At 74.8% G+C, this 51,749-nt stretch carries 43 protein-coding genes, 1 pseudogene and 1 riboswitch; of the genes and pseudogenes, 32 read left to right on the top strand and 12 right to left on the bottom strand.

The annotated features are described in order from the left end of the window. Positions 1-2,376 (top strand): annotated as a pseudogene (locus ACSNOC_RS08210) (hypothetical protein); the annotation flags it as partial. On the opposite strand, the gene ACSNOC_RS08205 reads toward ACSNOC_RS08210, so the two are convergent. Then, entirely contained in the window at positions 2,370-2,639 is a 270-nt protein-coding gene (locus ACSNOC_RS08205; RefSeq protein WP_436746610.1) for a hypothetical protein, read from the bottom strand. The pseudogene ACSNOC_RS08210 and the gene ACSNOC_RS08205 sit on opposite strands and share 7 nt — an antisense overlap. Before the next feature lie 250 nt (positions 2,640-2,889). Between ACSNOC_RS08205 and ACSNOC_RS08200 the strand changes: the two genes are divergently transcribed. Further along, positions 2,890-5,373, top strand: a complete 2,484-nt coding sequence (locus ACSNOC_RS08200; protein ID WP_436746609.1) for a sensor histidine kinase — start codon at positions 2,890-2,892, stop codon at positions 5,371-5,373. Between the two features lie 33 nt (positions 5,374-5,406). Then, complete coding sequence (locus tag ACSNOC_RS08195) at positions 5,407-5,865, top strand: roadblock/LC7 domain-containing protein (RefSeq protein WP_436746608.1); 459 nt, start codon at positions 5,407-5,409, stop codon at positions 5,863-5,865. A 154-nt stretch (positions 5,866-6,019) separates the two neighbouring features. Here ACSNOC_RS08195 and ACSNOC_RS08190 read toward each other — a convergent pair whose 3' ends face one another. Next, positions 6,020-6,742: a M15 family metallopeptidase gene (locus tag ACSNOC_RS08190; protein WP_436746607.1), complete on the bottom strand. Its 723-nt coding sequence runs from the start codon at positions 6,740-6,742 to the stop codon at positions 6,020-6,022. Positions 6,743-6,893: 151 nt separating this feature from the next. On the opposite strand from ACSNOC_RS08190, the gene ACSNOC_RS08185 reads away from it, so the two are divergent. Further along, a complete protein-coding gene (locus tag ACSNOC_RS08185) occupies positions 6,894-8,945 on the top strand; it encodes an acetoacetate--CoA ligase (RefSeq protein WP_436746606.1) in 2,052 nt (683 codons plus the stop codon). A 42-nt stretch (positions 8,946-8,987) separates the two neighbouring features. Continuing rightward, positions 8,988-9,881 (top strand): hypothetical protein, encoded by an 894-nt coding sequence (locus tag ACSNOC_RS08180; protein ID WP_436746605.1) that lies wholly within the window; start codon positions 8,988-8,990, stop codon positions 9,879-9,881. 25 nt (positions 9,882-9,906) lie between these two features. Here ACSNOC_RS08180 and ptsP read toward each other — a convergent pair whose 3' ends face one another. After that, positions 9,907-11,589, bottom strand: coding sequence for a phosphoenolpyruvate--protein phosphotransferase (gene ptsP / locus ACSNOC_RS08175; RefSeq protein WP_436746604.1), 1,683 nt, complete (start codon positions 11,587-11,589; stop codon positions 9,907-9,909). A gap of 160 nt (positions 11,590-11,749) precedes the next feature. On the opposite strand from ptsP, the gene ACSNOC_RS08170 reads away from it, so the two are divergent. The 9 genes from ACSNOC_RS08170 to ACSNOC_RS08130 all read left to right on the top strand — a co-directional run bounded on the left by ACSNOC_RS08170 (position 11,750) and on the right by ACSNOC_RS08130 (position 20,772). Continuing rightward, positions 11,750-12,358 (top strand): CDP-alcohol phosphatidyltransferase family protein, encoded by a 609-nt coding sequence (locus ACSNOC_RS08170; protein ID WP_436746603.1) that lies wholly within the window; start codon positions 11,750-11,752, stop codon positions 12,356-12,358. Positions 12,359-12,490: 132 nt separating this feature from the next. Beyond that, positions 12,491-14,986: a sugar phosphate nucleotidyltransferase gene (locus ACSNOC_RS08165; protein ID WP_436746602.1), complete on the top strand. Its 2,496-nt coding sequence runs from the start codon at positions 12,491-12,493 to the stop codon at positions 14,984-14,986. Positions 14,987-15,048: 62 nt separating this feature from the next. Further along, positions 15,049-15,948 carry a DUF881 domain-containing protein gene (locus tag ACSNOC_RS08160; RefSeq protein WP_436746601.1) on the top strand — a complete coding sequence of 300 codons (900 nt, stop codon included), beginning with the start codon at positions 15,049-15,051 and terminating at the stop codon, positions 15,946-15,948. Further along, the gene (locus ACSNOC_RS08155) at positions 15,945-16,277 is read left to right on the top strand and encodes a small basic family protein (RefSeq protein ID WP_436746600.1); all 333 of its coding nucleotides are present in this window, start codon (positions 15,945-15,947) and stop codon (positions 16,275-16,277) included. Before ACSNOC_RS08160 ends, ACSNOC_RS08155 begins: the two co-directional genes overlap by 4 nt. A 5-nt stretch (positions 16,278-16,282) precedes the next feature. Then, positions 16,283-17,068 carry a DUF881 domain-containing protein gene (locus ACSNOC_RS08150; protein ID WP_436746599.1) on the top strand — a complete coding sequence of 262 codons (786 nt, stop codon included), beginning with the start codon at positions 16,283-16,285 and terminating at the stop codon, positions 17,066-17,068. Positions 17,069-17,222: 154 nt separating this feature from the next. Beyond that, positions 17,223-17,930: an FHA domain-containing protein gene (locus ACSNOC_RS08145; RefSeq protein WP_436746598.1), complete on the top strand. Its 708-nt coding sequence runs from the start codon at positions 17,223-17,225 to the stop codon at positions 17,928-17,930. Positions 17,931-18,008: 78 nt separating this feature from the next. After that, a complete protein-coding gene (locus tag ACSNOC_RS08140; RefSeq protein ID WP_059008346.1) occupies positions 18,009-18,482 on the top strand; it encodes a bifunctional nuclease family protein in 474 nt (157 codons plus the stop codon). 143 nt (positions 18,483-18,625) lie between these two features. Then, positions 18,626-19,240, top strand: a complete 615-nt coding sequence (locus ACSNOC_RS08135) for a MerR family transcriptional regulator (protein WP_436746597.1) — start codon at positions 18,626-18,628, stop codon at positions 19,238-19,240. Positions 19,241-19,308: 68 nt separating this feature from the next. Continuing rightward, positions 19,309-20,772 carry a DNA polymerase IV gene (locus ACSNOC_RS08130; RefSeq protein WP_436746596.1) on the top strand — a complete coding sequence of 488 codons (1,464 nt, stop codon included), beginning with the start codon at positions 19,309-19,311 and terminating at the stop codon, positions 20,770-20,772. On the opposite strand, the gene ACSNOC_RS08125 is transcribed toward ACSNOC_RS08130, so the two are convergent. After that, the gene (locus tag ACSNOC_RS08125) at positions 20,667-21,065 is read right to left on the bottom strand and encodes a PRC-barrel domain-containing protein (protein WP_436746595.1); all 399 of its coding nucleotides are present in this window, start codon (positions 21,063-21,065) and stop codon (positions 20,667-20,669) included. The two genes, ACSNOC_RS08130 and ACSNOC_RS08125, sit on opposite strands and share 106 nt — an antisense overlap. Before the next feature lie 136 nt (positions 21,066-21,201). Further along, a riboswitch (glycine riboswitch) is annotated at positions 21,202-21,299 on the top strand. 185 nt (positions 21,300-21,484) lie between these two features. Here ACSNOC_RS08125 and gcvP point away from each other — a divergent pair. Then, on the top strand, positions 21,485-24,382 hold the full coding sequence (gene gcvP, locus ACSNOC_RS08120) for an aminomethyl-transferring glycine dehydrogenase (RefSeq protein WP_436746594.1): 2,898 nt from the start codon (positions 21,485-21,487) through the stop codon (positions 24,380-24,382). 66 nt (positions 24,383-24,448) lie between these two features. Here the strand turns inward: gcvP and ACSNOC_RS08115 are convergent, their stop codons facing one another. Then, entirely contained in the window at positions 24,449-25,036 is a 588-nt protein-coding gene (locus ACSNOC_RS08115; RefSeq protein ID WP_436746593.1) for a hypothetical protein, read from the bottom strand. A gap of 271 nt (positions 25,037-25,307) precedes the next feature. On the opposite strand from ACSNOC_RS08115, the gene ACSNOC_RS08110 reads away from it, so the two are divergent. Both ACSNOC_RS08110 and ACSNOC_RS08105 read left to right on the top strand, forming a co-directional pair. Continuing rightward, positions 25,308-26,786 (top strand): glutamate--cysteine ligase, encoded by a 1,479-nt coding sequence (locus tag ACSNOC_RS08110; protein WP_436746592.1) that lies wholly within the window; start codon positions 25,308-25,310, stop codon positions 26,784-26,786. Positions 26,787-26,860: 74 nt separating this feature from the next. Then, positions 26,861-27,691, top strand: a complete 831-nt coding sequence (locus tag ACSNOC_RS08105; protein WP_436746591.1) for a CPBP family intramembrane glutamic endopeptidase — start codon at positions 26,861-26,863, stop codon at positions 27,689-27,691. 19 nt (positions 27,692-27,710) lie between these two features. On the opposite strand, the gene ACSNOC_RS08100 is transcribed toward ACSNOC_RS08105, so the two are convergent. Next, a complete protein-coding gene (locus ACSNOC_RS08100) occupies positions 27,711-28,388 on the bottom strand; it encodes a DUF4232 domain-containing protein (RefSeq protein WP_436746590.1) in 678 nt (225 codons plus the stop codon). 313 nt (positions 28,389-28,701) lie between these two features. Here ACSNOC_RS08100 and ACSNOC_RS08095 point away from each other — a divergent pair, with 313 nt between their 5' ends. Both ACSNOC_RS08095 and ACSNOC_RS08090 read left to right on the top strand, forming a co-directional pair. Then, a complete protein-coding gene (locus tag ACSNOC_RS08095; protein WP_436746589.1) occupies positions 28,702-29,406 on the top strand; it encodes a DUF5819 family protein in 705 nt (234 codons plus the stop codon). Then, entirely contained in the window at positions 29,403-30,653 is a 1,251-nt protein-coding gene (locus ACSNOC_RS08090; RefSeq protein WP_436746588.1) for an HTTM domain-containing protein, read from the top strand. Before ACSNOC_RS08095 ends, ACSNOC_RS08090 begins: the two co-directional genes overlap by 4 nt. Here the strand turns inward: ACSNOC_RS08090 and ACSNOC_RS08085 are convergent. After that, on the bottom strand, positions 30,626-31,300 hold the full coding sequence (locus ACSNOC_RS08085) for a pyridoxamine 5'-phosphate oxidase family protein (protein ID WP_436746587.1): 675 nt from the start codon (positions 31,298-31,300) through the stop codon (positions 30,626-30,628). The two genes, ACSNOC_RS08090 and ACSNOC_RS08085, sit on opposite strands and share 28 nt — an antisense overlap. 83 nt (positions 31,301-31,383) lie before the next feature. Here ACSNOC_RS08085 and ACSNOC_RS08080 point away from each other — a divergent pair, with 83 nt between their 5' ends. From ACSNOC_RS08080 to ACSNOC_RS08045, 8 genes are all read left to right on the top strand, one after another. Continuing rightward, positions 31,384-32,706 (top strand): aminotransferase class I/II-fold pyridoxal phosphate-dependent enzyme, encoded by a 1,323-nt coding sequence (locus ACSNOC_RS08080; protein ID WP_436746586.1) that lies wholly within the window; start codon positions 31,384-31,386, stop codon positions 32,704-32,706. A 53-nt stretch (positions 32,707-32,759) separates the two neighbouring features. After that, positions 32,760-33,692, top strand: coding sequence for a LysR family transcriptional regulator (locus tag ACSNOC_RS08075; protein ID WP_436746585.1), 933 nt, complete (start codon positions 32,760-32,762; stop codon positions 33,690-33,692). Between the two features lie 44 nt (positions 33,693-33,736). After that, a complete protein-coding gene (locus ACSNOC_RS08070) occupies positions 33,737-34,570 on the top strand; it encodes a HipA family kinase (RefSeq protein ID WP_436746584.1) in 834 nt (277 codons plus the stop codon). Continuing rightward, positions 34,567-34,968, top strand: coding sequence for a DUF3037 domain-containing protein (locus tag ACSNOC_RS08065; protein ID WP_436746583.1), 402 nt, complete (start codon positions 34,567-34,569; stop codon positions 34,966-34,968). Before ACSNOC_RS08070 ends, ACSNOC_RS08065 begins: the two co-directional genes overlap by 4 nt. An 83-nt stretch (positions 34,969-35,051) precedes the next feature. Further along, the gene (gene fabG / locus ACSNOC_RS08060) at positions 35,052-35,813 is read left to right on the top strand and encodes a 3-oxoacyl-ACP reductase FabG (protein WP_436746582.1); all 762 of its coding nucleotides are present in this window, start codon (positions 35,052-35,054) and stop codon (positions 35,811-35,813) included. Positions 35,814-35,829: 16 nt separating this feature from the next. Next, positions 35,830-36,597 carry an SDR family oxidoreductase gene (locus ACSNOC_RS08055; protein ID WP_436746581.1) on the top strand — a complete coding sequence of 256 codons (768 nt, stop codon included), beginning with the start codon at positions 35,830-35,832 and terminating at the stop codon, positions 36,595-36,597. A gap of 91 nt (positions 36,598-36,688) precedes the next feature. Further along, the gene (gene ung, locus ACSNOC_RS08050) at positions 36,689-37,360 is read left to right on the top strand and encodes a uracil-DNA glycosylase (RefSeq protein WP_436746612.1); all 672 of its coding nucleotides are present in this window, start codon (positions 36,689-36,691) and stop codon (positions 37,358-37,360) included. A gap of 54 nt (positions 37,361-37,414) precedes the next feature. Then, positions 37,415-38,317 (top strand): Gfo/Idh/MocA family protein, encoded by a 903-nt coding sequence (locus ACSNOC_RS08045; RefSeq protein WP_436746580.1) that lies wholly within the window; start codon positions 37,415-37,417, stop codon positions 38,315-38,317. Between the two features lie 34 nt (positions 38,318-38,351). Here the strand turns inward: ACSNOC_RS08045 and ACSNOC_RS08040 are convergent, their stop codons facing one another. Then, on the bottom strand, positions 38,352-39,257 hold the full coding sequence (locus ACSNOC_RS08040; protein WP_436746579.1) for an undecaprenyl-diphosphate phosphatase: 906 nt from the start codon (positions 39,255-39,257) through the stop codon (positions 38,352-38,354). A gap of 129 nt (positions 39,258-39,386) precedes the next feature. Here ACSNOC_RS08040 and ACSNOC_RS08035 point away from each other — a divergent pair, with 129 nt between their 5' ends. Next, the gene (locus tag ACSNOC_RS08035) at positions 39,387-40,235 is read left to right on the top strand and encodes a spermidine synthase (protein WP_436746578.1); all 849 of its coding nucleotides are present in this window, start codon (positions 39,387-39,389) and stop codon (positions 40,233-40,235) included. Between the two features lie 6 nt (positions 40,236-40,241). Here the strand turns inward: ACSNOC_RS08035 and ACSNOC_RS08030 are convergent, their stop codons facing one another. Continuing rightward, positions 40,242-41,288 (bottom strand): hypothetical protein, encoded by a 1,047-nt coding sequence (locus ACSNOC_RS08030; protein WP_436746577.1) that lies wholly within the window; start codon positions 41,286-41,288, stop codon positions 40,242-40,244. A 114-nt stretch (positions 41,289-41,402) separates the two neighbouring features. Here ACSNOC_RS08030 and ACSNOC_RS08025 point away from each other — a divergent pair, with 114 nt between their 5' ends. After that, complete coding sequence (locus tag ACSNOC_RS08025) at positions 41,403-41,855, top strand: DUF4442 domain-containing protein (RefSeq protein ID WP_436746576.1); 453 nt, start codon at positions 41,403-41,405, stop codon at positions 41,853-41,855. 18 nt (positions 41,856-41,873) lie between these two features. Here ACSNOC_RS08025 and ACSNOC_RS08020 read toward each other — a convergent pair whose 3' ends face one another. Together ACSNOC_RS08020 and ACSNOC_RS08015 are read right to left on the bottom strand one after the other, a co-directional pair. Then, on the bottom strand, positions 41,874-43,532 hold the full coding sequence (locus ACSNOC_RS08020; protein WP_436746575.1) for a catalase: 1,659 nt from the start codon (positions 43,530-43,532) through the stop codon (positions 41,874-41,876). A gap of 133 nt (positions 43,533-43,665) precedes the next feature. After that, positions 43,666-44,526, bottom strand: coding sequence for an EamA family transporter (locus ACSNOC_RS08015; protein ID WP_436746611.1), 861 nt, complete (start codon positions 44,524-44,526; stop codon positions 43,666-43,668). Between the two features lie 120 nt (positions 44,527-44,646). On the opposite strand from ACSNOC_RS08015, the gene ACSNOC_RS08010 reads away from it, so the two are divergent. The 3 genes from ACSNOC_RS08010 (at position 44,647) to ACSNOC_RS08000 (ending at position 49,554) form a co-directional block, all read left to right on the top strand. Then, on the top strand, positions 44,647-45,222 hold the full coding sequence (locus ACSNOC_RS08010; protein ID WP_436746574.1) for a helix-turn-helix domain-containing protein: 576 nt from the start codon (positions 44,647-44,649) through the stop codon (positions 45,220-45,222). Between the two features lie 155 nt (positions 45,223-45,377). Then, a complete protein-coding gene (locus tag ACSNOC_RS08005) occupies positions 45,378-46,532 on the top strand; it encodes an ROK family protein (protein WP_436746573.1) in 1,155 nt (384 codons plus the stop codon). 157 nt (positions 46,533-46,689) lie between these two features. Then, positions 46,690-49,554 carry a glycoside hydrolase family 66 protein gene (locus tag ACSNOC_RS08000; RefSeq protein ID WP_436746572.1) on the top strand — a complete coding sequence of 955 codons (2,865 nt, stop codon included), beginning with the start codon at positions 46,690-46,692 and terminating at the stop codon, positions 49,552-49,554. A gap of 78 nt (positions 49,555-49,632) precedes the next feature. Here the strand turns inward: ACSNOC_RS08000 and ACSNOC_RS07995 are convergent. Next, positions 49,633-51,749: Pls/PosA family non-ribosomal peptide synthetase (locus tag ACSNOC_RS07995; protein WP_436746571.1), on the bottom strand; the 2,117-nt coding region annotated here is incomplete at its 5' end.

The following is a 51,749-nucleotide window of genomic DNA, read 5'->3' as shown; positions in this document are numbered from 1 at the left end:
CTCCTCGCCCCCACCCCGCCGCCCGGCTCGGGCGACAGCGGCGTGTTCCTCGTGCCGCCCAACCCCGCCATGCACGACGAGCGGGCCGCCGACGAGGAGCGCCGCGCCCTGCGCGAGCGCGCCACCGCCCGCGACGCCGACATCCGCGAGCTGGCCGCCAGGACCGCCGCCGACCGGGCGCTCGCCGCCCGGCTGGCCTCCTGGCGGGCCGGCTGCCCCGCCGGGCGGCTGGCCGAGCTGACCGCCGCCGCCGAGCGGACCCGGGCCGCGGCCCGGGAGGCGGAGCGCCGCCTGGCCGAGGCCGCCGCCGCCCGCGACCAGGCCGAGGAGGCCGCCGCCGAGGCGGTCCGCGCCCGCGACGCGCGACAGGAGACCGCCCAGCGGGCCCGCCGTTCCGCCGACGCGCTCGCCGGGCTCGCGTTCCGGCTGCGGGAGCGCGCCCGCTGGACGTCCCGCGTCAAGGAGCTGGCCGCCGAGGCCGCCGAGGCCGAGGCCCGCGCCGCCGAGCTGCTGGACCGGGCCCGCGCCGCCGACGAGGACCGCAGGTCCGTGCAGCGGGCCGCCGACGACGCCCGCCGCACCGCCCGCGCCCTGCGGGCCGAGCGCGCCGAGGTCTCCGGCGCCCCCGACGACGGCCACGACCCCGGCGGCCAGGAGGCAGACGGGCGCGAGGCCCCGGCGCGCTCCCTGCCGGACCTACGCGAGGCGTACCGCTCCGCCTCCCAGCTCTACGAGAAGGTCGGCGTCGGCGCCGACCTGCGCGCCGAGCAGGCCCGCGCCGAGGGGGACGAGAGCGCCGCGCTGGCCGCCCTGGACCGGCTGAGCAACAAGGTCCGCACCCGCGCCGCCCGCCTGCTTCAGGGCCCCGAGGGCGCCGACGGGCCCTCCCGGCAGGCCGCCGCCGCCCGCGCCGAGGCCCTGGTCCAGCTCCTGGAAGGCCGCGCCTCCGCCGCCAGCGAGCAGCTCGGCCGCCTGCGCGGCGAGGCCGAGCGGCTCGCGCCCGACGGCGCCCCGGCCCACATCGAGCTGCCCCCCGAGCGGATCCCCGACGGCGCCGAGCGCGCCCGGGAGCTGCTGCGCACCGCCACCGCCGAGCTGGCCGCCCACGAGGACGCCGTCGCCGCCGCCCGCACCGCCCACGAGGAGCTGGTCCACGACCACCGGGCCGCCCAGGACGCGGCGGGCGGCTTCGAGGAGGCCGCCGCCCTCCTGCGCGACCTGCTGCGCGACCCGTCGCCCGGCCAGGCCCCCGACGGCCCCGACGGGCCGGCCGCCGGGGACGCGGACGACGCCGAGCCCTACCCCGGGGGCCTCGCCGAGGCCCGGCAGACCGCCACCGACACCCGCCGCGCGCTGCGCGCCGCCGCGGCCGGACTGGCCGCGGCCGAGGCCGCCGTCCGGGAGGCGGGCGACCGCCTGGTCCGGCACGCCAACAGCACCCGGTTCGAGCAGGTCCGCACCCCCGCCCGGCAGCAGATCAGGGAGCTGCCCGCCGCCGCCCTGCCCGACCACGCCGCCGCCTGGGCCGGCGCGTTCGCCCCCCGGCTGCGCGTCCTCACCGACGAGCTGGCCCAGCTGGAGCGGAATCGGGACGGGATCGTGGACCGGCTGCGCGGCCTGGTCGAGTCCTCACTCGACACCCTCCGCTCCGCCCAGCGGCTGTCCCGGCTCCCCGAGGGGCTGGGGGAGTGGTCGGGCCAGGAGTTCCTGCGCATCCGTTTCGAGGACCCCGACCAGGCCACGCTCGCCGAGCGGCTGGGCGAGGTCGTCGACGAGACCACCCGGGCGGCCGTCCGGAAGAACGCGGACCTGCGCCGCGACGGCATGTCGCTGCTGCTGCGCGGTGTCCACGCCGCGCTGCGCCCGCGCGGCGTGGCCGTGGAGATCCTCAAGCCCGACGCGGTGCTGCGCGCCGAGCGCGTCCCGGTCGGCCAGATGGGCGACGTGTTCTCCGGCGGCCAGCTCCTCACCGCCGCCATCGCGCTCTACTGCACGATGGCCGCGCTGCGCGGGAACGACCGGGGCCGCGACCGGCACCGCCACGCCGGCACGCTCTTCCTCGACAACCCCATCGGCCGGGCCAACGCGACGTACCTGCTGGAGCTCCAGCGCGCCGTCGCCGACGCCCTCGGCGTCCAACTCCTGTACACGACAGGGCTGTTCGACACGACCGCGCTCGCCGAGTTCCCCCTGGTGATCCGGCTGCGCAACGACGCGGACCTCCGGGCCGGCCTGAAGTACATCAGCGTCGAGGAGCATCTGCGCCCCGGCCTGCCCCGCCAGGACGCGGCCGACGGCCAGGCGCACGGCGAGATCACCGCCACCCGGGTCTTCCGCAGGCCCGCGCCCGCGCCGCGGCAGGAGGCGGATCACTGACGGCCGGGCGGGCGGCGCCGCGGTCGCGCGGCGCTGCTCGGCACCGACACCACGCCGTTGCGCTGCAGCCATGACTGCCGGGTGACCCAGATGTCGAGCACCGACCAGGTGGCGACGATGCTGCTGGCGATCGTCGACAGCAGCATCGGGAACGCCAGCCAGGCACCGGCCAGCGTGCACAGCAGCACGACGACGAGCTGAGTCAGCGTCAGCGCGATGATGATGACGGCACGCACGGCCGCGGCGCGAACCGGATCCGGCATGCGGGGCTTCGCGTACACTCCGCCTTCGCTCCCTGCACGGTGAGATGCGCGGATATGTCCTTCAACCCCCATGGTAGAACGCGGCGGACGCCTTGCGTGCCCGGACGTGACAGACGAGTATGAGGCGCTCCGTGAGTCAACTCCATCCGAACACCGGGCGTTCCGCGAGGCCCTACCCCGCGGGTAGTAGGCTCGCGCCTGCCGACGGTGGCAGCCGCCGCCGGCCGTCCGGGAAAATCAAGGGGAGGGCATGCGCTTTCGCGGCAAGTCGATCCGACGGAAGACAGGGGCGCTGATCCTCGTGCCCCTGCTGTCGCTCGTGTCGGTCTGGGCGTTCGCGTCGGCCATCACCGTGTCCGAGGCCAGAAACGTGCTCGCCGCCTCCGCCGCGGCCGACTCCCTCGCCGGACCGGGCGACGACGTGGTCCGCGCGCTCCAGGCCGAGCGCCGGCAGACCATGATCCACATCGCCGACCCCCGGTGGTCGGAGGAACTCATCGACCTGCAGGCCGCCACCGACGAGGCGGTGGCCGCCGTCCGCGAACGCGTCTCGGACGGCGCCCCCGGCGGCTTCGGCGACGACGCGCGGGAGCGTCTCGACGCGTTCCTCCGCGCGCTGGAGGACCTGGGCCGGATCCGCGACCGGGTGGCCAACGGCACCATCGACCGGACCAGCGCGCTGGACGCCTACAACCGCCTCACCGCGCCCGGCCTGCTCTTCCTGTCCGCCGTCCAGCCCGACTCCGACCTCGGGCCCGACCGGCAGGCCGGCGCCATCACCGGCCTCGGCCAGGCCCGCGAGACCCTCTCGCAGGAGGACGCCCTGGTATCGGGTGTGCTCGCCGCGGGCCATGCCACGGACTCCGAACTGCGCGCCCTGGACGAGCTGATCACCCAGCGGGAGCTGATCTACGAGCTCCACTTGCCCGAGCTCCCGGAGAGCGACCGGCAGGCGCACACGTCCTACTGGGAGAGCGGCACCGGCAACCTCCTGACCATCGCGGAGGACCTCTTGGTCCAGGGCCGCGTCAACGCCGTCCGTCCCGAGGAGTGGGCCGACACCGGCACCGAGGCCCTCGCCGCCCTCGGCCGGCTCGCCGACGAGGCCGATGCCGCGTACCAGGACCGCGTCGACCCGGGCGTCGACGCGGTGCTGCTGCGCGCCGGCATCGCGGGCGGCGCCGGGCTGCTGGCCGTCGTGATCTCCGTCACCGTCGCGCTGCGCGTCGGCCGCGGACTCAACCGCGACCTGCGGGACCTGTCGCGGGAGGCGACCGACGCCGCCGAGCATCGGCTGCCGGGCGTGATGCGGCGCCTGGAGGCCGGCGACCACGTCGACATCGAGACCGAGGCGCCCCGCCTCGAATACGGCCCCGACGAGTTCGGCCAGGTCGGCCGCGCCCTCAACACCCTGCAGCGCGAGGCCGTCTCGGCCGCCGTCGAACGGGCCGTCACCCGCCGCGGCGTCTCCGAGGTGTTCGTCAACCTCGCCCGCCGCAGCCAGGTGCTGCTGCACCGCCAGCTCAACCTGCTGGAGGGCCTCCAGCGCCGCACCGCCAACGACGAGGACCTGGCGGACCTGATCCGGCTGGACCACCTCACCACCCGCATGCGGCGCCACGCCGAGGGCCTGGTCATCCTCTCCGGCACGGCGCCGGCCCGGCAGTGGCGCAAGCCGGAGCAGCTCATGGACGTCGTGCGGGCCGCCGTCGACGAGGTCGAGGACTTCGAGCGCATCGAGATCCGCCGGCTCCCGCCGTTCGCCGTGGCCGGCGGCGCGGTCGCGGACCTCATCCACCTCGTCGCGGAACTACTGGAGAACGCCACGGTGTTCTCGCCCCCGCACACCGCCGTGCAGGTGTCCGGCGAGCGGGTGCCGCACGGCTTCACCCTCGAAATCCACGACCGCGGCCTGGGGATGAACCCCGAGGCCCTGGCCGAGGCGAACCAGCGGCTCGCGGAGTCCCAGGAGTTCCAGCTCTCCGACACCGACCGGATCGGCCTGTTCGTGGTCGCCCGGCTCGCGGAGCGGCACGGCATCCGGGTCTCCCTGCGCGAGTCCCCCTACGGCGGCACCACCGCCGTGACGCTCATCCCGGGCGAACTGCTCACCGAGACCGCCGAGGAGCCGCCGGAGCGCGCGCCGCGCCAGGAGCCTGCCGAGCGGCGCGGCGTGCGCGACGGCGTCGTGCCCGGGCCGGTGGAGCTGGAGGCGCCGGTCGGCGCCGACGCGGGTCCCGCGGCCCGCCGGGACCCGGCGGGCGAACGCGCCCCCGACCACCCCGGTGAGCACACCGCCGCCCCCGGACCGGAGGCCCCGGTACCGCTGCCGCGCCTGCCCCAGCGCAGACGCACGCCGGTGCTCGTCGCCGACCACGGGCGGACCGTGGGCCGGGCTCCCGACGGGGACCCGGTGCCCGGCGCTCCGCCGCCCGGCGGGCCGGGCACCACCCCCGGGCCCGAGCCCACGACCGGCGCCGGGCTGCCCCGCCGGGTCCGGCGGCAGGCCCGCACCGAACCACCCGGTCCCGCGGCTCCCGCGGGGCCCGGCGCCCCCGGAGCCGGCGGACCCGTGACGAACGGGGCGAGCGGCCACCCGGACGCCGACGCCGTTCCCGACCTGGACGCCGAGGAGGTCCGCGCCCGGATGGCGGCCCTGCAACGGGGCTGGCAGCGCGGGCGGCAGCAGAACGACCCCCGCGGGGACGGACCCCCGCCGGGCGCGAGACCGTAAGCAGCCAGACACGAGAGCCCTAAGGCAGGACCGATGACCGCACCGGAGTCCGCGGGTCACGGCGGCACCCCGCAGCACCACGGCACCCGTCAGGAGAGCGGACAGCTCGACTGGATCCTCGACGAGCTCGTCGAGCGCGTGCCCCACGTCCGACACGCGCTGGTCCTGGCGGCCGACGGCCTGCCCCGGGGCGCCTCACGCTCCCTGGGCAGAGAGGACGGCGAGCAACTGGCCGCCGTCGCCTCCGGGTTCCACAGCCTCGCGCGCGGCGTCGGCCGGCACTTCGAGACGGGCGCCGTACGCCAGACCCTGGTCGAGCTGGACAACGCCTTCCTGCTGGTGACCGCCGCCGGGCAGGGCAGCGCGCTGGCCGTCTTCACCGAGGCCGAGGCCGACATAGGCCAGGTGGCGTACGAGATGGCCCTGCTCGTCAAACGGGTCGGCCCGCAGCTCGCCACCCCGCCCCGCGCCGCCCCCGGTGACCAGGGCTGACGTGCGGGTTCCCGCGCCGTGTCCCGCCGTGTCCCGGGGATGTCGCGAAAAGGTGACAACCGGCCGGCCGCCCGAACCGTGCCCGTGGCCGCCACGTCCGAAGGTGTGACGGCGGCGGCCCGGGACCGACGGGGGTGGCTCCGGACCGCCGCCGTCACCGTCCGCCCGGCCGGCGGCGCAGCGCGTCCCGGGACACGGGGAAGTCGAAGGACGTGTCGGGGAACGGCTCCGGCCCGTAGGTGAAGTGCCACCACTCGGTCGGCACCGGGACGAAACCCTCCGCCACCAGCGCCGACCGCAGCAGCTGCCGGGCCTCCCGCTGGGCCGCGCCCACCTCCGGCGAGTCCGGGGCCGACGCGGGGTCGAAGAAGTCGAACGGCGTGCCCATGTCCACCGCGCCGTGCGGCGGGCGGACGAGCGTGACGTCCACGGTGCTGCCGCGGCTGTGCGCGGAGCGGGCCGCGAGATAACCCTCCTCGAACAGCCGGTCCTTGGGCACCCGCGGATGGAACTCCTCGCGCGTCCGCGCCGTTTCCGGCCCGGCCGCCCAGCGCAGGAAGTGCTGCACGGCGCGCCGCGGCCGGTAGCAGTCGAACACCCGCAGCCCGTAGCCGCGTTGGGCCAGCGCCCGGTGGGCACGGCGCAGCGCCACGGCGGCCTCCCGGGTCAGCAGGCACACCGGCTCCCGGTAGCCGTCGACCCGCTCCCCGGTGAAGTTGTCCCGCGAGGCGTACCGCATCTCCTGCCCGATCCCCGGCGCGACGTCCTCCAGCGCGACGAACTCCGGCGGGGCGGCCCGCGCCGGGGGCGGGCCCGGGGAGGCGGAGAGCGCGCAGACGAGTCCGGCCGACACGGCCGCGAGAGGGAGGCGGCGCACCCCTCCAGCTCTACCAGCGCCCGCCGGTGGCGGCCACCCGGCGGCGCGGGCGGGCCGCTCTGGCGTCCGCGCCGGTGAGCTGGCATCGTCCTGCCCAGCCGTGCCACACACCGCCGCGTCGCCGCACCGCCGCACTGCCCGGGGAGCCGCCATGACCACGCCGCACGCCGTACCGCCGTCCACGTCCGAGCCCCTGTGGCGGCCGGACCCGGAGCGGATCGCCACGGCCCGGATCACCCGCTTCCACGCGTACGCCGCCGCCCGGCACGGCGCCCCGGCCCCCCGCCCGGAGGACCCGGCGGGCAGCTACGCCGAGCTGCACCGCTGGTCCGTCACCGCACTCGGCCCGTTCTGGCACGCCGTCACCGACTGGTTCGACGTCCGCTTCACCACCCCGTCCGCCACGGTGCTGGCCGACGCCACCATGCCGGGCGCGCAGTGGTTCCCGGGGGCCACTCTCAACTACGCCGAGCACGCGCTGCGCGCCGGCGAGGACCCGGCCCGCGCCGGCCGGCCCGCGCTGCTGCGCGTCGACGAGCGGCACGAGCCGGAGCCGGTCACCTGGGCCGAACTGCGCGCCCGGGTCGGCTCGCTGGCCGCCGCGCTGCGCGGCCTCGGCGTGCGCCCCGGCGACCGGGTCAGCGGCTACCTGCCCAACGTCCCCGAGGCCGTCGTCGCGCTGCTGGCCACCGCCGCCGTCGGCGCGGTGTGGACCTCCTGCGCCCCCGACTTCGGCGCCCGCGGCGTCCTGGACCGCTTCCAGCAGGTCGAGCCCGTCGTGCTGTTCGCGGCCGACGGCTACCGCTACGCCGGCCGGGTCCACGACCGCACCGCCACCGTCGCCGAGCTGCGCGCCGGGCTGCCCACGCTCCGCGCCGTCGTCCACGTCCCGCTGCTCGGCACGCCCGCGCCGCAGGGCGCCCTGGAGTGGGCCGAGCTGGCCGGGACCGGCTCCGGCGAGGGCGCCCCCGCCCCCGAGTTCACGCCGGTGCCCTTCGACCACCCGCTGTGGGTGCTGTACTCCTCGGGCACCACCGGCCTGCCCAAGGCCATCGTCCACTCCCAGGGCGGCATCCTCGTCGAACACCTCAAGCAGCTCGGCCTGCACTGCGATCTCGGCCCGGACGACCGGCTGTTCTGGTACACGTCCACCGGCTGGATGATGTGGAACTTCCTGGTCTCCGGCCTGCTCACCGGCACCACCGTGGTCCTCTACGACGGCGCCCCCGGCTTCCCCTCCCCGGACGCCCAGTGGCGCGTGGCCGCGCGGGCCCGCGCCACCCTCTACGGCACCTCCGCCGCCTACGTGCTGGCCTGTGCCAAGGCCGGCGTCCACCCCGCGCGCGACCTGGACCTGTCGGCCACCCGGTGCGTCGCCACCACCGGCTCCCCCCTGCCGCCCGACGGGTTCCGCTGGCTCCACGAGGAGGCGGGCCCCGGGCTGTGGATCGCCTCGGTCAGCGGCGGCACCGACGTGTGCAGTTGCTTCGCCGGGGCCGTGCCGACCCTGCCCGTCTGGACGGGCGAGATCCAGGCGCCCTCGCTCGGCACCGACCTGCGCGCCTGGAGCCCGGACGGCCGGTCGCTGACCGACGAGGTCGGGGAGCTGGTCGTCACCACCCCCATGCCCTCGATGCCGGTCGGGTTCTGGAACGACCCGGGCGACGTCCGGTACCGCGACAGCTACTTCGCGATGTTCCCCGGCGTCTGGCGGCACGGGGACTGGACGACGGTCACCTCGCGCGGCACCGTCGTCATCCACGGCCGGTCCGACTCCACGCTCAACCGGCAGGGCGTGCGCATGGGGTCGGCCGACATCTACGAGGTCGTGGAGCGGCTGCCGGAGATCCGCGAGTCCCTGGTGGTCGGCCTCGAACGCCCCGACGGCGGGTACTGGATGCCGCTGTTCGTCCGCCTGGCCGAGGGCGCCGCGCTCGACGACGCGCTGCGCGAGCGGATCCGCGGCGCCGTCCGGTCCGCCCTGTCGCCCCGCCACGTGCCGGACGAGATCATCGAGATCCCCGGCGTCCCGCACACCCTGACCGGCAAGCGGCTGGAGATCCCCGTCAAGCGCCTCCTGGCGGGCGTGCCCCTGGAGACGGCGGTGAACCCCGGCTCGGTGGACGACCCGGAGCTGCTGCGGTTCTTCGAGAAGCTGGCCCGCGAGCGGGCCGTTGTCAGTGGCCCCGACTACGCTCGGTGACCGAGACGTTCCGATCGGTTCCCGGGGTTCAGGGGGGAAGTCATGGCACACACCGGAGGGCGCGCCCGGCGCGGCGGCGACGCGTGGCGCGAGGCGGCGGGCACGGTCGCCGTCGTCGCGGACGAGACCGGATTCGCGCTGATGCGGCGGTACGCGTCGTTCCGCTTCAGCGACCACGCCGGCTATCTGCGGCAGACCGAGGAGCTGCTGCGCTCGATGTCCGGCCGGCACGGGCACACCAGCGTCGCGCTGTTCGACCCGGCCGGCTTCGCGGAGTTCTGCGCGCGGGAGGGGCTGCCGCCGGACGACCCCGCCAGCCGCGCGCGGTACACGGCGGAGGTGGCCGCCCGGGGCGCCACCGTGCCGTACGAGGGGCAGCCGCTGGACCGGCTGGTGCCCGCGCTGCTGGCCGAGCACGTGCGGTGGGAGACGTGGGAGCTGGCCACGGAGCTGCTGGCCGGCGCCGGTCCCTGCCCGGACTGCGGGGCGCCGCTGTCGCGGTGCGCGTTCCGGCGGGCGGCCGGGCTGCTGACCGAGGTCCTCCAGCGGGCCGAGCCGGGCACGCACCACCTGGTGTGCAGCCTGATCGCGGAGACCGGGCCGCTGACGGCGTCGGTGACGGCCGGGCGCGGCGCCGGGGGCTCGCTGGAGCTGCCGGAGCCCGGCGCGCTGGTGCTGTGCACGCTGCTGGCGCTGGGGCTGGCGACCGGCGCCCCCGGCGGGCTGGTGCTGCGCACCGGGGCCGGCGGGGCGGGGCGGGCGGAGGAGGTGCGCGGCTGGAGCCTCGGCGGCGGCCGGCTGCGGGGCCTGAGCGAGGCGGAGGTCTTCGCGGCGTACTGCACGGACGCGCGCACCGGCGAGCCCGTGCCGCCCGAGCACGGCGTGGTCTACCGGGGCGCGGAGGACGTCCCGCCCGGCCGCTGCGCGGAGCCGTGACCGGGCGGGACACCCCCCACCGGGCTCACTCGCCGGAGAGCACTCCCCGGGCGGCCGTGCGGGCCTCCTCGGCGCTGTCCGCCGCGCGGGCCGCCGCCGCGGCGCGCTCGCACTGCGCGAGGGTGTGCCGCGCGAGCGCGGCCCGCACGTAGGGGATGGCCGCGGCGCCCATGGACAGGCTGGTGACGCCGAGGCCGGTGAGCACGCAGGCCAGCAGCGGGTCGGCGGCGGCCTCCCCGCACACCCCGCAGCTCTTGCCCTCGGCCTTGGCGGACTCGGCCGCCAGCGCGACGAGGTCGAGCAGGGCGGGCTGCCAGGGGTCCTGGAGCCGGGAGACGGCGCCGACCTGCCGGTCGGCGGCGAAGGTGTACTGGGCGAGGTCGTTGGTGCCCAGCGACAGGAACTCGACCTCCTGCAGCACCGCCCGCGCGCGCAGCGCCGCGGACGGGACCTCCACCATGGCGCCCTGCTTGGCGTTCAGCCCGGCCGCCCGGCAGGCGTCGGCGAACGCCCGGGCGTCGGCCCGGTCGGCCACCATCGGCGCCATGACCTCCAGGTAGACGGGCAGCCCCTCGGCGGCCCGGGCCAGGGCCCGCAGCTGCGTGTCCAGCACCTCGGGGTGCGCCAGCAGCGCCCGCAGCCCCCGCACACCGAGCGCCGGGTTCGGCTCGTCGCCCGGCGTGAGGAACGGCAGGGGCTTGTCCGCGCCCGCGTCCAGCACCCGCACCACGACGCGCCCCTCGGGGAACGCCTCCAGCACCTCCCGGTAGGCGGCGACCTGCTCCTCCTCCGAGGGCGCGCGCCCGCTGTCCAGGCTCTGCTTGTCGAAGAACAGGAACTCGGTGCGGAACAGGCCCACGCCCTCGGCGCCCGCCGCCACGGCCGCGGCCACGTCGCCCGGGCCGCCGATGTTGGCCAGCAGCGGCACCCGGTGGCCGTCGGAGGTGGCGCCCGGGCCCGCGCTCTCCGCGAGCGCCGCCCGGCGCTCCGCCGCGGCCCGCGCCAGGGCCGCCCGCTCCTCGCGGCTCGGGTTCACCACGATCTCCCCGGTGCTGCCGTCCACCGCGACCACCATGCCCTCGGCGATGGCGCCCGCGTCCGGCAGGGCCACCACGGCCGGCACGCCCAGGGCCCGCGCCAGGATCGCGCTGTGGCTGGTCGGGCCGCCCTCCTCGGTGATGAAGCCGAGCACCAGCGAGGGGTCGAGCAGGGCCGTGTCGGCCGGCGCCAGGTCGCGGGCGATCAGCACGTACGGCTCGTCGCTGTCCGGCACGCCCGGGATCGGCACGCCGAGCAGCCGCGCGACGATCCGGTTGCGCACGTCGTCCAGATCCGCCACCCGCCCGGCCAGGTACTCACCGGCGCCGGCCAGCAGCGCCCGGTACGCGGCGAACGCGTCGAACACCGCGCGTTCCGCCGCGGCGCCCACCGCGATCCGGCGCTCGACGTCGGCCAGCAGCTCGGGGTCCTCGGCCATCAGCGCCTGCGCCTCCAGCACCGCCTGCGCCTCGCCGCCGGCGAGCTGGCCCCGCGCGGTGAGATCCGCGGCCACCGCCTGCGCCGCCTGCCGGGCCCGCGCCAGCTCGCGCGGCGCCTCCTCGTCGGGGATCCGGTGGGACGGGGGCTCCAGCACCGCCGTCCCCATGTGTCTGACCTCGCCGATCGCCACTCCGTGGCTGACTCCGACACCTCGAAGCCTGGTCTCCATGTCACCCGCCTTGCTGTGCCGTGAGAGTGCCATAAATCACACAGAAGCCTAAGCCATCCCGCTTCGGCCCCCTCCGGGGCGCCCTGCCCCCGCCCCCCGGGAGGGGGGCCGGTAAGGTCGGACCGCACAGCGTCGGCTCGGGGTATCAGGAGGCGTCCGGGTGGAGGTCCAGGAGACGCGCGTTCAGACCGACCGGATCCTCACCATCCCCAACGTCCTGAGCATGGCTCGCCTGGCGGGCGTGCCCGTGTTCCTCTGGCTGGTCCTCTCCCCGGTCTTCGACGGCCCCGATCTCGACGGCTGGGCGCTGCTCGTCCTGGCCGCCAGCGGGGCCAGCGACTACCTGGACGGCAAGCTGGCCCGCCGCTGGAACCAGATCAGCGCGCTGGGCCGGATCCTGGACCCCGCAGCCGACCGGCTCTACATCCTCTCCACCCTCGTGGGCCTCACCTGGCGCGACATCCTCCCGGTGTGGCTCACGGCACTCCTGCTCGCCCGCGAGCTGATGCTCCTGGTGACCGTGTGGCGCCTGGACCGGCACGGATACGCCCCGCCGCAAGTGAATTTCCTCGGGAAGGCGGCCACATTCAACCTGATGTACGCCTTCCCGTTGCTGCTGCTCAGTGACGGAAGTAGCTGGGCGGCATCACTCGCTGCTATTTTCGGATGGGCGTTCGCCGGCTGGGGTACAGCGCTCTACTGGTGGGCAGGGATTCTCTACGTGGTCCAAGTCCGCCGTCTCCTCAAGGCGGACACCACCTCCGACTAGCCCGCTCCGGCAGCGACGCAGGGATCCGGCGCCCGCACGTGCCGCACATACCGGGGAGCCACCCCGGGCCCGGGCCCTCCGGACGGGCGCGGTCGGAGTGACTGTCGACTCCCCAAGGAGGACACTTCCGATATGAAGGCCGTCGTAATGGCTGGTGGCGAAGGCACCCGGCTTCGCCCGATGACCGCGAGCATGCCCAAGCCGCTGCTGCCCGTGGCGAACCGCCCGATCATGGAGCACGTGCTCCGGCTGCTGAAGCGGCACGGGCTTACCGAGACCGTGGTCACAGTGCAATTCCTCGCCTCCCTCGTCAAGAACTATTTCGGCGACGGTGAGGAACTCGGGATGGATCTCACTTACGCCCATGAAGAAAAGCCACTGGGTACGGCCGGAAGTGTGAAAAATGCCGAGGACGCACTCAGGAACGACTCGTTCCTGGTCATCTCCGGTGACGCCCTCACCGATTTCGACCTGACGGACCTCATCCGTTACCACCGGGAGCGCGGCGCCCTGGTGACGGTCTGCCTGACCCGCGTTCCCAACCCCCTGGAGTTCGGGATCACCATCGTCGACGAGGACGGGCGCGTCGACCGGTTCCTGGAGAAGCCCACCTGGGGGCAGGTGTTCTCGGACACCGTGAACACCGGTATCTACGTGATGGAGCCCGAGGTCTTCGACTACGTCGAGCCGGACGTCCCGGTCGACTGGTCGGGCGACGTCTTCCCCCGCCTGATGAAGGAGGGCAAGCCCGTCTACGGCTATGTCGCCGAGGGCTACTGGGAGGACGTCGGCACCCACGAGAGCTACGTCAAGGCCCAGGCGGACGTGCTGGAGGGGAAGGTCGACGTCGAGATAGACGGCTTCGAGATCTCCCCCGGCGTCTGGATCGCGGAGGGCGCCGAGGTGCACCCCGACGCCAAGCTCAGGGGCCCGCTCTACATCGGTGACTACGCCAAGATCGAGGCCGGCGCGGAGATCCGCGAGCACACGGTCATCGGCTCCAACGTGGTCGTCAAGGCCGACGCCTTCCTGCACAAGGCCGTGGTGCACGACAACGTCTACATCGGCCCGCAGACCAACCTGCGCGGCTGCGTCGTCGGCAAGAACACCGACGTCATGCGCGCGGCCCGGATCGAGGACGGCGCGGTCATCGGGGACGAGTGCCTGGTGGGCGAGGAGTCGATCGTCCAGGGCAACGTCCGCGTCTACCCGTTCAAGACCGTCGAGGCCGGCGCCTTCGTCAACACGTCGGTCATCTGGGAGTCCCGCGGCCAGGCCAACCTCTTCGGCGCCCGCGGCGTCTCCGGCATCCTCAACGTCGAGATCACCCCCGAGCTCGCCGTCCGCCTCGCCAGCGCCTACGCCACCACGCTGAAGAAGGGATCGACGGTCACCACCGCCCGCGACCACTCCCGCGGTGCCCGCGCCCTGAAGCGCGCCGTCATCTCCGCCCTCCAGGCCAGCGCGATCGACGTCCGCGACCTGGAGAACGTGCCGCTGCCCGTCGCCCGCCAGCAGACCGCGCGCGGCAGCGCCGGCGGCGTCATGATCCGCACCACCCCCGGCGTTCCCGACTCCGTCGACATCATGTTCTTCGACGAGCGCGGCGCCGACCTCTCCCAGGCCGGCCAGCGGAAGCTGGACCGCGTCTACGCCCGCCAGGAGTACCGCCGCGCCTTCCCCGGCGAGATCGGCGACCTGCGCTTCCCGGCGAGCGTCTTCGACGCCTACACCGGCTCGGTGCTGCGCGCCGTCGACACCACCGGCGTGGCCGAGTCCGGGCTGAAGATCGTCGTCGACGCCGCCAACGGCAGCGCCGGCCTGGTCCTGCCCAGCCTGCTGGGCCGGCTCGGCGTGGACGCCCTCACCATCAACCCCGGCCTGGACGAGGGGCGCCCCACCGAGACCGCCGACGTCCGCCGGGCCGGCCTGGTGCGGCTGGGCGAGATCGTCGCCTCCGCCCGCGCCGCCTTCGGCGTCCGCTTCGACCCGGTCGGCGAGCGGCTGGCCCTGGTGGACGAGCGCGGCCGGATCATCGAGGACCAGCGCGCCCTGCTGGTCATGCTCGACCTGGTGGCCGCCGAACGCCGCAGCGGGCGCGTGGCGCTGCCGGTGACCACCACCCGCATCGCCGAGCAGGTGGCCGCCTACCACGGCACCCAGGTGGAGTGGACCACCACCTCGCCCGACGACCTGACCCGGGTCGCCCACAAGGAGGGCTCGGTCTTCGGGGGCGACGGCCAGGGAGGCTTCATCGTCCCCGAGTTCAGCAGCGTCTTCGACGCCACGGCGGCCTTCGCCCGGCTCATCGGCCTGGTGGCCCGCACCCAGCTCTCCCTGAGCCAGATCGACGCCCGCATCCCGCGCGCCCACGTCCTGCGCCGGGACGTCGCCACCCCCTGGGCGATCAAGGGCCTGGTCATGCGCCGCGTCGTCGAGGCCGCCGGGGAGCGCTTCGTCGACACCACCGACGGCGTGCGCGTGGTCGAGCCCGACGGCCGGTGGGTCCTGGTGCTGCCCGACCCGGCCGAGGCCGTCACCCACCTGTGGGCCGAGGGACCGGACGACGCCGCCGCGCAGGAGCTGCTGGACCACTGGGCGACCGTGGTGGACAGCGCCGAACGGTGACGCCGGGGCGCTGACCGACGCCCACCGGGCCCGTTCGGAGCAACGGGGGGCGCCGTGCGACGATGTCCGCCATGCCACCGCAGGAGCCCGGACACCGCGCCCCGGCGCGCCCCGACGCCTCCATGTCGCTGCTGACCGCCGTCATGAACCACACCCTCGACGAGGGGTACGCCCAGGCGGCGGCCAGGCGGCGGGCCGAGGGCCGGCCGGACCTGCCGCGGACCCTGCGCGCCAGGCTCTGGCTGGCCGCCGGCCTGGTGCTGGCGGCCCTGGTCGTCACCCTGGGCGCCGCCCAGGCCCGCGAGGCCGCCCCCACCGTCGCGCGGGAGCGGGAGGAGCTGCTGGACCGCGTGGAGGCGGGCACCGAGGCGCTGGACGATCTCCAGGCCGAGGTGGACGCCCTGCGCGAGGACGTCGCCGCACGCCAGCGCGAGGCGCTGGGCGCCGCCGACGCCGACCGGGGCGACCTCACCGCCCTCCTGGCCGGCGCCACCGCCGTCGAGGGCCCCGGAGTGGAGCTCACCGTCGACGACGCCGAGTCCGCCGGCCAGGGGCCCGGCGGCGGCTTCTCCGACACCGGCCGGGTCCGCGACCGCGACCTCCAGCGCCTCGTCAACGGCCTGTGGCAGGCCGGTGCCGAGGCGATGTCCGTCAACGGCAGACGGCTCACCGCGCTGTCCGCCATCCGCGCCGCCGGCGACGCGGTCCTCGTCGACAACCGCCCCCTCGTCCCGCCCTACACGCTGCTCGCCATCGGCGACGGCGAGGCGCTGGCCGCCGCGTTCGAGGCGACCGACGGCGGGCGGTACCTCGACGTGCTCCGCGACAGCTACGGCGTCCGCGCCGCCCTGTCCGTCCGGGACGACCTGCGCCTGCCCGCGGCCCCGTCCCTCACCACGCGCAGCGCCCGGCCCGCCGACCCGGCCGGGGAAGCGCCCGCCGAAGAAAGAAGCGCACCGTGATCGCCGTTCTGGGCCTCGTCCTCGGAGTCGTGGTCGGCATCCTCACCCGCCCCGTGGTCCCCACGGGCGTGGAGCCCTACCTGCCCATCGCCGTGGTCGCCGCCCTCGACGCCGTGTTCGGCGGCCTGCGGGCCATGCTCGACGGCGTCTTCGACGACAAGGTGTTCGTGGTGTCCTTCCTGTCGAACGTCACCGTCGCCGCGCTCATCGTCTTCCTCGGCGACAAGCTCGGCGTGGGCGCCCAGCTCTCCACCGGCGTGGTGGTGGTCCTCGGCATCCGGATCTTCTCCAACGCCGCCGCCATCCGGCGCCATGTGTTCGGGGCGTGAGGCCGGTGACGCCCCAGCACACCGACCCGGCGCCCGGAGCCGCCGCCCCGGAGCCCGCCCCCGCCCCGCGGCCGACCGGGCGCCGCGCCCTGATCGCCGGGCTGTGGCCGCCGCGCGCGACCCGGGGCCAGCTGGTCGCCGCCGTCCTGCTCTTCGTGCTCGGCCTCGGCCTGGCCATCCAGGTCCGGGCGGCGGGCAGCGAGGAGACCGCGCTGCGCGGCGCCCGCCGCGAGGACCTGGTGCGCATCCTCAGCGACCTGGAGGACCGGGCCGCGCGCCTGGAGGACGAGCGCGCCGCGCTGCGGGAGCAGCGCACCGAGCTGGAGACCAGCTCCGACCAGGCCGAGGAGGCCCGCCGGCAGGCCCTGGAGCGCGAGCGGCAGCTCGGCGTCCTGGCCGGCACCGTCGCCGCGGAGGGCCCGGGCGTCACCCTGCGCATCACTGATCCCCTGGGCACCGTCGAGGCCGATATGCTGCTCGACGCGGTGCAGGAACTGCGCGCCGCGGGGGCCGAGGCCATCCAGATCAACGACGTGCGGGTCGTGGCCGGCACCTCTTTCGTGAACGACGGCGACGAGGTGCTCGTCGACGGCCGGCCCGTCGGCGCGCCGTTCCTGATCGAGGCCATCGGCCGGCCGCAGGACCTGGAACCGGCGCTGAACATCCCCGGGGGCGTGGTGCAGTCCCTGGAGAACGAGCAGGCGGAGGTGGACGTGGCACGGCCCGACAAGGTCGTCGTGGACGCCTTGCGATCGGCGGAGCAGCCTGACTACGCTCAGTCGTCATCGTGACCGGACCGCACCGGGGCCGCCGCACTCCCGTGGCGCTCGGTGAGGGAAACTGAACGGGGGCCGTGGACGTTGTCAGGATGTCCTGCACGGCCGGTGAGAGACAATGGACCGTCCGTCCGCAGACGGGTCGGGCTAGGTGCGAGGGGAATCGCTGGTGAGCTTTTTCGCTAGGTTGTTCGGCAGGCGTCAGAGTGGTGCGCACAGCGCCACACGGCCCCGCGCCCGCCAGCATGGCGAGACGCCGCCGGCGTCCGGCGCCGAGCCGGGCCGCCCGCTGTTCCGCGACGAGGTCGGCGCCCCCGGCGGCATAGGCTCCCAGAGCACCGGCGGGCAGCCGACGGTCACGTGTTCGCGCTGCGGGCACCGCTCGGCCGCCACCAGCCGGTTCTGCTCCAACTGCGGCAACGCCCTGCGGCCCGGGCTCGACGGCTCCTCGGAGACGACGTCCACCATCTCCATCAGCGGGCTGGAGGCGTACGAGGCCGAGATCACCGGGCAGCACCCGTCGCCCGCGCTCTCCCCGGAGGCGCAGGCGGCGGTGGAGGCCCTGCCGCCCGGCTCGGCGCTGCTCATCGTGCGGCGCGGGCCGAACTCGGGCAGCCGCTTCCTGCTCGACGGCGACGTGACCACCGCCGGGCGCCACCCGCACAGCGACATCTTCCTGGACGACGTCACGGTCTCCCGCCGTCACGTGGAGTTCCGGCGTCAGCCCGACGGCGGCTTCACCGTGAGTGACGTGGGCAGCCTCAACGGCACCTACGTCAACCGGGAGCCCATCGACTCGGTGGTGCTCGCCAACGGCGACGAGGTCCAGATCGGGAAATACCGGCTGGTGTTCTTCGCCAGCAGGCAGGGATTCTGACCCCCCGCGGGCCGCGTGCGCGCCGCGCGGGGGGTGCTCGACTATCCAAATGCCCCGGGCACCGCCTAGGGTTGCTGTGTGAATCAGCTCGACGTCGTGGGCGTGCGGGTGGAAATGCCCAACAATCAGCCCATCGTGCTCCTCCGTGAAGTCGGCGGTGATCGCTACCTTCCGATCTGGATCGGACCGGGAGAGGCGACCGCCATCGCGTTCGCCCAGCAGGGCATGACCCCTGCCCGGCCGCTGACGCACGATCTCTTCAAGAACGTGCTGGAAGCGGTGGGGCAGGAGCTCAGCGCCGTGCGCATCACCGACCTGCGCGACGGGGTCTTCTATGCCGAGCTCGTGTTCGCCAGCGGGGTGGAGGTCAGCGCCCGTCCTTCCGACGCCATAGCGCTCGCGCTGCGCGTCGGCACGCCGATCTACGGCAGTGACGCCGTGCTCGACGACGCGGGGATCATCATCCCCGACGAGCAGGAGGACGAGGTGGAGAGGTTCCGCGAGTTCCTCGACCAGATTTCCCCGGAGGACTTCGGCACGAGCAGCCAGTAGCGGTGCGTGGCGATCGTTGACGCGCAGCGTGTGGATGCCTAGCGTCGATGGGGCATGTCTTGGGAGGAGCGCTGTGTGCGTGCTCATCGTGACAGCCGGTGAGCGACGGGGACACGGTCGGGGCATGCGGAACGGAGGCCGGCGTGACAGGTAACGGCGACAGCAGAGCGGTCGGCGGTATTCCCGCCCTCCCCGGCGCGCCTGCGGCCCCCGGCCTGCGGCAGACCGTCGGCCCCCAGGGGCGCGGCACACCCGGCCGGCTCGGATACCGCGGGCCCAGCGCCTGCGCCGCGGCCGGCATCACCTACCGTCAGCTCGACTACTGGGCGCGGACCGGCCTGGTGCAGCCCAGCATCCGCCCCGCCCACGGCTCGGGGTCCCAGCGCCTGTACAGCTTCCGCGACGTACTGGTCCTCAAGATCGTCAAGCGGCTGCTGGACGCCGGGGTCTCGCTGCAGAGCATCAGGACCGCGGTCGAGGCCCTGCGCGCGGCGGACCTCACGGAGCTGTCCGACATGACGCTGATGAGCGACGGCGCCACCGTCTACCGCTGCGACTCGCCCGAGGAGCTGGCCGAGCTGCTCCAGGGCGGGCGCGGTCTGTTCGGCATCGCGGTCGGCGCGGTGTGGGGCGATGTGGAGAGCGCCCTGTCGCGGCTCCAGGCCGAGCGGGTCGACACCGGGGAGCCGGTGGTCGTGGGCCACCCGGCCGACGAGCTGGCCCGGCGCCGGCGGGCCCCGGCCGACCGCATCGGCTGACCCGCCCGGCGCGGCCCGGGGCCCGCTGCCACTGCCCGCTGTCAGACCCCTGCGGCACCATCGGGGGTGTGAGAGGCCGGCCGACCATCCTGCACCTCGACATGGACGCCTTCTACGCCTCGGTGGAGCAGGCGGCCAAGCCGAGCCTGCGCGGGAAGCCGGTGATCGTCGGCGGCCTGGGCCCGCGCGGGGTGGTGGCCACCGCCTCGTACGAGGCCCGCCGCTTCGGGGTGCGTTCCGCGATGCCGACGGCCCAGGCCCGGCGGCTGTGCCCCAACGGCGCGTATCTCGTCCCGCGCTTCGGGGTCTACCGGGGGATCAGCGAGATCGTGATGGGCCTGCTGGCCGAGCTGTCCCCGCTGGTGGAGCCGCTCAGCCTGGACGAGGCGTTCGTCGATCTGGCGGCCGGCGGCACCGCCGCCACCGGCGGCGAGGCGCGCCGCGCGGGGGAGCGGCTGCGGGCCCGGATCCGGGAGGCGACGGGGCTCAGCGGCTCGGTGGGGCTGGCCGGCTCCAAGATGCTGGCCAAGATCGCCTCCGAGCGGGCGAAGCCGGACGGACTGCTGCTCATCGAGCCCGGCACCGAGCGGGAGCTGCTGGCGCCGCTGCCGGTGCGGACGCTGCCCGGCATCGGCCCGGCCACCGCCGAGGTGCTGCGCAGGGCCGGTATCACCACCGTCGGGGAGACGGTGCGGGCCGGGGAGGCGGAGCTGCTGCGGCTGCTGGGCAGGGCGCACGGCGCGTCGGTGCACGCCATGGCGAACGGGGTGGACGAGCGGCCGGTGGTGGCCGACCGGGACACGAAGTCGATCTCCGTGGAGGACACCTTCGACGTCGACGTCACCGACCGGGCGCGGATCCGGTCCGAGGTGGCGCGGCTCGCGGACCGCTGCGTCGCGCGGCTGCGCGCGGCCGGGCGCTCGGGGCGCACGATCGTGCTGAAGGTCCGGCGGTACGACTTCTCCACCCTCACCCGCTCCGAGACGCTGCGCGGCCCGACGGACGACCCGGTCGTGGTCCGGGAGGCGGCCGACCGGCTGCTGGAGGGGGTGGACACCACCGCGGGGGTCCGGCTGCTGGGCGTCGGGGTGAGTGCCCTGGCCTCGTTCACGCAGGAAGACCTGTTCGCCCAGGCGGTGGAGGGGAGCCGGGAGGCGGCGGCCGAGCCGGAGCCGGAGGCGGGCAGGCCGGCGGAGGCCGGGCCGGAGGCGCCCCGGCGCTGGCTGCCGGGGCTCGACGTGGCGCACGAGCGGTACGGGCCGGGCTGGGTGCAGGGCAGCGGACTGGGCCGGGTGACCGTGCGGTTCGAGCGGCCCGGGTCGGAGCCGGGCCGGGTGCGGACGTTCGCCGTGGACGATCCGGAGCTGGCGCTCGCCGAGCCGCTGCCGCTGGCCGCCGCCGGGGCCGTTCAGGCCGTTCGGGCGGGTCAGTCCGTCCGGTCGGTCCGGTCCGGACCGTCGCCCGGGGAGGCGAGCCGGCCGAAGTCCTCGTCGGCGCCCTCGTCCCCGGCGCTGGGCACGTCGAGCCCGTAGTGGTGGTAGAGCCGCAGCTCCTGCTCGGGGGAGAGGTGGCGCCCCACCCCGAAGTCGGGCGCGTCTCTGATCAGCGCCCGTTCGAACGGCACCCGCAGCGCGTCGTCCACCAGCTCGCTCGGCTCCAGCGGCACGAACGCGTCCCGGGTGAACAGCCCGGTGCGCACCGCCGCCCACTCCGGCACCCCGGTGGCGTCGTCGAGGTACACCTCGTCCACCGTGCCGATCTTGGTGCCGTTCCGGTCGAACGCCTTGCGGCCGATCAGGCTCCGGGGGTCGATGTCGGTCTGCACGGTTCCTCCAACCGATCGCCACTCGTCAGGAAAAAGTCCTCTATGACATACGTAAGAGCACAATCCGCCCGCTGGCCAGTCGAGTGGCTCCCCCGTACCGCGCGAAGGGGGCGCTGGTAGGCTCGAAGACGGTTGACGACCTCGTGCGGGAGAGTCCCGGTGTCACCCGGCACCGGGCGCCGAAGGAGCAAACCCTCCCCGGAATCTCTCAGGCCCCCGTACCGCGCGAGGGAAGCCACTCTGGAAAGCAGGACGGCCCGCGGACCCGCCGGATCCGCGTCCGGCCTCACCGACGGTGCAAGCCGTGCCGCGCGAGTGACACGGCGAAGCTCTCAGGTCGACATGACAGAGGGGGAGGCCCGTCAGGCACGGCCGCCTGGCACCCCCGCGGGTCGTCGCGACCAGGAGGAGCCTCCGCAATGAACGTCCACCGCATTCCGTTGTCCGCCCTGGAGCAGGGCACGCCCTTCGCCGCCCGGCACATCGGCCCGGACGCCGCCGACGTGGCGAAGATGCTCGCCCACGTCGGCTTCGGCTCCCTGGACGAGCTGACCGCCGCCGCGGTGCCCGAGGCCATCCGCTCCACCGACGCGCTGCTGCTGCCCGACGCCCGCGACGAGGCCGCCGTCCTCGCCGAGCTGCGGGCGCTGGCGGCCCGCAACACGGTGCTGGACTCCATGATCGGCCTGGGGTACTACGGCACCTTCACGCCGCCGGTGATCCTGCGCAACGTCATGGAGAACCCGGCCTGGTACACCGCCTACACGCCCTATCAGCCGGAGATCTCGCAGGGCCGACTGGAGGCGCTGCTCAATTTCCAGACCGTCGTCACCGACCTCACCGGCCTGCCCGTCGCCGGCGCCTCCCTCCTCGACGAGGGCACCGCCGCCGCCGAGGCGATGGCCCTGGCCCGCCGGGTCGGCAAGGGCCGGGGCGGCGTCTTCCTGGTCGACGCCGACTGCCTGCCGCAGACCATCGCCGTGGTACGGACCCGCGCCGAGCCGACCGGCGTCGAGGTCGTCGTCGCGGACCTGGCCGACGGCATCCCCGGGGAGGTCGCCGAGCGCGGCATCTTCGGTGTGCTGCTCCAGTACCCCGGGGCCTCCGGCGCCGTCCGCGACCCGCGCGCCCTCATCGCGCGCGCCCACCAGCTGGGCGCCGTCGTCACCGTCGCCGCCGACCTGCTCGCCCTCACCCTCCTCACCCCGCCCGGCGCCCTCGGCGCGGACATCGCGGTCGGCACCAGCCAGCGGTTCGGCGTCCCGATGGGCTTCGGGGGGCCGCACGCCGCCTTCATGGCCGTCCGCGAGGGCTATGCCAGGAGCCTGCCCGGCCGCCTGGTCGGCGTCTCGCGCGACGCCGACGGCCGCACCGCGTACCGGCTCGCCCTCCAGACCCGGGAGCAGCACATCCGGCGCGAGAAGGCCACCAGCAACATCTGCACGGCGCAGGTGCTGCTCGCCGTCATGGCCGGGATGTACGCCGTCTACCACGGGCCGGACGGCCTGGCCGCCATCGCCCGCCGCGTCCACCGCTACGCCGCGCTGCTGGCCGCCGGGCTGCGCGACGGCGGCGTCGAGGTCGTGCACGACGCGTTCTTCGACACCGTCACCGCGCGGGTGCCCGGACGTGCCGCGGCCGTGGTGGCGGCGGCCCGCGAGGCCGGGGTCAACCTCCGCCTCACCGACGCCGACCACGTCGGCATCGCCTGCGACGAGACCACGGGCCGGGCGCAGCTCGCCGCGGTGTGGGCCGCGTTCGGCGTCGCGGGCGACGCGTTCGGCGTCGACGCGCTGGACGCCCGCACCCCCGACGCGCTGCCGGAGGCGCTGCTGCGCGCCGACGAGTACCTGACGCACCCGGTCTTCCACCGGCACCGTTCGGAGACCGCGATGCTGCGCTACCTGCGCCGGCTCGCGGACCGCGACTACGCGCTGGACCGCGGCATGATCCCGCTGGGCTCCTGCACCATGAAGCTCAACGCCACGGCCGAGATGGAGCCGGTCACCTGGCCCGAGTTCGCCGCGATCCACCCCTTCGCCCCGGCCGGCCAGGCCGAGGGCTATCTCGCGCTCGTCCGGGAGCTGGAGCAGCGGCTCGCCGAGATCACCGGCTACGACGCGGTGTCGCTCCAGCCCAACGCCGGCTCCCAGGGCGAGCTGGCCGGGCTGCTCGCCGTGCGCGCCTACCACCGGGCGGCCGGCCAGCCGCAGCGCACCGTCTGCCTGATCCCGTCCTCCGCCCACGGCACCAACGCCGCCAGCGCGGTGATGGCCGGCATGAAGGTCGTCGTCGTCGCCACCGGCGAGAACGGCGACGTCGACGCCGAGGACCTGCGTGCGAAGATCGCCCGGCACGCGGACGAACTGGCCGTGCTGATGGTCACCTACCCCTCGACGCACGGCGTCTTCGAGGCGGACATCACCGGCATCTGCGCCGCCGTGCACGACGCGGGCGGCCAGGTGTACGTGGACGGCGCCAACCTGAACGCGCTGGTGGGCCTGGCCAGGCCGGGCCGGTTCGGAGCCGACGTCTCGCACCTGAACCTGCACAAGACGTTCTGCATCCCGCACGGCGGCGGCGGACCCGGGGTCGGCCCGGTCGCCGTCCGCGCCCACCTGGCGCCGTACCTGCCGGGGCACCCGCTCCGGCCCGAGGCGGGTCCGGCGGGCGGCGGCGGGGGCCCGGTGTCCGCCGCGCCGTGGGGATCGGCCGGGATCCTGCCGATCTCCTGGGCCTATGTGCGGCTGATGGGCGCCGCCGGGCTGCGCCGCGCCACCCAGGTCGCGGTGCTCAGCGCCAACTACGTCGCCAAGCGCCTGGAGCCGCACTACCCGGTGCTGTACACCGGACCGGGCGGGCTGGTGGCGCACGAGTGCGTCATCGACGTCCGCCCGCTGACCAGGGCCACCGGCGTCACCATCGACGACGTGGCCAAGCGGCTCATCGACTACGGGTTCCACGCCCCGACCATGTCGTTCCCGGTGGCCGGCACGCTGATGATCGAGCCCACCGAGAGCGAGGACCTCGCCGAACTCGACCGGTTCTGCGAGGCGATGATCGCCATCCGCGCCGAGATCGCGCGGGTCGGCGCGGGGGAGTGGCCGCGCGACGACAACCCGCTGGTCAACGCCCCGCACACGGCGGCCCAGGTGAGCGGCGCGTGGGCCCACCCGTACAGCCGCCGCGAGGCGGTCTTCCCCGGCGGCACGGCGGAGGACGGCAAGTACTGGCCGCCGGTGCGCCGCATCGACGGCGCCTTCGGCGACCGGAACCTGGTCTGCTCCTGCCCGCCCGTGGCGGAGTACGCGGGCTGACGCGCGCCGGCGTCGCGGGACCGGGGCGCGCGCCGCGCCCCGGCCCCGGACGCCGTGCCGTTCGGGTCAGCTCACCAGATCGACGGCCTCCTGCGAGGCCGCCGGGGCCAGCCGGCCGGCCAGCAGCGGCAGCAGGACATCGGTCCTGACCGCCCGTTCGGCCGCGATGCCGGGCGGCGCGGGCGCCAGGGGCATCAGCAGGTCCTGCGGTTCGGGGCTGCCCCCGGTCGGGTCCGCGCCGGTGTCCGTGTGCAGCCACAGGGTCAGCATGTACAGCTCGGGCACGGAGAGCAGCCGCGGCTGGTAGGCCACGGGCAGAGAGCCCGCCAGGTGCAGGGCCCGCTCGGTCGACGGGATGTAAGGGCCCTCGCAGAAGTGCGAGAACGCCCAGCCGTCCGCCGTGAGCATGGTCTCGGCCGCGCCGACGGGTCGGCCGTCCCGTGCCAGTAAAAAGCGCCAGCCCGTCAGGCGGGCGCGCGGGGAGTCGGTCGCCCCGGTCACCGGCGCGAGCCGGTGCACGGGGAGAGGAAGGACGAGGTGCAGGTCTCCTCGCTCGATCTGCAGCGGAGCGGGTGCCCGCAGCGTCGTCGAGTTGAGGGCCGTGCGGACGCTGCGCTCGGCGGCAGCGGGAGCCGAGGGTATGTGCAGGGGCATGATGGGTCGCCTCTCGCTTCGGAGTAGGTCGCCTCTGGTAGGGGAGACACGCCGTGGCGGAGCTTATCGGAGAGTTGTTCTCTCCATGTTTCACCTAGCTGACCGGGAACGTTTCGGCAAGAGGGTATTCACGCCTCGGGGAGGCGTTCACCTCGCGAATTATCCCGGCGGAATATGCCACTTCCGGCGCGCGGGGGTGTTACCCGGCGCGCGGCCTGGGAAGGATCGTGGACGGCCCGCACGCGCCACCGCCCGACCGGGAGGAGCCCTCATGGGGGAGAAGGTCGTCGCCGACCGGTTCGACCTGGCCGCCAGGCAGCGGTTCCGCGCCCGGGTGAACGACTGCCTCGACGGGCTGCGGACGATGCTCCGCGAGGGCCGCTTCGAGGGGCCGCGCGACCGGCTCGGCGTCGAGGTGGAGCTGTGTCTCGCGGATTCCGGCGGCGCGCCCCGCATGGTGAACGACGACGTTCTCGCACGCATGGCCACGCGGGATTTCCAGACCGAGCTCGGTCAATTCACGATCGAACTCAATATGGCGCCGCGCCGGCTTTCCGGTCGCGTTTTCGACGATCTGGCCGAGGAGTTGCGCATCGCCATCGGCTATGCCGACCGAATGGCCGGTGAATTCGGCGCGCGGATCGTGATGACGGGGGTGCTGCCGACCATCACCGCCGAGGAGATGGTGCCCGGCACCCTGTCCCCGGGCGACCGGTACAGCCTCCTCAACGACCAGATCATGGCCGCGCGGGGGGAGAGCATCCGGCTGGACATCACCGGCGCGGAGACCCTCAGCAGGTCGTTCGACTCGATAGCGGCCGAGGCCGCCGCCACCTCCGTCCAGTTCCATCTCCAGGTCACGCCCGAGCGGTTCGGGGCGGTGTGGAACGCGGCCCAGGCCGCCGCGGCGGCGCAGACGGCCGTCGGCGCCAACGCGCCGTTCGTCTTCGGCCACGAGCTGTGGCAAGAGTCGCGCATCCCGTTCTTCCTCCAGGCGACCGACTGCCGCCCGCCCGAGCTGGCCGCGCAGGGCGTCCGCCCGCGGGCCTGGTTCGGGGAGCGCTGGATCGGCTCCGTCACCGACCTGTTCGAGGAGAACGTCCGGTACTTCCCGGCGCTGCTGCCGCTGGTCGCCGAGGAGGATCCCGGGGAGGTGCTCGCGTCCGGCGGCGTCCCGAGCCTGTCGGAGCTGACGCTGCACAACGGCACGGTCTACCGCTGGAATCGCCCGGTCTACGGCGTGGCCGACGGCGTGCCGCACCTGCGCGTGGAGAACCGGGTGCTGTCCACCGGCCCCACCGTCACCGACACCGTCGCCAACGCGGCCTTCTTCTACGGCCTGGTGCGGGGGCTGGCCGACGAGCCGGAACCGGTGTGGACGCGGCTGCCGTTCGCCACCGCCGAGCGGAACTTCACCGCCGCCTGTCGGCACGGCATCGAGGCGTCCTTCGGCTGGCCCGGCGAGGACGGCGAGGTGCCCGCCGCCCGCCTGATCCGCGAGCGGCTGCTGCCGGTGGCCGCCGCGGGCCTGGACGCGTTCGGCGTGGCCGCCGCGGACCGCGACCACTACCTGTCCGTGATCGAGGGACGGTGCCGGCGCCGGATCACCGGCGCGGGCTGGCAGACTCGGGTCTACCACCGAGCGGTGGCGAACGGAGCGGACCGGGCGACCGCCCTGCGGGAGCTCGTCCGGCGGTACTGCGACCTGGCGCGGACGGACGCTCCCGTGCACACCTGGCCGGCCGCGTAGGCACCCGCCCGCGGGCCCGGGCCGGGGCGGCGGCACGGGCGGGCACGGCCGGGGCGCCGGGGACGGGAGGCGGAGTGCGGCTCAGGCCGGAGCGGACGACGGACCCAGCGGACGGCGGGGAGCCGGCGCCCCCGCGCCGCGTGCTGCGCCGGGAGCTGCTGCTGGTGCTCGCGCTGTCGCTGGGCGCCAGCGCGGTCGGGGCGCTGATCAGCTTCACCGGCGTCGTCACCCGGCCCGGCGGGCTGAGCGACCAGGCCGCCACCCTCAACGGCTCCCGCGCCCCGGGCCGCCCCTGGCTCGACCTGGCCTGGCAGCTCTTCGGCATCACCACCGAGCTGGTGCCGGTGCTGCTCGTCGCCCACCTGCTGCTGCGCGAGGGCGGCGCCGGCGCGGCGTCCGCCGGCCCCGGGCTGCGGGCCATCGGGTTCGACGCGCGCCGGCCGCGCTCCGACCTGGCCCGGGGCGCGGTGGTGGCGGCCGGTATCGGCGGCGCCGGACTGCTGTTCTACCTCGGGGCGCACGCCTTCGGGGCCAGCCTCACGGTGGTGCCCGAGTCGCTGCCCGAGGTGTGGTGGAAGTTCCCGGTGCTGATCGCCTCCGCCGTGCAGAACGCCGTCCTGGAGGAGGTCATCGTCGTCGGCTATCTGCTGCGGCGGCTGGCCCAGCTGGGGTGGAGCCCGGGCCGGGCCCTGGCCGCGAGCGCGCTGCTGCGCGGCTCCTACCACCTGTACCAGGGCGTCGGCGGCTTCCTCGGAAACGTGGCGATGGGCGTGGTCTTCGTCTGGCTGTACCGGCGGTGGGGGCGGGTGATGCCGCTGGTCGTCGCGCACGCGCTGATCGACATCGTGGCGTTCACCGGCTACGCGGTGCTCGCCGGGCGGGTCGACTGGCTCCCCACCGCCTGACGCCGCCGCGCGCCGGGCGTCAGCGCGGGCCCTGGCCGGCCGCCAGCGGAAGCGTCTCGATGCGCCCGGCGCCGCACACCTCGCCGAGGTCCCACTCGGCGGTGACGCCCGTGTACTCCTCCGGCGGAATCACCTCCAGCGCCGCCGGGGCCGGGCCGCAGTCGCCGTCGGCCGGGTCCTCGGCACTCGGCACGACGCTCCAGTGGAGCTGCGCCCAGGCGGTGCCGCCGGGCAGGATCGTCAGCCGGTCCGGGTTCACCGTCCGGTCGCGGACGGTGGTGGTGGGGATCGCCTCGCCGTCGCCGGTGGTGAGCTGGAGACCGGGCCAGCCCTGGGTGCGGCAGGCGACGTCGGAGGAGTTGGTGAGGACGAGCGCCGCGTAGCGGTTGCCCGCGGCCGGCTCCAGCGCCCGCAGCGAGGCGGTGAGTGCCTCGGGGGCGCACCACGGCGGGCCGATGCCGTCGTCGTCGGCCAGGCCGGAGTGGCCCGACGGGTCGGCGCCGGTCGTGCCGGTGTCCGCGCCGGTGTCCGTGCCGCCGGTCGTCTCCGTCGCGGAGGGTGCCGGGGCGTCGTCGGCCGCGGCGGACCGGTCGGACGGGTCGTCGTCGGCCGCCGGGTCGCCGGAGTCGGCGCAGCCCGCGACGGCGAGCGCGAGGAGCGCGGCACAGGCGGCGGCACGCAGGGGAGGGGATGCCATCTCGGTCCTCCGGTGGGGGAGTTCGGTCGGGACGGAGGAATGTCGTCGGGTTTGACGTACCCGCCCCCCGACGGGTTCCCGTCCCGCCGCGCCCGCACGCCTGCCGGACCGTCAGGCCCGCGTGAAAGCCCCGGCGTCCGGGTCCCCCGGTGCCCGGAGACGTTGCCCTGATGTCTCATCAGCGCGTGAGCAACGCGGCGGCGGACTTGGTCGGCGGGGCCAAACCTTGTGCGGCGGGGAGGCGTCCGGGGGCCGTCCCGGCCTAGCGTGCCCGGGACGTCGTCCGGACCATGACTGTGGGGGGTCATCCGACATGGAACCGACCGAGCCGTCGGCACGGACGGGAGACGCGCGGGCCGGGGCGCCCCGGTTCAGCGCGCTGCCGCCGGCCGCCCGGGCGGTGATCGCCGTCGCGGCGGCGGCCGTCGCCCTCGTGACCGTCGCGCACATGGCCGCGCTCCTGTTCTTCGTCGCCCCGGAGGGCAACACGGCCATGGAGCAGCAGGGGGATCTGATCCGCGACTGGGTGGAGCCGGAATTCGCCCAGAACTGGAAGCTGTTCGCGCCGGAGCCGACCACGACCAACGTCCACGTCCAGGTGCGCGCCGAGATCCGGGGGGTGAGCGGCCCCGAGGTCACGGAGTGGATCGACCTGACCGCCAGGACGCAGGACGACATGCGGTACCACCCGCTGCCCAGCAAGACCATGAACACCCAGCTCCGCCGGGCCTGCGCCCAGTACCTGAAGTCGCACGAGGCCGATGGCACCGCGACCTCCGGTTACGGCACCCTCACCGAGATCCACCTGTACCGCCTCGCGCTCCAGCGGATCGACGGGGACGTCGATCCGGACACCGTCGAGAGCCTCCAGGTCCGTCTGGAGCGGACCCGGCCCCCGGCCATGCCGTGGACGGACGACAGCGTCAGCCGGACGCCCGAGTACACCGAGATGGACTGGCGGCCCGTCGGCTCGCTGGACCTCTCCGACGACGACGGGACCGAGGAGGCGTCCTCATGACCGCACCCGGCGACACCGCGGCCTCCCCCACCGGGACCCGCCCCGAGCCGCCCGCGGCGGCCGGCGGCCGGCCCGGCACGGAGCCGCCCGGCCCGCTCACCCGCCGGCTGGACGAGCTGACCGCCCGCGCCCTCGGCCCGTACCAGACCGCCATGGTCCGGATCGGGTTCTCCTTCACCTGGCTCGTCGTGCTCCTCCGCGAACTGCCGTACCGGCACGAGCTGTACGGCCCGGACAGCGCCTGGGGCATGGACCTGGCCGAGCGGACCATGGCCAGGCCCAACGGCAGCGTCCTGATGTGGTCCGGCTCCGACGCGTGGTTCGAGTGCGTCTACTTCCTCGGGATCCTCGCCGCCGCGGCCATGTTGCTGGGCTGGCGCACCCGGACCGCGTCGGTGATCGTGATGCTGCACGTGGTGTCCCTCGTGGCGCGCAATCCCTCCGCCGGCGACAGCGGCGACGGCGTCCTGCGGCTGCTCGCGATCTACCTGGTGTTCACCCGCTGCGCCCAGGTCTGGTCGCTGGACGCGCGCCGCCTCGCCGCGCGGCCGGAGGGCCCGGCCCGGACGCGCGGCCCGCGCGCCTGGGACCTGCCCGGGGTCGTGCTGTGGCTGGCGGCCGGCTCCGGCCTCGCCGTGGCGGCGGCGGGCGGGTACCTGGACAGCCCCCGGTGGGCCGTCCCGCTCTGGGGCCTGTGGGCCGTCCAGGCGCTGTGGTGGGCGGCGGTCCGGTGGGCCGGGCCCACGCTGCGCGCGGTGCCCGACGCCATCGGCAACCTGGTCCACAACGCCGCGCTGCTGATCATCATGTTCCAGGTCTGCCTGATCTATGCCGCGGCCGGGTGGTACAAGATCCAGGGCTCCCTCTGGCAGGAGGGCACGGCGGTCTACTACACGCTGAACGTCGACGACTGGATGCTGTGGCCGGAGATCGCCCGGGAGATCACCGACACCTGGCAGCTCGTGCTGCTGCTGACGTGGGGAACTGTGTTCGTGCAGGTGGCCTTCCCGTTCACGCTGCTCAGCCGCCGGCTGAAGAACGTGATGCTGGTCGTCCTGCTCGGCGAGCACATCGGCATCGGGCTGCTGATGGGGCTGCCCTACTTCTCGATGGCGATGATCGCCATGGATTTCGTCTTCCTCCCCACGGCGTTCCTGCTGTACCTCGACCGCCGGGGCCGGCGGCTCCCGCACCGGCTGCCCCGCCTCCTGCCGCGCCGTCAGCCCCGGGCGAAGGCGGTCAGATAGCCGGGGGCCGGGGCGCGTTCGCCGTCGGCGGGGACGGGCGCGCCGTAGGCGGTGGCCACGGGCAGGACGCCGCTCCAGTGGGGCAGCGCCATGTCCTCGGGGTCGTCGTTGGGGCCCCCGGCGCGGACCTTGGCGGAGACCTCCGCGAGGTCGAGCACGAGGACGGCGGTGGCGGCCAGCTCGCGGGCGTTGGCGGGGCGGCAGTCGGCGGCCCGGCCGGGCACGACGGCGTCCACCAGCGCGTCCAGGGCGCGGTCCTTCTCCGCCGCGCCGGTCACCTGGCGGGCCGTGCCGTGCACGACCACGGACCGGTAGTTGACCGAGTGGTGGAACGCGGAGCGGGCCAGCACCAGCCCGTCGACATGGGTGACGGCCAGGGACACCGGCAGGCCGGGCCCGGAGCCGGGCCCGGCGGCGCGCAGCGGCCGGGAGCCGGTCGAGCCGTGCACGTAGAGCCGTTCCCCGTCGCGCGCGTAGAGCGTCGGCAGGACGGCGGGGGCGCCGTCGCGGACGAAGGCGAGGTGGCACAGGTAGCCGGCGTCGAGGATCGCGTGCACCAGCTTCCGGTCGTAGGAGACCCGTTCGCGGGACCTGGTGGGGGTGGTGCGCGGGGTGGGCGGGTAGGCGGGGGCGCCGGTCGGCGGCATGGAGAGTCTCCTCGTGCTCGTCGGACGTCGGGTCGCGCGTGCCGGACTTGCGCCGCGCTTTGAACTAGTGCAAACTGCTCTTTGTGCTAGGAGAATACCGGATCGAGGGGCGGCGCGCCTCCGATATCGCCGCCAGCGTCGAACGGGGTGTCGGCGCGGGCGCGTTGCGCCCCGGCGAGCACCTGCCGCCGCTGCGCGAGCTGGCGGCCCGGCTCGGCGTCAACCCCAACACCGTCGCCGCCGCCTACCGCACCCTGCGCGAGCGCGGCGTGATCGAGACGGCGGGCCGGCGCGGCAGCCGCGTCCGCGCCCGGCCCGCCAGCACCGCCCGCGAGGCGATCGGCGTCGAAGCCCCGCCCGGCGTCCGCGACGTCGCCCAGGGCAACCCCGACCCCGCCCTGCTGCCGCCGCTGGGCCCGGCGCTCGCCGCTGCCGCCGCCCGCGCGCCCGTGCTCTACGGCGCCCCGCCGCTGAGCGAGGAGCTGGCCCGCGCCGCGCGGGCCGCGTTCGAGCGGGACGGCGTGCCCGGCGACCGGATCGCCGTCACCTCCGGCGCGCTCGACGCCGTCGAACGCGTCCTCGCCGCCCATCTGCGCCCCGGCGACGCCGTCGCCGTGGAGGATCCCGGGTGGGCGAGCTTCCTCGACCTCGTCCCGGCGCTGGGCCTGCGCACCGTGCCGGTCCCCGTGGACGACGACGGGCCGCTGCCGGGACCGGCCGAGCGCGCGCTGCGCCAGGGCGCCCGCGCCCTGGTGGTCACCTCCCGCGCGCAGAACCCCACCGGTGCCGCCGTCCCGGCCGCCCGGGCCGCGGAGCTGCGCGCGGTGCTGGCCGCCCACCCCGGGACGCTGCTCATCGAGGACGACCACGGCGACGGCATCGTCGACCTGCCGCCGCATCCGCTCGCCGGCGTCACGCGGCACTGGGCGCTGGTGCGGTCCACCGCCAAGGCGTACGGGCCCGACCTGCGGCTCGCCGTGCTCGCCGGGGACGCCGTCACCGTCGACCGGGTCCAGGGGCGGCTGCGGCTCGGCCCCGGCTGGGTCAGCCACCTGATCCAGGACACCGTCGCCCGGCTGTGGCACACCGGCGCGGTGGACCCCGCGCGCGTCGCGCGGTCGTACGGCGCGCGCCGGTCGGCGCTCGTCGACGCGCTCGCGGCGCGCGGCGTCGCCGCCCACGGGCGCAGCGGCATGAACGTCTGGGTGCCCGTGCCCGACGAGACCGGCGCCGTCGCCCGCCTGCTCCACTCCGGCTGGGCCGTCGCCCCCGGCGCCCGGTTCCGGCTGGCCGCGCCGCCCGGCGTCCGGCTGACCGTCTCCGCCCTCGGCGCGCCGGACATCGAGCCGCTGGCCGACGCGGTGGCCGACGCCGTGCGCCCGCCCGCCGCCCGCCGCTACGACTGACGACCGTTCAGCAGCGGTACACCGTCGGGCCGTGCCCGCGTAGCATCGCTGACGTGCTGAACATCGACCGGCTCCGCGTCCTGCACGCCATCAGCAACCACGGCTCCGTCAGCGCCGCCGCCGACGCCCTGCACGTCACCACCTCGGCGGTGTCCCAGCAGATCGCCAAGCTGGAGCGCGAGACCGGCCAGCGGCTGCTGGCGAAGAACGGCCGCGGCGTGCGGCTCACCGACGCCGGGCGGCTGCTGTCCGAGCACGCCGAACGCATCCTCTCCCAGGTCGAACTGGCCCACGCCGACCTGGAGGCCCAGCGCGGCCAGGCGGTCGGCGAGCTGCTCATCGGCGCGTTCGCCACCGCCGCCCGCGGCCTGTTCCCGCCCACCCTGGCCGCCCTCGCCGACGCCCAGCCCCGGCTTCGCACCCGGCTGCGCGAGATGGAGCCGGAGGACGCGCTGCGCGACCTCCAGCGCGGCGACATCGACCTCGCCGTCGTCCTCGACTGGTACAACCGGCCGCTGGCGCTCCCCGGCGGCCTGGCACGGCAGACCCTCCTGGACGACGTGGCCGACGTCGCGATGCCCGCCGGCCACCGGCTGGCGGGCCGGGAGCGGGTCGACCTGGAGGACTTCGCCGGGGACGCCTGGATCTCCTGGCCGCCCGGCGCGATCTGCCACGAGTGGCTGATGTTCACCCTGCGCGGCCGGGGCGTCGAACCCCGGCTGGTCCACACCGCCGCCGAGCACCACACCCAGCTGGCGCTGATCGCCGCCGGGCTCGGCGTCGCCGTCGCCCCCCGCCTCGGCCGCGACCCGGTGCCGGCCGGTGTCGCCGTCGTCCCGGTCCGGGACACCATCACCCGCCGCGTCTACGCCGTCTGGCGCGCCGGCGCCGACCGCAGGCCCTCGATCCGGGCCGCGGTCACCGCGCTGCGCGCCGCGGCGGAGCGGACGAAGGACCGGGCGGGGACCCGGGCCGGGGCCGCCTGACGGGGGCCGTCCGGGCGGCGGCGCCCCCGATCTAACCTGGGGGGATGCTGCGCGAAACGTTCGCGACCCGGTATGTCACCCCCCTGCGGGAGGGCGGCTCGCTGCCGGGCATCGTGGAGGCCGACGACCTCGGCACGTACGTCATGAAGTTCACCGGCGCCGGCCAGGGCCGCAAGAGCCTGGTCGCCGAGGTGATCTGCGGCGAGCTGGCCCGCCGCCTGGGGCTGCGCGTGCCCGAGCTGGTCCTGATGCGGCTCGACCCGGTGATCGGGCGGAGCGAGCCCGACCAGGAGGTGCAGGAGCTGCTGAAGGCGAGCGGTGGCCTCAACCTCGGCATGGACTTCCTGCCCGGCTCGCTCGGCTTCGACCCGCTCGCCTACGCGGTGAGCGCCACCGAGGCGGGCCGCGTCGTGTGGTTCGACGCCCTCGTCAACAACGTCGACCGCTCCTGGCGCAACCCCAACCTGCTGGTCTGGCACGGCGATCTGTGGCTCATCGACCACGGCGCCGCCCTGATCTGGCACCACAACTGGCCGACCGCCGCCGCCTCCGCCGTCCGCCCCTACGACGCCTCCGACCACGCCCTGGCGCCCTTCGGCCCCGACCTCGCCGCTGCCGCCGCCGACCTCGCGCCCCTGGTCACCGGCGAACTGCTGGGCTCCGTCCTGGCCGACGTCCCCGACGCCTGGCTCGACGGCGAGCCGGGCTTCGACACCGCCGACGCCGTGCGCGACGCCTACGTCACGGCGCTGTCGGCCCGCGCCCGCGCCGTCTCCGGCAACATCACCCTCGGCGCCCCGAGCCAGGACCGGCCCTCGCGGGCGCCCGGCTGGCTGACCGGCCGGCCTCCGCACCGGACGAGCGGAGCCGCCCGGTGAGCGCGGTGCACACGGCCGTCGGCCGGGAGGTGTTCGAGTACGCGGTGCTGCGCGTCGTCCCGCGTGTGGAGCGCGGCGAGTCCATCAACGCGGGCGTCGTCCTGTACTGCCGGGCCCGGTCCTTCCTCGCCGCCCGCACCCATCTGGACGTGGCGCGGCTGCGCGCGCTCGATCCCGCGGCGGACGTCACCGGCGTGCGCGCCGCGCTGCACGCCGCCGAGTGCCTCTGCCGCGGGGGCGCGGCGGCGGGCCTCGCCGCCGGGGACGACGCGGGGCGTCGTTTCCGCTGGCTGATCGCCCCGCGCAGTACCGTCGTGCAGCCGGGCCCGGTGCACACGGGTCTGACCGCGGACCCCGCCGCCGAGCTCGACCGCTTGCTCGAGGTGCTCGTCCGTTGACAGATGGTGCCCCGGTTCCTAGCGTCTTCCCGGCAGTAGTTACTCTGCGGTAGCCCAGCAGTCCACGGCGAGGAGAAGCAGGCATGACCACCCCAGAACAGCGCGTCGCCATCGTGACGGGCGCGGCCCGAGGCATCGGAGCGGCCACCGCCCTCCGGCTCGCCGCGGACGGCCGCGCGGTCGCCGTCGTCGACCTGGACGAGTCGGCCGGCAAGGAGACCGCCGAGAAGATCACCGCCGCGGGCGGCCGGGCCCTGGCCGTCGGCTGCGACGTCTCCGACGCCGACGCCGTCGCCTCCGCCGTGGCCCGGGTGGCGGCCGAGCTGGGCCCGCCGCAGATCCTGGTCAACAACGCCGGCGTGCTCCGCGACAACCTGCTGTTCAAGATGAGCGAGGCCGACTGGGACACCGTCATGAACGTGCACCTGCGGGGCGCGTTCCTGATGACCCGGGCCTGCCAGAAGCACATGGTCGACGCCGGCTTCGGCCGCATCGTCAACCTCTCCTCCAGCTCCGCCCTCGGCAACCGCGGCCAGGCCAACTACGCCGCCGCCAAGGCCGGTCTGCAGGGCTTCACCAAGACCCTCGCCATCGAGCTCGGCAAGTTCGGCATCACCGCCAACGCCGTGGCGCCCGGCTTCATCGCCACCGACATGACCGCCGCCACCGCCGCCCGCGTCGGCATGGACTTCGACGACTTCAAGAAGGCCGCCGCCGACTCCATCCCGGTGCGCCGCGTCGGCGTGCCCGCCGACGTCGCGGGCGCCATCGCCTACTTCACCGGCGACGCGGCCGGTTTCGTCTCCGGCCAGGTCCTGTACGTGGCCGGCGGACCTCTCGACTGAGCGGGGGCAGGGAACGGTGAGTGAGTCCGGCGCCCCCCGCGCGGATTCCCCGGTCGCCGTCGTCACCGGCGGCAGCCGGGGCATCGGCTACGGCATCGCCGCCGCGCTCGTCGCGCGCGGCGACCGGGTCTGTGTCACCGGCCGGAACGCCGGCTCCCTCGCGGAGGCCGTCGCGTCCCTCGGCCCCGGCCGGGCGATGGGCGTCGCGGGCAAGGCCCACGACGAGGCGCACCAGGCCGAGGTGATCGAGAAGGTCATGGCGGCCTGGGGCCGGGTCGACCACCTGGTCAACAACGCCGGTACCAACCCGGTGCTCGGCCCGCTGATCGACCTCGACCCCGGCGCGGCCCGCAAGGTGTTCGACACCAACGTGCTGTCGGCGCTGGGCTTCGCGCGGCAGGCATGGCACGCGTGGCAGCGGGACAACGGCGGCACGGTCGTCAACATGGCCTCGGTCGCCGGACTCACGGCCTCGCCGTTCATCGGCGCCTACGGCATCAGCAAGGCCGCCATGATCAACCTCACCCAGCAGCTGGCCCACGAACTGGCGCCCGGCGTGCGGGTCAACGCCATCGCCCCCGCCGTCGTCAAGACGCAGTTCGCCGCCCCCCTGTACGAGGGACGCGAGGAGGAGGCCGCCGCCGACTACCCGCTGGCCCGCCTCGGCGTCCCGCGGGACATCGCGGGCGCCGCCGCGTTCCTCACCTCCGACGCCTCGGCGTGGATCACCGGCCAGACCCTGGTGGTCGACGGCGGCCTCTTCCTCAACGCGGGCGTCGGCTAGCCCGGCCGATGTCAGTGGCGGCCGGTACGTTGCGGGTACGCGCGGAGGGACAACCCTACGCACCGTCCCGGAGGTTGACGACGTGACCGGCATGCTGCCCGACTCCTGGCAAGAGGTTCTCGGCGAGGAGCTGGACAAGCCGTATTTCAAGGAGCTCACCGAGTTCGTCGAGGAGGAGCGGGCCAGGGGGCCGGTGTACCCGCCGCGCGAGGAGGTCTTCGCCGCCCTGGCCGCCACGCCGTTCGACCGCGTCAAGGTGCTGATCCTGGGCCAGGACCCGTACCACGGGGAGGGCCAGGGCCACGGCCTGTGCTTCTCCGTGCGGCCCGGCGTGCGCGTCCCGCCCTCCCTGCGGAACATCTACAAGGAGATGCACGCCGAGCTGGGCCACCCCGTCCCGGACAACGGCTACCTGATGCCCTGGGCCGAGCAGGGCGTCCTGCTGCTGAACGCGGTGCTCACCGTCCGGGCGGGGGAGCCGAACTCGCACAAGGGGAAGGGCTGGGAGAAGTTCACGGACGCGGTCATCCGCGCCGTCGCCGCCCGCCCCGACCCGGCCGTATTCGTCCTGTGGGGGAGCTACGCCCGCAAGAAGCGCCCCCTGATCGACACCACCCGGCACGCCGTGGTGGAGGGCGCGCACCCGTCGCCGCTGTCGGTGAAGAAATTCCTCGGGTCCCGGCCGTTCACGCGGATCAACGAGGCCGTCGCCGCCCAGGGCCACGGGCCCATCGACTGGCGCATCCCCGATCTGGGCAGGTGACCCGGCCGCGTATGCTGCGGAGCCACGCGAACTGGCTCACGGGGAGGAGCAGTTGTGAAGGTCGGCGTGATCGGGCTCGGGGATGTCGCGCACAAGGCGTACCTGCCCGTGCTCACCGCCCAGCCGGGCGTGATCCCCCATCTGCACACCCGCAGCCGTGCCACCCTGGACCGCGCCGGGGACGCGTACCGGGTCCCAGGCGAGCACCGCCACGCCGACCTCGACGCGCTGATCGCCGCCGGTCCCGACGCGGCGTTCGTGCACGCCCCGTCCGGCGTCCACGCCGGGATCGTCACCCGGCTCCTGACGGCCGGTGTCCCGACGTACGTCGACAAGCCGCTCGCGTACAGCCTCGGGGAGGCCCGGCGGGTGGTGGAGCTGGCCGAGACCCGCGGCGTGAGCCTGGCCGTGGGGTTCAACCGCCGCCACGCGCCCGCCTACGTCCACCTGCTGGAGCACCCCCGCGACCTCATCCTCATGCAGAAGCACCGCCGGGGCCTGCCCGAGGATCCCCGGCGGATGGTCTTCGACGACTTCGTGCACGTCGCGGACACGCTGCGCTTCCTCGTCCCGTCCCACGTGGACCGGATCAGCGTCCGCACCCGGGTCCGCCGGGGGCTGCTGCACCACGTGGTGCTGGAGATGTCGGGCGACGGTTTCACCGCCATCGGCGCGATGAACCGGGTGTCGGGCTCGGCCGAGGAGATCGTGGAGATCTCCGGCCAGGACCGCAAGCGGGAGGTCCGCAACCTCGCGGAGATCATCGACCACAAGGGCCAGCCGAGCGTCCGCCGCCGCGGCGACTGGGTCCCGGTCGCCCGCCAGCGCGGCATCGAGCAGGCGGCGGTCGCCTTCCTGGACGCGGTCCGGGCCGGCCGGCGGCTGAGCGCGCAGGACGCGCTGCGGACGCACGAGCTGTGCGAGCGGATCGTGCTGGCGGCGCTGGAGGAGCACTGACGCCGGAGCCGCGCAGCCGCCGGACTCCCGCGCGTCACGCCTCGCTGGTGCTGATCGGCCCCTCGTCGATCTCCTCACCGGCGTCCGGCTCGACCGCCCCGGCGAGCACCAGGGCCAGCAGGACCACGCCGACCACGATCCGGTACCAGACGAACGGCATGAAGCTGCGGGTCGAGATGAACTTCATGAACCACGCGATGATCGCGTAGCCGACGAAGAACGCGACCACCGTCGCGAGGATCGTCGGGCCCCACGACACGTGCGTGCCCTCGCCGCCGATCTCCGTCAGCTCGTACAGGCCCGAGGCCAGCACCGCCGGGATGGCGAGCAGGAACGAGTACCGCGCCGCCGCCTCCCTGCGGTAGCCGAGGAACAGGCCGCCGGTGATCGTCGCGCCCGACCGGGAGACGCCGGGGACCAGGGCCATCGCCTGGCACAGCCCGTACAGCAGGCCGTCCCGGACGCTGAGCTGCTCCAGCGTCTTGCGCTCCTTGACGGCCCGGTGCCGCCCGCCGGTCGCGTCCCGGGCCGCCAGGCGGTCGGCGACGCCGAGGATGATGCCGAGCACGATGAGGTTCACGGCGATCAGCCGCAGGTCGCGGAACGGCCCCTCGATCGAGTCCTTCAGCGTCACGCCGAGCACGCCGATCGGGATGGAGCCGACGATCACCAGCCAGCCCATCCGCGCGTCCGGCTCGGACCGGACCCGCGCGTCGGTCAGCGACCTGAACCAGGCCGAGACGATCCGCGCGATGTCCTTGCGGAAGTAGATGATGACGGCGGCCTCGGTGCCGATCTGGCAGACCGCGGTGAACGCGGCACCCGGGTCCTCCCAGCCGAAGGCGACGGCCGTCAGCCGCAGGTGCGCGCTGGAGGAGATCGGCAGGAACTCCGTCAGCCCCTGGACGAGCCCGAGAACGAGTGATTCGAACCAAGACATGAAGGTGACAGCGTCCCGGGGTAGTGCCGAAAGGGTGACAGGGGGTTGAGCGAGATCACTTTAAGCCACGCCGCGGGATGCCCAGAAACCCGGGCTCGCGGACCGGGACACACCGGTCACAATGAAGGGGTGGACGAGCCCATTCCGGTGACGAGGACGACCGACCTGGGCACCGCGCGCCTGCTGCCCGATCTCGACCGCCCCCGGGCCTGGCTGCTGACCGTCGACGGCGCGCCGCAGTCGTATCTGGACCTGGACGACCCGACGTACCTGGAGTTCGAGTACGTCCGGCTGCTCGCCCGGGTCCTGGACACCGCGGCGCCGCCCGGCCGCCCGCTCGACGTGCTGCACCTGGGCGGTGGCGCGCTGACCCTGCCGCGGTACGCCGCCGCGACCCGGCCGGGGTCCGGGCAGCGGGTGATCGAGGCCGACGGACGGCTGGCCGGGCTGATCGCCGAGCGGCTGCCGCTGCCCGGGGACGCCGGGATCGAGGTGGAGATCGCGGACGCCCGCGCCGCGCTGGCCGCCGCCGCGCCCGCCTCGGCGGACGTCGTGGTCGGGGACGTCTTCGGCGGCGCCCGGATCCCCGCCCACCTGACGACGCTCGGCTACGCCCGGGACGTCGGGCGCGTGCTGCGGCCGGGCGGCGTCTACGCGGCGAATCTCGCCGACGCCGCCCCCTTCGGCTTCCTGCGCTCGCAACTCGCCACGTTCGGCGCCGTCTTCGGGGAGATGTGCCTGCTCGCCGAGCCGGCCGTGCTGCGCGGCCGGCGCTTCGGCAACACGGTGCTGGTCGCCTCGCGCGCCCCGCTGCCGCTGGCCGCACTGGTCCGGCTGGCCGCCGCCGACGCGTTCCCCGCGCGGGTCGTGCACGGCGCGGCGCTGGAGCGGCTGGTGGGCGGCGCCGTCCCGGTGCCGGAGGGCGCGGCGGTCCCGTCGCCGCGCCCGCCGTCCGGGACGTTCACCGTGGGCGGCTGAGGGCGGTCAGTCCTCCGCGGGGAACGGGCGCAGGCTGTTCATCATCGCCTCGATCGTCTCGTCGTCCAGCTCCTCCTCGAAGCCGGTGTCCATCACCAGCACCCAGGTCGCCAGGTCGTTGTTGAGGTCGATGTAGGAGACGGTGATCACCTTGCCGTCGGACGTGCCGCACGCGTCGTCCGGGTCCTCCGGGACGTCGGTGATGGTGGCGGTCGCGGTGTGGCCCTCGATGCCGTGCTCGCTGGTGAACGGCTCGGCCTCCGAGACCCGCAGGGTGCCCTCCTGCTGCTGGTCGTAGGCGGCCAGCGCCCAGTTCCCGGCCTCGTTGCGCGCGGCCTCGGCGGTGCCGGTCGCGCCCTGGCCGCCCTTGGTGCCGGCCACCGCCCGCCAGCTCACGCCGTACTCGGCCTCGGCGCACCAGCCGTCCATGTAGGTGACGGGGGCCGACATGGAGACCAGCGGGTCGGCGATGCCGTCGTCGGAATCCGCGTTCTCGTCCGCGTACCCGACCATCTCGCTCTCGCTGCCCAGGGTCCAGCCGGGCGGCACGTCGAAGGCGTTGTGCCGGTTCTCGATGGTCTGCACCTGCCAGTCCGGCGCGACGACCGGGTCGGGGACCTGGGCGACGCCCTGGCGCGGGTCGTCGGGCGGCAGGTCGCCGCCGGTCTCCTCGCCGGTCGGCTCCCCGGTCGGCTCGGCGGTGGGGTCCCCGCCCCCGGCCCGCTGCTCCTCGCCGTCGTCCATCGCGACGACCACACCGGCGATCACGGCGGCCGTCACCACCGCCGCGACGCCGGCGACGATCGCCGTGACGACGCGCCGGTTCCCCCCGCCGCCCCCCCCGGGCGGCGGCGGGGGCGGGGTCTGCTGGTCCCACTGGCCGGACGGCGCCTGCCAGTTCCCGGAGAGCTGCTCCCACTGGCCGGAGGGCGGCGGGGCCCCGGGGCCCGGCTGCGTCCGGTACGGGTTCGGCTGCTGATAGCCCGGCTGCTGGTAGGGGTTGGACCACTGGGGGGCGGACTCGCCCCCCGGCTGCTGTTCTCCTGGACTCATGCGCGTGACCTTACGGGCGCCCGCCGCACGACGGCACGCCTGCCCCCGGATTTGCTACCGACCTGCGACGTCCCGGCCCTCCCCGCGTTGATTACTCGCTGGTAACGTGAGGTCATGACCGACAGCACGACGTCCGTGGCCGACCTGCTCACCGCGATGGTCCCCATGGTCCGCACCCTGAACCTGGAGTACCTGGAGACCGCCGCCGACCGCGCGGTCCTCCGCCTTCCCGACCAGCCCGCCTACCACAACCACGTCGGCGGCCCGCACGCCGGGGCGATGTTCACGCTGGCCGAGTCGGCGAGCGGGGCCGTCGTCCTGGCCGCCTTCGGGGAGCACCTGCGGCGGGCCGTGCCGCTGCCCGTCACCGCCGAGATCCACTACCGGAAGCTGGCCAGGGGCCCGGTCACCGCGACCGCCACCCTGGGCCGCCCGGCGGCGGAGGTCCTCGCGGAGCTGGAGGCGGGCGGGCGCCCGGAGTTCCCGGTCGCGGTCGCGATCCAGCGGGAGGACGGCGCGGTGACCGGTGAGATGACCGTGGTGTGGACCCTGCGCCCCAACGACTGAGGGGCTCCCCGGCGGGGCTCAGCGGGTCACGATGTGCCGAGCGTTCGGCACGCAGTGGGTCATCGTCAGGCCGGTGACGTCGCGGGGCGGGTTCTTGCCCAGGTGCGCCAGGCGTCGCCGGTCCTCCTCGGTGAGGTCCTGGGAGGCCAGGGGCTCCAGGTGGGCGACGTCCTCGGGGCTGATGCCGAGCCCGGCGCCGACGCGGAGGCCGAGGTCGTTCTCGACCAGCAGGAAGTGCCACACCATCCGCTCCTGCACGCGCCGGTCGCACTGGGAGATGAGGTCGATGAAGTTCTTCACCAGGTCGTCGCGCTCCCACTCCTCCATCAGCAGGTACCGCTGGCCCGCCTGGACGTAGTCGTTGGTGCGCGGGATCCGCTTGCGCGTCAGGCGGCCCCGGATCTCCGGGCCCTGGTCGTCGGTGGTGGGGTACTGCGCCTCGCGCAGGCCGCCGGTGATCGACGGCTCGTAGGTGACCTCGGGGTTCTCGCCCGCCTCGTCGACGTAGTACGTCATGAGGCCGTCGCGCTGGTTGGTGCGGACCGGGGCGTTCTTCGCGCGGTTGACGGGGAGCTGGAGGTAGTTGGGGCCGACGCGGTAGCGCTGGGTGTCGCTGTAGGAGAACGTGCGGCCGACCAGCATCTTGTCGTCGGAGAAGTCGAGTCCGTCGACCAGGACGCCGGTGCCGAACGCGATCTGCTCGTTCTCCGCGAAGTAGTTGGCGACGGTCCGGTCCAGGACCATGCGGCCGACCGGGCGCGGCGGGAACTCCTGCTCCGGCCAGACCTTGGTGTCGTCCAGCGGGTCGAAGTCCAGCTCGGGGTGGTCGTGGTCGTCCATCATCTGGACCAGCAGCTCCCACTCCGGGTGGTCGCCGCGCCGGATCGCCTCGTACAGGTCCTTGGTGGCGTGGCCCAGCTCCCCGGCCTGCACGTTGGCGGCGTCCTCCTCGGTCATCGAGCGCACGCCCTGCCGGGGCATCCAGTGGTACTTCACCAGGACGGTTCTGCCCTCGGCGTTGGCCCACTTGTAGGTGTTCACGCCGAAGCCCTGCATGTGGCGGTAGTCGGCGGGGATGCCGCGCGGGCTGAACAGGTTCACCAGCATGTGCATGCTCTCGGGGGTCTGCGACATGAAGTCGAAGATCCGCGCGGGCTTCTGCTCGTGCGAGACGGGATCGGGCTTGAGCGCGTGGATCACGTCGGGGAATTTGATGGCGTCACGGATGAAGAAGACGCCGAGATTGTTCCCGACGAGGTCCCAATTGCCGTCCTCGGTGTAGAACTTCACGGCGAATCCGCGCGGGTCGCGGGCGGCCTCCGAGGAATCCCGCCCGCCGATGACGGTGGAGAACCGCACGGCCACGTCGGTGCGTTTGCCGCGCTCCTGGAAGAGCTTGGCGCGGGTGAAGCGGCTGATCGGTTCGTCGCCCCACGTGCCGTAGGCCTCGAAGTGGCCGTAGGCCGTCACGCCGCGCGCGTGGACGACGCGCTCCGGAATGCGCTCGCGGTCGAAGTGGCTGATTTTTTCGAGGAATTGGTAATTCTCCAGGGTGGCGGGGCCCCGGGCGCCGACCGTGCGCTGGTTCTGGTTGTCGTAGACCGGATGGCCCTGCCGGTTGGTCAGCGGCTTCCGGTCGTCCCCGGGGGCGGGTCCCTTGCTCGAGACGTCGGTCATGAACGCTGGCTCCTCACGGCATCGCGGATGTCCCAGCCACCACGACTACCCGCTGAATCCGGGCGAAACCAGTTGAGCGCGGCTTGTTCCGGCCATCCAGGGCGAAGCGCCCCCCGGCAGGCCCAACCGGTCGCTAGCCGGAGGCCAGCAGCAGGGTGCCGGCCAGGGCCAGGCCGGCGCCCGCCGCCTGGCCGGCCCGCAGCCGCTCCCGGAGCACGCCGCGCGCGGCCAGCGCCGTGACGACCGGGTAGAGCGAGGCGAGCACGGCGGCCACCGTGACGGGGCCCATCCGGGCGGCCAGCGCGTAGGTGGCGTTGGCCGCCACATCGGCCAGGCCGACGAACGTCAGCGAGGGCAGCGCCCGTGTCAGCGCCGGCCGGCCGTCCCGGGGCAGCACCGGCACCCCCCGCCGCGCGGTGAGGGCCAGCGCCGCTCCGCCGGCCAGCACATTGCACACCCGCTGCGTGAACAGCGCCAGGAACAGCCCGGTGACGCCGGTGGACGCCTCCGCGATCAGCGCGAGCACCGCGCCGAAGCCGACCGCGGCCACCAGCGTGTAGACCAGCGTCCGCCGCTGCACCGCCCCGCCGCCCCGGCGCGCGCCACCGGCCAGTACGACGCCGGTGAACGCGATGACGATGCCCGCGTACTGCACCGGCCCCGGGCGCTCGCCCATCAGCAGCGCCACCCCGACCGGCACCGCCACCGCCGTGGCGACCAGCGGGGAGACCACGCCCATCGGGCCGAGCGCGAGCGCGCGGTAGAAGAACAGCATCGCCGGCGGGCCCGCCAGCCCGGCCGCCACCGCGAACCACAGCCGGGCGTCGGCCGCGCTCCACGCCCCGGTGGCCAGCACCACCGCGCCCAGCACGGCGGCGGCCAGCGCCTGGGAGGCGACCACGACGGTCAGCGCCGGGATGCGCCGGGTCAGCAGTCCGCCGCCGAAGTCGGCGAGACCCCACAGCAGGCTGGTGGCCAGGGCCAGGGCAACCATCGGGACTCCCTCCAGTACAGTGCGGTGAACGGTGATGTCCACTCCAGCGTAGTGCATCCAAGTGGACTTCTGTGTACAGGATATTGACGGTTCTCCGTCGACGCGCACGAGAGGGCGCCCGTGACCGACCTCGACCAGCTCACGCAGTCGCTCGCCCGGAACCTCAGGCGGCTGCGCACCGAGCGCGGCCTGACCCTCGACGCCCTCGCGGCCCGCGCCGGGATCAGCCGGGGGATGCTCATCCAGATCGAACAGGCCAGGACCAACCCCAGTGTCGGCACGGTGGTGAAGGTCGGCGACGCCCTCGGCGTCTCCATCACCACGCTGCTCGACTTCGAACAGACCCCCGTCGTCCGCCTCGTCCCCGCGGGGCAGGCCGTCCGGCTGTGGTCCACCGAGGCCGGCAGCCATGGCACGCTGCTCGCCGGTACCGAGGCCCCGGGGCCGCTGGAGCTGTGGCGCTGGCGGCTGATGCCGGGCGAGGGCCACGCCTCCGATCCGCACCCGCCCGGCACCTCCGAGCTGGTGCACGTCACGGCCGGGGTGCTGACCCTCGCCGTGGACGGCACCGACCACCCGGTGCCCGCCGGGACCTCCGCCTCCTTCGAGAGCCATGTGCCGCACGGCTACCGCAACGACGGCACCGAGCCGGTGGAGATGACCATGGCGGTCTCCGTCCCGGCCGCGCCCCGCTGAGGCGCGCCGGCCGGGGGTTACTTCCGGCGCGAAGGTCTCGTAGTCGGCCCTGCGGCGCGGCAGCCGTGTGTCATCTGCCTTTTTCGTGCACGAGGGGTTCCCCGAGAGTTTCGTGACGGTAATATCCTCGCGACGGATCGAACGAGGAGGTCACCGTGGCCGGCACCGTGTCGCCGTGGGCGCCCCTGGCGCCCTCCACCCGCCGGGTGGCCCTGGAGGTCCTGTTGCACGGCCCGCTGGCCCGTTCCGAACTCGCCTCGCGCCTGGGCATGTCGGCGGCGAGCCTGACCCGGCTGACCAAGCCGCTGCTGGACACGGGCGTGCTGCGCGAGGTTCCCGAGGTGCTGCCGCGCGCCGGGGGACGGCCGCTTCAGCCGCTGGACATCGACGCCGGTCTGCAGCGTTTCGTCGGGGTCAAACTGACCGGCGACCGGGCGTACGGCGTGGTGACCGACCTGCGCGCCGACATCGTCGCGCACCGCAGCGTCCCCATCCGGGACCGGCGTCCCGAGCAGGTCGTCCGCGACCTGGCCGCGCTGGTCGCCGAGCTGACACCCGACGCGGTGCCGGCGGCGATCGGCGTCGGGCTCGGCGGCGCGGTGCGCGGCTTCGGCCACGTGCGGCGCGCGCCCTTCCTCGGCTGGCGGGACGTCGGACTGGGCGCGCTGGTGGCCGGCGCCACCGGGCGCCCGGCGGTGGTCTCCAACGACGTGGACGCGCTGGTCGAGGCCGAGCACTGGTTCGGTGACGGGCGCGGCGTGCGGAACTTCGCCGTGCTCACCGTCGGGGCGGGCGTCGGCGGCGGCCTGGTGGTGCACGACCGGCTCGTCACCGGCCGGGACTCCGGCCTGGGACTGCTGGGCCACTTCCCGCTGGACGTCCGGGGGCCCGCCTGCCCCGAGGGCCACCCCGGCTGCGCCGACTCGCTCCTGACCACCGACGGCATCCGGCTCCAGGCGTCGCTGGCCCTGGGCCGGACGGTCTCCTACGACCAGGCGCTGGACCTGGCACAGGCCGGTGACCCGGTCGTCGGCCGCGTGGTGGCGAACGCCGCCCGCGCGCTGGGCACGCTGGTGGCCGCGGTGGCCAACATCGCCCAGCCCGAACGCGTGATCATCACCGGCGAGGGCGTCCGCCTGGCCCGGGTCGACGAGCGCCGGCTGCGCGACGCGGTCGCCGCCGCCCGCAGCCCCGAGGCGTCACCGGTCGACCTGCGGGTGCTCGACGACGACCCGACGCTGTGGGCCCGCGGCGCGGCGGCCGTCGCGATCCAGCGCGTGGTGCTGGCCGATCCACCGCCGGAGCACTGAGACGGACGCCGCGACGGCGGCGTCACCGGAAACCTCCGGCGGCGCGGGCACGGCCATGCCCGTGCCGCCGGACCGCCCGCACACCGCGGGCGGACGGCTCCCGAGGGGAGTCGGCCCGGGGGCTGCGCCCCGAACCCATCCGTGAGAAGGACCCATTATGCCCGCAGCACGACACCAGCGACCACGACGCCTGGGCGTGGTGACGGTCGCGCTGGCCGCGACCGGAGCCACGGTCGCCGGCCTCGCCGCGCCCGTATCCGCGGCCGGCACGTCCTCCGGCGGGGGCGCCGCGCGCGTCACCGACGCCTGGACGGACGCCTCCCGATACGACCCCGGCCGCCCGGCCGAGGTCACCGCCGAGGTGGAGGGGACCGGACCGGTCCGCTTCACGCTGACCCACCTCGGCGACGTGGTGGACACCGCCACCGTCCGGGCCGACGGCTCCGGGCAGGTCACGTGGACCGTGACGCCGCCCGGGGACGACTTCACCGGCTATCTGGTCGAGGTCGACGCCGCCGGCGGCTCCGCGCAGACGGCGATCGACGTCTCCAGCGACTGGACGCGCTTCCCCCGGATGGGCTTCCTCGCCCACTACGGGGAGGACATCTCCACGGCGGAGGCCGAGGAGGACATCGCCGAGCTGTCCCAGCGCTACCACATCAACTCCCTCCAGTACTACGACTGGCTGTGGAAGCACGAACTGCCCGTCCGGCACGACGCGGACGGCGGCGTCGCCGAGCAGTGGACGGCGTGGAACGGCGACGTCATCACCGCCCGGACCGTGCGCGACTACATCGCCGCCGGCGACGAGCGCGGCATCGCCGCCATGCCGTACCAGATGTCCTACGCCGCCCTCAACGACTACGACACCTCCCGGGTGAGCCCGGACTGGCGGCTGTTCAAGGGCAACGGCGAGGAGTGGACCTACCCGATGGTCCCCGGGCAGGTGCTGAAGCTGATGAACCCGGCGGACCCCGGCTGGCAGGACTACATCGTCGAGCAGTACGCCGACAGCGTCGCGTCCATGGGCTTCGACGGCGCCCACCTCGACCAGATCGGCTACTGGGAGGAGGTGTACGACGTCCACGGCGAGCGCGCCGACCGGCCCGCCGGCTGGGCGGAACTCATCCGCAGGACCAAGGAGCGCCTCGGCGAGGACCTGGCCGTCGGGCTGAACGCGGTCGACGGGTTCGGCAGCTCCGCACTCGCCGCCTCCGAGGCCGACTACCTGTACACCGAGCTGTGGGCCAACACGGAGACCTACGGCACCGTCGCGGACTATCTGCGGCGGCAGCGCGAGGAGTCCGGCGGACGCTCGCACATCACCCCCGCCTACATGAACCGGCCGGACACCGGTGGCGCGGTCAACGACAACGAGGTCTTCGACACCACCTCGGTCCAGCTCGCCAACGCCATGTTCGCCGCCAACGGAGCCCACCACCTGGAGATGGGCCCCAACGACCACATGCTGTACACCGAGTACTTCCTGTTCGACGACAAGACCATGGCGCCCGGACTCCGGGACTGGCAGAAGACGTACTACGACGTCATCACCGCCTACGAGAACCTCTTCTACGGCCCCGGGCTGACCGGGGCGGAGAACCGGGTCGAGATCGCCGGGTATCCCACGAGCCGTGACGGCCGGGCCAACACGCTGTGGACCAACGTGATGAGCAACGACGGCGTGGACGTCATCCACCTCATCAACCTGCTCCGCAACGACGACCGCTGGCGCGACGCCGAGACCCGCGACACGCCGTCCCTGCGCAACGTGCCGGTGACGTACTACCTGCGCGACGGGCAGGACGCCCCGGCCGGCATCCACGTCGCCAGCCCCGACCGCGACGGCGGGCGCTCGGCCGAACTGCCGTTCCGTACCGGCTCCGACGACCGGGGCCGGTACGTCGAGTTCGTCGTCCCGGAGCTGGACGCCTGGGACTTCGTCTACTTCGACACCACCCCGGACGCCACCGGGCCCGGCCGGTACGAGCGCCCCGACACCCCGTCGCTGGTGGTCACCTCGCCGGCCGACGACAGCACGGCCGAGAACCGGACGATCACGGTCGAGGGACGCACCGACGCCGCCGAGGTCCGCGTCCACACCGGCGACACGACGCGGACCGTCCGCGTCCGCGACGGGCGCTTCTCCGTCCCCGTCGAACTGGACGGGCTGGAGAACACCCTCGACATCCAGGCCCTGTCCCGCGACGGCACCGGCGCCTACACCAGCCGCACCGTCTACGCCTACGGCACGTCCGTCGGCCGCCTGACGGACCCCGAGGGCGACGACCACGGGCCGGGCGGCTACGTCCATCCGACCAACGGCGCCTTCACGCCCGGCGGCCTCGACATCACCGGCTTCCAGGTCTTCCGCGACGGCGACTCCGTCCGCCTGGTCACCCGGGTCGACGGCGACATCACCAACCCCTGGAGCGGCGACGGCATGAGCGTCCAGCGCGTCAACATCCTGCTGCGCGACGGCGCCGGCGGGGACGGCACCGCCCCCGTGCCCGCCCTGCCCGGCACCAACACCGCGACCGAGGGCCCCTGGGACCTCGCGGTCGTCGGCGACGGCCGGTACCAGGACCAGCCGCTCTCCCTCGGCGTCTGGGACCCCGCGCTCGACCGGGTCTCCGGGGCGGAACTCGACGTCGTGCGGGCGACCGGCGAGATCGTGGTGACCGTCCCGGCCGACACGTTCGCCGGGCTCGACCTGGCCACGGCCGGATACCAGGTGTCGATGCTGTCCAACGCCGAACCGGGAGAGGGCATCGGCCTGGTCCGGCCCGTCTACAGCCTGGAGCACTGGAGCGAGCGGTCCAACGGCGAGTTCCGCTTCGGCGGCGGCGCCGGGGAGCACACCCCCGACCTGCCGTCCCGGGACACCGACACCCGCGACCCCAACACCCTCGACGTGATCACCGGTGACCGGGCGCAGGCCGAGGTGCTCGACTGGACCGGGGGCAGCCCGGTGGTGCTGCCCTTCCTCCCCCTTCAGGGAGCGGCTTCCGCGGGCGGCTGACGGCGGGAACGGCCGGCCGGCCGCCCGGGCCGGGTGCCCGCGCGGCCGGCCGGTCCCGCCGCTCGTCCCGGGCGGCGGTTACGGCTCGCGCCGGATCGGGTTGCCCTGCCACCGGCCGCCCGCCGGGACCCGTTCCGCCGCCATCACCAGCGACGCCGCGCCCACCATCGAGGCCGCGCCGATCCGGCTGCCGGGCAGCGCGATGCTGTGCGGACCCAGCACGGCACCCTCGTCCAGCCGCACCGGCTCCAGCCGCATCACCCGGTCGTGGAACAGGTGTGTCTGGAGCACGCAGCCCCGGTTCACGCTGGCGCCCGCGCCCACCGTGATCAGGTCCGGTTCGGGAAGCCAGTGCGTCTCGCACCACACGCCGCGCCCGATCCGGGCGCCCACGCTGCGCAGCCACCACGACAGCACCGGGCTGCCGGTCGCGGGCTGCAGCAGCCACGGCACGGCCAGCACCTCCACGAACGTGTCGTACAGCTCGTTGCGCCACACGAACGCGCTCCACAGCGGGTGGCGGCCCGGCCGGAACCGGCCCATCAGCAGCCACTTCGCCGCCGTCGTCAGCACCGCCGCGACGACGCCCGCCGCGCACAGCACCGGCCCGCTCACCGCCATCGCCAGCCACGGGCCGCCCTCGGCCCAGGCCCACAGCAGCGCGTACGTCACCGCCACCCGCAGCGCGCCCGCCAGCAGCAGTGGCACCGCGCGGCACAGCTCCACCCCGGTCCGCGCCCAGCGCAGCGACCGGGCGGGCGCGAACGTGCGTGCCGGGTCGCCGGCTTCGGGGACGCGCCGCAGCCGCATCGCCGGATTGCCCAGCCACGACGAGCCGTCGGGCACCTCGGCCGGGGTGTCGGACAGCACGCCGATCAACGCGCCGTCGCCCACCGTCCGTTCGGGACCGACCAGCCCCGAGTTGCCGACGAACGCCCGCTCACCGACCCGCGCGGCGCCGATCCGCAGCCAGCCGCCGCGCAGTTCGTACGGCGCGGCCACCACCTGGTCGGCCAGGAACGCCGCGTCGTCGACCCGGAGCATCCGGGGGAGCGCCACCACGGTCGACAGCTCCACGGAGCGGCCGATCCTCGCCCCGAGGAGCCGCAGCCACACCGGCGTGAACAGGCTGGCGTAGAGCGGGAACAGCGTCTTGCGGGCCATGTCCGCCATGTCGAGGCTCAGCCACGCCGCCCAGCCGGCCAGGCTGTCCACGGGGTGGATCCCCGGCCGCAGCGCCCGGCCGAGCAGCCGCACGGCGGCCACCACCAGCACCGCGTGGCAGAGCATGCCCAGCACCACCACGACCGGCGTGTAGACCAGCATCCGGGACGCGAAGCCGTCGGAGGTGGCGGCCAGCACCAGCAGCACCACCGGCACCACGGCCAGCCACAGCAGCAGCGCGCGCAGCGCGGGCGTCAGCAGCCGCGCCAGCGCCCAGGCGACGGTCGCGCCGCGCGGCGTCGCCCGCTCGGCGGGCCAGGGCTCGGCCTCCCGGCGGGCGGCCGGGGACCCTCCCCAGCACTCCCCGTCCGGCACCGGGCCGGCCACGCAACTCCCGGGCAGCACCTCGGCGTTGTCACCGACCCTGGCGCCGGGCAGCAGCGTGGCCCGCTCGCCCACCCGGGCGCCGTTGCCGACCCGCACCGCGCCGACCCGCAGCGTGTCGCCGTCGAGCCACCACCCGGAGAGGTCGGCGTCCGGCTCGGCCGCGCAGCCGTCGCCGAACGAGCCGAGCCCGGTCACCGGCGGCAGCGCGTGCAGGTGGGCGCGGTGGCCGACCCGGCAGCCGAGCAGCCGGGCGTACCAGACGACGAACATCGTGCCGGTCACCGGGCGGATGTTGATCGCCTTCACCCACCGCTCGGCCGCCCACAGCCGCAGGTGCGCCGTGCCGCCGCGCGGGTACGTGCCGGGCCGCAGCGGGCGGCACAGCAGTCGCGCCCCCAGCCCGGCGAGCAGCACCCGGCCGGGCAGCGTGAACAGCGTGGCGGACGCGGGGGCCACCACCCACCACGACAGCGCGGGCAGGCCGTAGCCGAGTCCGCAGGCGGACAGCGCGTTCCCGGCCAGGGCGATCGCCACCACCCAGCGCAGCCCGGTCACCATGTGCAGCAGCGGCTGGACGGCCGTCTGGACCCACCCGGCGGCCCGCCGGGTGCGGGGGCCACCGGCCGGGGCGGCGACGGCGGGGG

The sequence above is a fragment of the Streptomyces sp. URMC 129 genome (assembly GCF_051386415.1).
In the GTDB taxonomy this organism is placed as follows: domain Bacteria; phylum Actinomycetota; class Actinomycetes; order Streptomycetales; family Streptomycetaceae; genus Streptomyces.
The sequence above is the reverse complement of the archived record's forward strand: the minus strand, read 5'-3'. Positions and strand labels throughout refer to the sequence as shown.

Coding starts and splice junctions, on each gene's coding strand:
- ACSNOC_RS08165 (WP_436746602.1), top strand. CDS start 12,491: ATGAAGGCCGTCGTAATGGCTGGTGGCGAAGGCACCCGGCTTCGCCCG.
- ACSNOC_RS08025 (WP_436746576.1), top strand. CDS start 41,403: ATGACCGACAGCACGACGTCCGTGGCCGACCTGCTCACCGCGATGGTC.
- ACSNOC_RS08070 (WP_436746584.1), top strand. CDS start 33,737: ATGCTGCGCGAAACGTTCGCGACCCGGTATGTCACCCCCCTGCGGGAG.
- ACSNOC_RS08205 (WP_436746610.1), bottom strand. CDS start 2,639: ATGCCGGATCCGGTTCGCGCCGCGGCCGTGCGTGCCGTCATCATCATC.
- ACSNOC_RS08195 (WP_436746608.1), top strand. CDS start 5,407: ATGACCGCACCGGAGTCCGCGGGTCACGGCGGCACCCCGCAGCACCAC.
- ACSNOC_RS08000 (WP_436746572.1), top strand. CDS start 46,690: ATGCCCGCAGCACGACACCAGCGACCACGACGCCTGGGCGTGGTGACG.
- ACSNOC_RS08180 (WP_436746605.1), top strand. CDS start 8,988: ATGGCACACACCGGAGGGCGCGCCCGGCGCGGCGGCGACGCGTGGCGC.
- gcvP (WP_436746594.1), top strand. CDS start 21,485: ATGAACGTCCACCGCATTCCGTTGTCCGCCCTGGAGCAGGGCACGCCC.
- ACSNOC_RS08095 (WP_436746589.1), top strand. CDS start 28,702: ATGGAACCGACCGAGCCGTCGGCACGGACGGGAGACGCGCGGGCCGGG.
- ACSNOC_RS08160 (WP_436746601.1), top strand. CDS start 15,049: ATGTCCGCCATGCCACCGCAGGAGCCCGGACACCGCGCCCCGGCGCGC.
- ptsP (WP_436746604.1), bottom strand. CDS start 11,589: ATGGAGACCAGGCTTCGAGGTGTCGGAGTCAGCCACGGAGTGGCGATC.
- ACSNOC_RS08015 (WP_436746611.1), bottom strand. CDS start 44,526: ATGGTTGCCCTGGCCCTGGCCACCAGCCTGCTGTGGGGTCTCGCCGAC.
- ACSNOC_RS08115 (WP_436746593.1), bottom strand. CDS start 25,036: ATGCCCCTGCACATACCCTCGGCTCCCGCTGCCGCCGAGCGCAGCGTC.
- ACSNOC_RS08185 (WP_436746606.1), top strand. CDS start 6,894: ATGACCACGCCGCACGCCGTACCGCCGTCCACGTCCGAGCCCCTGTGG.
- ACSNOC_RS08090 (WP_436746588.1), top strand. CDS start 29,403: ATGACCGCACCCGGCGACACCGCGGCCTCCCCCACCGGGACCCGCCCC.
- ACSNOC_RS08040 (WP_436746579.1), bottom strand. CDS start 39,257: ATGTCTTGGTTCGAATCACTCGTTCTCGGGCTCGTCCAGGGGCTGACG.
- ung (WP_436746612.1), top strand. CDS start 36,689: ATGCTGCCCGACTCCTGGCAAGAGGTTCTCGGCGAGGAGCTGGACAAG.
- fabG (WP_436746582.1), top strand. CDS start 35,052: ATGACCACCCCAGAACAGCGCGTCGCCATCGTGACGGGCGCGGCCCGA.
- ACSNOC_RS08100 (WP_436746590.1), bottom strand. CDS start 28,388: ATGGCATCCCCTCCCCTGCGTGCCGCCGCCTGTGCCGCGCTCCTCGCG.
- ACSNOC_RS08200 (WP_436746609.1), top strand. CDS start 2,890: ATGCGCTTTCGCGGCAAGTCGATCCGACGGAAGACAGGGGCGCTGATC.
- ACSNOC_RS08030 (WP_436746577.1), bottom strand. CDS start 41,288: ATGAGTCCAGGAGAACAGCAGCCGGGGGGCGAGTCCGCCCCCCAGTGG.
- ACSNOC_RS08110 (WP_436746592.1), top strand. CDS start 25,308: ATGGGGGAGAAGGTCGTCGCCGACCGGTTCGACCTGGCCGCCAGGCAG.
- ACSNOC_RS08020 (WP_436746575.1), bottom strand. CDS start 43,532: ATGACCGACGTCTCGAGCAAGGGACCCGCCCCCGGGGACGACCGGAAG.
- ACSNOC_RS08085 (WP_436746587.1), bottom strand. CDS start 31,300: ATGCCGCCGACCGGCGCCCCCGCCTACCCGCCCACCCCGCGCACCACC.